The sequence below is a fragment of the Paenibacillus ferrarius genome (assembly GCF_002027705.1).
Taxonomy (GTDB): domain Bacteria; phylum Bacillota; class Bacilli; order Paenibacillales; family NBRC-103111; genus Paenibacillus_E; species Paenibacillus_E ferrarius.
The window spans coordinates 1-57,671 of record NZ_MBTG01000037.1; the positions used below are offsets into that span (position 1 = coordinate 1).

Genomic DNA, 57,671 nt, shown 5'->3' on the forward strand with positions numbered 1-57,671 from the left:
ACGGTAGCGAATATCGAAACGAACGGAACGGCAATCGGCAGCTATACAGCGAATATCGGCACATATAGTGTGACGGGACTAACGGAAGGCACGACCTATTACTTCAATGTAATCGTGAAGGATGAAGCAGGCAATAAGACGGCTTATACAACGAAGCAGGTTGTCACCTTAGACGTCACAGCACCCGTAGTGTCTGTTGGCACGCTCAGCACCTCAGGCATCACAGGCACAGGAGTAACATTGAACTGGACCAAAGGCACGGATGCGGTCAGCGCGCAANTGTCTGTTGGCACGCTCAGCACCTCAGGCATCACAGGCACAGGAGTAACATTGAACTGGACCAAAGGCACGGATGCGGTCAGCGCGCAAAGCGCCCTGCAGTACCAAGTGTACCGCTCCAGCAGCAATAATCTAGGCACGGTAGCGAATACCGAAACGAACGGAACGGCAATCGGCAGCTACACAGCGGATATCGGCACATATAGTGTGACGGGATTAACGGAAGGCACGACCTATTACTTCAACGTAATCGTGAAGGATGAAGCCGGTAATAAGACGGCCTATACAACGAAGCAGGTTGTCACTCTAGACGTCACAGCACCCGTAGTGTCGAATAGTACGCTCAGCACCTCAAACATCACAGGCACAGGAGTAACATTGAACTGGACCAAAGCCACGGATGCGGTCAGCGCGCAAAGCGCCCTACAGTACCAAGCGTACCGTTCCAGCAGCAATAACCTGAGTACGGTAGCGAATATCGAAACGAACGGAACGGCAATCGGCAGCTACACAGCGGATGTCGGCACATATAGTGTGACGGGACTAACGGAAGGCACGACCTATTACTTCAACGTCATCGTGAAAGATGAGGCAGGCAATAAAACTGCCTATACAATGAAGCAAGTTGTGACCGCAGACGTCACAGCGCCAGTCGTGTCTGACGGGACGATTGGAGCAACGAGACTCACGGATACAGAAGTGACTTTGAATTGGACAAAGGCGTTGGATGCTGTTAGTGCGCAAGGCATGCTGCAATATCAAGTCTACCAATCCAGCAGTAATAACCTTGATACAATAGCGAATATTGAAACCAATGGTACGGTAATCGGCAGTTACGCGGCTGATATAGGGACATTTGATGTAACTGGCCTTACAGCCAGCTCGGCTTATTATTTTAATGTAGTTGTGAAGGATGAATCGGGAAATAAGACAGTCTATACAACGAAACAAGTCACCACAGACGCAGCGCCGACGTTCACGATAGATGCTATCGATAACCAGACTTACATGGCGTTGACGGCTGGATATGCCGCGGGCATACAAGAAACCAAGACGATTACGATATCCCGAACTGGCACCGGGAATTTGACTCACTTGACGGTAGCATTAAGCGGTCCGAATGCAAGCGATTTTGTAATTGTACAGCCGAGTGAAACGACTTTGAGCAGCGCAGTACCGTCTACCACTTTTACAGTAAAAGCGCTTGATGCTTTGGCAGTAGGAACGTACAACGCAACCATAACTGTAGCAGCTGACCATATGGCCGGCGAAACGTTTACCCTTACTCAAGTCGTAAAAGCAATTAATCCTACTTCGATCGTTTCCGCAATACCAGGGGATGGTTATGTAACAATTACTTGGAATTCTGTTGGGATGGAAGGGTACGAGGTGTTTAAGTCTATGGTATCTGGTTCCTATGGATCTGCTGTAGAGACAGTTGGAGGCTCTGTGTACAGCTCTAAGATTACTGGACTCGTGAACGGCACGACGTACTTCTTCATAGTTCGATCTTTGCATGGGGGTATTGAAAGTGTCGATTCAAATGAAGTTAGCGGTATCCCGCAGGTGGCTGCACCTGATGTTCCCATGCTGCAATCCGCGATTGCAGGAGACGGGCATGTCAATTTGAGCTGGACTTCTGTAGCCGGTTCAACGGAATATCACATATTTAATAGCCTTACGACAGGTTCGTACAGTACGCCATTGGCAACGGTCAGCGGGTCAGTGTATGCCTATGATGCTGTGGGGCTGGTTAACGGCATGACTTATTATTTTGTAATCAAAGCATCGAATCCAGGTGGGCAGAGCGCAGCATCGAATGAAGTAAGCGTTATTCCGCAAGTTGCCTCACCATCCACTCCTTCTATCTTGTCAGCTTCAGCTGAAAATGGACTGGTTAGGCTGAACTGGAATGCCGTTATTGGTTCAACGGGATATAAGGTTTTTAAGAGTACAGCTGCCGGTACATATGGTGTAGAAATAACAACCGTTAGCGGCTCTGTTTACAGCTATGAAGTTACAGGACTAAGTAATGGAACAACCTACTACTTTATTGTGAAAGCATCGAATCCAGGAGGAGAGAGCGCAGCATCCAACGAGGTCAGTGCCATGCCTAAGACGGTTCCGGCAGCACCCACTGGCATTGTGGCATCAGCGGGCAATGGGCAGGCAACAGTAAGCTTTGCAGCACCTGAATATGATGGTGGAAGTCAAATAACAGGGTACGAAGCCATCGCTTTACCAGGGGATATCTCCCTTAGCGGCACTTCTAGTCCCATTATATTTACAAGTTTGTCGAATGGAACAACCTATACGTTTAAGGTCAAAGCGATTAATAGTGCGGGCAAAAGTGAGGCTTCCATTGCTTCAAGCGGCGTCACTCCGAGGTCCCCTTCAAGCCAAGACAACAGTGGGGGCGGCAGCGCACCGTCACAACCAACAACAGAGGTTGACTTGTTGGTTAATGGCAAGCTCGAACGGATAGGAACTGCAACAACGACAGAAGTGAACGGGCAAACAGTGACGTCGATTACGGTTGATCCCAAGAAATTGACAGCAAAGCTTGCAGCGGAAGCTCAGACAGTCGTGCTCACGATACCCGTACGTACAGATGCCGATGTTGTTATCGGAGAGTTTGACGGACAGCTGATCCAAAGTATGGAACAGAAGCAAGCCGTAGTTGTCCTACAAACAGCAAGCGCTTCTTACACATTGCCTACACAACAAATCGATCTGAACGCGATTATTGAGAAGTTTGGAAAGAGCGTGGCGCTTCAAGACATTAAGATTCAGATCATCATTTCTAAACCCACAGCGGATACATTGAAAATCGTTGAAGATGCAGCTAAAAAAGGTGAGTTTGCCGCTGTTGCACCACCGCTCAATTTTATAATAAAAGCTAGTTATGGGGATGCAACCATCGAAGTTTCCAAGTTCAACACATATGTGGAAAGGACAATTGCGATTCCAGATGGTGTTGATCCCAAACATATAACAACTGGAGTTGTTATTGATTCTGATGGCACCGTACGTCATGTTCCCACCCGGATTGTTGTAGTTGACAATAAGTACTTCGCTAAGGTGAACAGCTTGACCAATAGTACGTACGCACTCATATGGCATCCAGTTGCATTTAAGGATCTCGAGCGTCACTGGGCTAAAGAGGTTGTCAACGATTTGGGATCCAGAATGGTTATCAGTGGAGCAAGTGATGGCAACTTTGCGCCGAATCAAGACATCACGCGTGCTGAATTTGCAGCTATCATCGTTCGGGCGTTAGGACTGAAAGCAGATAATGGCTCGAGCTCGTTTAAGGACGTTCAAGCAAGCGCGTGGTTTAGCGGTTATGTGAAGACAGCATTCAATGCCCACATTGTAACTGGATTTGAAAATGGTACTTTTGCTCCGGAAGAGAAGATTACCAGAGAACAGGCCATGATGATGATTGCCAATGCGATGCAAATAACCGGTCTTCGGAGTAACCTTCAGGCGCAAGAAGCCGGACAATGGCTGAATAAATTTGACGACGGCAATCTTGCATCGGAATGGGCGAGGGGGAGTATCGCCAATTGCTTGGATGCGGGAATTGTTGCTGGCAGGAACGGCAATCTGCTTGAGCCAAAAGCTTTTATCTCAAAAGCGGAGGTTGCCGTGCTAGTTCAGAGACTTCTACAAAAATCTGGATTGATATAAACTTACAGCTAGTAAAAGTAGTGTGAACCGCAGAGAGTCCCAGTAGAGAATCTATTGGGACTCTTTGCATCTAAATTTATGCTATCCATAGAGGATTCTGATATGATGAGACTAACCCTACTAACTTAATGTTAGAAATGAAAGGAGAGGAAAATGAAAAGCATATTGTTCAAGTATATGACGAAATTTACATCTCTTAACGATGAGGAACAACGGGCTATCGCTGAAGAGATCCTTATTGAGGAATATAAAAAAGGAACAGTGCTCCTTAGACAAGGAGATGTTCCTAATCAATGTTATTTCGTATTGAAAGGATGTGTAAGGCAGTATTCGATAGATGAAACGGGAAAAGAAGTCACAACCAATTTCTACACAGAAGAACAAGCGGTCTCGATTTTTAATCGTCATCAACAAAATAAGCCGTCTGCGTACACCTTAACTTGTCTTGAAGACTGTCTATTGGTTGTTGGTGATTTTGATGCCGAAATGGACATATTTCACAAACACGCACAATTGGAAACCATGATACGCAAGATGGTAGAAGAGAACCTCGGTGAGGTACAAGATGAATTGAGTTCATTTATTGCTTCTGCACCAGAAGAACGCTACAAAGCGCTATTGCGAAAAAGACCTCATCTAGTCAATCGTGTGCCTCAGCACCAATTGGCAAGTTATCTTGGTATTACGCCTGAGTCGTTAAGTAGAATTAAGAAGCGGGTCAATGCCAGTGATTTTTAGGCAGGTTGTCATGTACGTTTGGGGAGTTTTCCCCCTCTGAGCAGCAGCCATATCCCAAAGCCCAGTTCTCCTATAATCATTGGTATCATAAATACAAGATTAAGCATTGCAATTGCCGCATCATAGTGTGAAAGAAACGTTTTGCTTAGGTGAATGACCATATAGCCTATTGAAGCAAGCAATAATCCAATGCCGATAAGTTTAGGAATGCTGCTTGATTTGAAAACGACATAGCCGACAATCAACAGGTGCCCGCCAAAAACGATCAAACCAATAGACCAAATGGATTCAAACGCTTCAAGAAATAGCATCATAAGCGATTGCGTTTGTTCCATTTTGAATGAGGATAAAACGTTGGTGTGTCTCGAGAGAAGCAGCACCAATATCAAGTTCATTATGGCAATTCCTAATATTGTCGAGTAGGTAAGACGGAGCCATGCACCAAGTAATGAAAGACTTTGATGAATTGGCTTCAGGAAGATATAGAAAGCCCAGGCGACCACGATGTCACAGATCAGGATGATGACCCACCCCAAGATTTCAGCTTTGAAAAGGTTATTTGATGACGCGATGTTGTTGAATGTGGCGATGGGATCGCCTTGCACCACAAGAGTTTCATGGACAAAGCCGTAGGAAAAAAATGAGGCAAGCGCCATGATGATAAGCGAAGTACCAGCAATTAACGCAGATTTTCGCTGATACGATACTTCTTTTACTGAGGTAGTCATCAAATAGCCTCCTATATAAGATTGTTTATTTTCATTATAATTAGGAGGAGTATGGCTGGTCATTGACTTAAATCAAGGGGAAGGAGTTCATGTAGGAGTGAAAGGTAGAAAATGATTTAATTTGTTTTTGGTCTTGTATAAGTGCACACTCTGTTGTATTTTATAGCGGGAACCAAATAGATAAAGAACTATTCAAAATAGTTCATAGGAGAGGGAAGTGAAATTCATATGAAGCAATACAATACACGGGCTATAATGGCGTCGCTGCTCATTTGCGGCTTCGTAGGCATGTTCAGCGAGACGGCACTCAACATAGCGATAAGTAATTTAATGGACGTGTTCCAGATTTCGGCCGCGACTGCCCAGTGGTTAACGACAGGCTTTTTGCTCACTCTCGGTATTCTAATGCCGATGACAGGTTTACTGCTGCAATGGTTGACAACTAGGCAGCTTTTCATTGTTTCCCTTGCAAGCTCGATTGTTGGGACATTGATTGCAGCGCTTGCTCTCAATTTCGAAATGCTCATGGTTGCTCGCGTTCTTCAGGCAGCCGGCATGGGGTTACTGATTCCGCTCATGTTTAATACGATTCTCGTCGTTTATCCTCCGGAAAAGCGTGGGGCAGCGATGGGCTTCGTTGGTCTAGTCATCATGTTCGCACCGGCGACTGGCCCAACTGTGGCTGGTCTTTTAATTGAGTATTTAACATGGCACTACATTTTCTGGCTGTCTCTTCCGTTCTTGGTCATAGGGCTGTTGATCGGATTGAAATACTTGGATAACGTTACCGAGGTCACAAGACCCCGCATTGATCCATTGTCTATTATTTTGTCATCAATCGGCTTCGGGGGCGTAGTCTTTGGCTTCAGTAAAGCGGGCGAAGGGCAGGGGGGCTGGAGCAGCACGATCGTGCTCGCATCGATCATCATCGGCCTTATCGCACTTGTCTTGTTCGCGCTGCGCCAGATGTTCATGCGCGAGCCGATGATGAACTTGCGCGTCTTCAAGTACCCGATGTTTATCGTGGGTCTGCTTCTTGTGCTGACGTGTATGATGATTATTTTATCGAGCATGATTATTTTGCCGATGTATCTGCAGAACGGGATGAAATTATCCGCGTTCGCTACCGGGCTCATGATGCTGCCGGGCAGCGCATTGAATGGTATCTTGTCGCCGCGTATGGGGCGCCTCTTTGATAAGTATGGACCTAAGTGGCTTGTAATTCCGGGGCTCACCATCGTAGCGGTGATGTTATGGTTCTTTTCCAGCATAACCGTTGCGTCTTCGGTAGCCTTTATCGTGGCCTTGCATATTGGTCTCATGATTGGTATTTCCATGGTATGGATGCCGGCGCAGACGAACGGACTTAATCAACTGCCGCCAGAACTTTACCCACACGGAACGGCAGTCATGAACACGCTGCAGCAGGTTGCAGGTGCGATCGGCACAGCAATCGCAATCAGCATCCTCACAAGCGGTATGGAAAAGTATTTGACCAGCTCTTCTGTGCCGAGCGAACCAGTCGAGGTGGCTAAAGCCATGATGCTTGGTTCCCAGAACGTGTTCTTGTTCGCGACGATCGTATCCGTCATCGGGCTAGCCGTGGCATTCTTCATCCGCCGCGTTATCGTTAAGCATGCGACGATGAATGCGGTACACTAACGAACTACGAGAAACAATACGAAGGAGCTTGCTTAACCGCTGCTCCTTTTTTTCATCCCCTAAGGAGGTTAATTAGATGAATGTTGTAGTTACAGAATACAACGATAATTGGAAACAGAAGTTTAGCGAGGAATCTCAAAAATTAAAGGATATTTTTGCCGATGAGTTAATCGACATCCACCATATAGGCAGCACTTCAGTACCAGGGTTAAAAGCCAAACCCATCATTGATATCATGCCAGTAGTCAAAGATATTGAAAAAATAGATTCGTTTAATGAACGTATAGAACAACTTGGCTACGAATGTATGGGCGAGCTTGGCATGAAAGGAAGAAGATATTTCCGCAAAGGCGGAGATCATCGCACACATCAAGTGCATGTGTTTCAAGGGGATAATGAGGAAGATATGACTCGCCATTTGGCTGTAAGGGATTACCTTCGAACCCATCCCGATGAAGCAAATCAGTATGGAGATTTAAAAGAAAGCCTTGCCAAACAGTTCCCAAGTGACATTGAAGCTTATATGGATGGTAAAGATGAGTTTGTTAAGGAGCTAGAAAGACGAGCGCTAAGTTGGTACAAGATGGGCAAGGATCGTTAACACATCAAAAGCAAAGGAGCCCAACAATGAATAACCAAGCATCGGGATTGCAGCACCATGCAGCATCCGCTGATAAGAAGGTTACTTGGCTGGAACTATTTTATGATCTGCTTTTTGTAGCGGCAGTTTCAAAAGCGAGTCATGTTTTGACCCATGTCGAAAATGGTTCAATTCCAGTAGAGTATTTAATGAAATTCGCCCTAATATTTATTCCGATCTGGTGGGCTTGGGTAGGGCAATCGCTCTTTGTCAATCGGTTTGGACAAGATATCCTATCTCACCGAATATTTCTGATCCTACAATTATTTTTTGTATTAATCATGACGGCCAGCCTATCGGTTGATTTTGACCAAAACTATGTCTCATTCTTAATAGGGTATGTAGGTTTAAGAGCTATGACAGCCATTCAATATCTTTCGATACATAGTAAAGAAGGTGCACATAGAAAGATCACTGCCCGCTATTTGGGGAGTCGCTTTTGGATTGGATTGGTGATATCTTCTTCATCGCTATTCTTTGACTCATGGATTCGTTATGCCGTCTTGTATGCGGGAATTGCTGTAGATATATTGCTCCCATTAATTGGTCGAAAATACTTGGTGAAAAGCCCAATAAATACGCACCATCTATTAGAACGTTTTTCATTGTTCACACTTATTCTTCTGGGAGAATCAGTAGTCAGCATATTAGCAGTTATGCAGTCTAGCTACTGGACGTGGCAATCTATTTTATTCGCGTCCTTAACTTTTCTACTAATTATTGCTATGTGGTGGCAATATTTTGACAACGTTGAGAAGAAAGTGAATAAAACGATTGAGACTGCAGGGCAAACTATCATTTATGGTCATTTGTTCATTTATTTATCCTTGTGTATGATCGCAGCTTCGATTCAGTTGTTAGTTCTGAAACAATTAGATTATTCATTTATGTTATATTTTATTTTTGGATCCGTATTGCTCTACTTTTTTTCAACCTCGTTGGTTTTCCATAAATATCGACACATCCATCAAAGATTAGGGATACCACACTTAGCGTTCTTTTTAGGGTTGCTAGGTATCTTTTTTGCAGTGGATCTGATGTTCCTTCTACCGAATTACATAATCATTGGAGAAGTGATGGTGTTCTTTGCTGTATATGCTAAATTAACGACATGACTTAACCTGATTTTCTTCCTTTTAGCCGACACCATCCTATAATCATTTTCATATTTTGAAGGACGGGAACGAAAGGGGTGGCATTTATGGTTAGTGCAACGACTGCGAATGGCGTTTCTATAATCACATGTACCAATCGTCCTCAATTTTTTGAAAATATTTTGAGAAATTATAAAAAACAGCAATACAAAAATAAAGAACTGATCATCATTCTTAATAATGACAGCATGAGTCTGGCGCAATATCGAGCTAAAACTCGGGACTATGACAATGTCGCGATTTACAAGGTACCCGAGAAAATATCATTAGGGCAATGTTTAAACTGTGGTATTGTCAAAACCAGATTTCCGTTAATCGCCAAGTTCGATGATGATGACTATTACTCACCGTTTTACTTACAGGAGCAGGTTAAAGCGCTTAGGCGCACTCAAAGTGACATAGTCGGGAAGCAAGCTTGTCTTGTATACCTTGCGGCTTCCAAGAAGCTCATCATCAGGTCGCCGGAGGAAAAATATAAATATTTGGAACTTGTGCAAGGGGGTACGATTTTATTTAGAAGACGAGTGTTAAAAAAGGTCCGCTTTTCGGATATTACCATTGGCGAGGATGTTACCTTTCTGAGGAAATGCAAGAACAAAGGGTACAAAACATTTGCCACGTCACCTTTTAATTATGTGTATTTGCGCAGAAAAAACAAAAAGAGCCACACATGGAGAGCCGGGGATAAATTTTATTTGAAGGGGAGTAAAGTATTGGCGGTAACTGGAAACTACCGTTTGATCGCAGATCGATACGTGTAAAGTGATCATATAAAGCTGGATTTCCTTATTCTAAGGATTTCAGCTTTTTTCGTTTTTTGTTTACTGATTTGTAAAACTATGTCGTTTTTGTGAAACATATGTCGCATCTTGTAAGATATAGTGTACAATAAACACGAGTTAATATTTTCCAATACAATTTTTGGTTTAGGAGAGAGAGAAATGAAAAAGTATGTGAGTAGTATCTTAGCTGGAACAATGATAGTGGGGTCTTTATTTGGGGGAACTGCCAGTGCGGAAACAACAAAAAGTGCAGAAAATGTTTCTAAATCAGAATCAAAAGCTGCGGGGACATCGCATTTAACGGATTTAACTGGACATTGGGTAAGTGAAAAAGCAAACCTTTGGAATACACGAGGTGTTATTCAAGGTACGGAGAATGCCAAATTCGAACCTGATCGAGGGCTCACTCGCGCAGAGTGGGTAACATTCGTGAATCGCATGTTTCAATATCATGAATCAAAATCTTCGGTTGTTTTCTCTGACGTGAAGACAACGGATTGGTTCGCCAAAGAGGTTCAAGTAGCAGCGACGGCTGGATATATTAATGGCTATGAAGACACAACCTTTAAACCAAATGCGTTGCTATCCAGAGAAGAAGCAGCCGTCATGATTAGTCGAATTCTATCTCTTAAAGGAGAGAATAAAGAATCGGCGTATGAAGATGATACGGTTATTTCGAGTTGGGCTAGAGAGGCGATTGGTGCAGTATCCAAAAAAGGAATAATTGAGGGTTTCCAGGATGGCAGCTTTAAACCTGCTAAAGATATAACACGTGCTGAAGCTGTTTCTTTATTAGACCGTGCATTTAATAGTTTTGGTACTTGGTATGATGAAGCAACTACATACGGTCCTAAAACAGGCAAGGATACACTCGAAGGAAGTGTAATTTTGAATCAAGCAGGGGCTACACTTCAAAATGTAGATATTGCTGGAGATTTAATCATTACGAAAGCCGTTGGTGATGGAGATATCCATTTGAAAAATGTTACTGTTCGTGGGAAAACCTATGTATACGGTGGTGGCGAACACAGCGTTCATTTGGAAGATTCTGTATTACTCACAGTGATTGTTAATAAATTAGATGGTACCGTACGTTTAGTAGCTACCGGTAAAACGAGTGTTCAAGAAATAACGATTCAGACAAGCGCAAATGTAGAGGCTGAAAAAGGAACTTCAATTAACAAGTTAACATTAAGCAACGAACTACCAGAAAAATCGCGAGTTATGATTCATGGTGAATTTGATACAGTAAATATTGAAGCAAAAAGTATTTTTGTTCAAATCCCTTCAGGTAACATAAATCAATTGAATGTTGGTAAAGGCGCGGAAGGAATGACACTTGAGACAAGTAAAGAGTTGAGTATCTTATCCCTTGTTCTTAATGCGGCTGCCAAAGTTCTAGGCGAAGGAAATATAGATCGTGCTGTTGTGAATTCAAGCGGCATAACCATGGAACAAAAACCGAAAAATGTAACACTTGGCAGTGATGTACCGAGTGATGTGAAAGTTAATATTGGTGGTTCTGATAAGGTAGTTTCTGTTCCTCAAGAGAGTTCGGGATCTGCTGGCGGCTCAAGTGGTGGAAGTGGTGGAAGTAGTGGAGATGGAAACAGCGGTGGAAACAATGGAAATAATAATGGCGGATCAAAGAATGATGGTGCAATAGAAGGCGGAAGTTGGTATTACTTAGGACTAGCTTCTGAAACAGTAACAGTAGGTGAATCCGTTTACGTTACCAGTACTAGAAACGGAACCGTTTATTTGTTCAAAAATAGTGGATTAAATGTATCTGATAAAGTAATGTTGGAAGCAGGAATTCAAGCAGGGCTTGTTCGTAAAGAAAGTATTAAATCCGGAGTTAGAACCAACGTTGATACGAGTGGATTTTATTTTAATGGACAATATGGATATGGCGTAGTAGTTTTTGACGAGAAAGAAATACCCTCTTATCATAGACAGCTGACTATTTTAGATGATCAGACGAAAGCATTAATTAGTGAACCTAATATAATAACGGTAGGGGCCGCTCAACAATATATTGAATTTGGTTATAATCGCGATATTATATTGGCAGAGGGTAAAGATTTAAGAACTTCAGTCACAGTAGCAACATATAATCAACCATTTGTTCCATTATCAGCAGATGATGATGTAAAGATCGAAAGAAATAAAATAATCATTACACCAAAAGTACCCTATGGAAGAAAATATAAATTGGCAATTGCACAAAATTCAATTACTACAATTGATAAACAATACTTTAATAAGAGCTATGTAACTCCTTATACGATGAATTCAATTGCCAAAATTGAAATGATATCTCCAAGCTATACTTACAATATGAAGGTTAAAATTGGTACGAAACTGAGATTTAAAACCGAAAGAGATGATACCGTATATTTTGTTTTAACTAGCACAGTCGGATATCCAAAGGATTTTGACAAAGAAGTTTCCGACGGTCATGGAAGAAAAATTATTGTTCCTGAAAACGGCACTAACGAAATATATGAAGTCGATACAAGCTCATTACCGGTAGGTGAATATCGTTTGTTCCCATGGGAAGGATATAGTTTGTATGTACAGTTAATTGAATAGCTAAAATGTAAAAGACATAGGCGACCTCTAGTAGGCGTTCACTCTATTGGGTGAACGCCTATTATTTATACCAGCTTTTTTCGGAAAGTACAGTGCTTTTTTGAGGCTGCAAAAAGGAGCAGTATACGGCATTTTTGTTTATTGTTATGCTAGGAAGAAGTCCCTTTGAGGCAAATCAATAGGGACTGTTTCCGTTGGAAGCGGTATAATAAGGTGAAATTATTCATGGGCTAGCAGCTGGGGCATATGGGGGGAACTGGCTTGAAACTTTGGCGAATTGTTCAGGAAAAAAAGTATTTGCTGCGCATTTTTTTATGGATCAACTGCATTATCCTGCTCATCTTACTTTCATTTTCCAGCCTTATTTATGTGAATGTGGAGAAAAATGTTTTCCAAAGCGAATATGAGGGCAGCCAAAAAGTGCTGTCGCAAATGAAGTACAACATTGATTATTTGGATACGATGATCCGCAAGCTTACCTTTTCTACATACGGCAGTAATGATGTGAAAGCTCTGATGTATTTGAACGATGAAGAGACGTACGATCATATGAATACAATTAATAAATTGAATGCAACCATCGTCGCCAATTACCCGTTTATTCAATCCGTCTATATTTATAACAATCATAAGAAGATGTATTACTCAACCTTCGGTGATTTGTACCATAAAGATGTCGAGCTGGACAAGGTTCTCTCGGCTAACCCGCCGATCACTCCGTTAAAAGCCATTGTGCGGAAAATGCAAACAGGCGGCAGCAGTGAAAGCCCTACCTATGAAACTGTGCTAAGTTACGTCATGTTCGAAAATGTGGATGAACAAGGTGTCATGGACGGTGCCATTATTCTCAATGTGAAGCTGGATTGGCTCGTCGACAACATTCGAACGATTAACCAGTTTGATTCGCGTACGCAAAGCGATTTATATATTTTAGACAATCATCACAAATTCATGGAAACGGATCCAAACCGATCGATAGCTGAAAATCCATTCGCTGCTACGATCAAGCAAGCCTTCGAAACAACGGTTTCCCAAGAGCGTGTTCATGCGGGGGAGCCTGCTGGATTCTTTTCGTCCAAAATAAATGGCGAGAAGTTCATCGTTTCCTATATTTATTTGGAAAATACGGGTTGGACACTCTTGGAAGCGAAACCCTATAAAGAAGTGTACGCGAATTTGAAACAGCTCATGGATACGATTCTCTTCATAACGGCTGCTGTGTTTGTCGGGGCGCTGCTCTTAACGCTATCGGCTTCGCAGGGCATTTATAGACCAGTAAGAAGGCTGATGGAACAAACCTCTTGGAGCGGCGCGGTAAAGGATGGATCCCTGGAGCCCGGCTTGAAAGACGAGTTTTCCTATTTGACCGAGGTGTATCGGAAGTCGAGAGAGCAGTTGTATGAATACCATCTCGAAAAAAACAATAATACGAGCATTATGAAGATTTACTTTTTGAAAAAGTTGATCTCGGATAGCTACAGCATGAACGTCTCCGAATTTGAAGATGTGCTTAGATTGTTGAACGTATCCTTGTCTCAAGATAAACCATTCCTGATCTGTGTTCTTCGTATCGATGAGTACAAACGGTTTCTGAGCCACAAAAGCTTGGCGGAGAGGGAGCTTCTACGTTTTGCAATTGCTAATATAACAACGGATGCTTTATCGAAAACCTGTGTCGCGCAAACGGTGGATATGAAAGACGACTCTTTCACGATTCTATTGAATACGCCAGACGGCCAAGTTGAATCCGTGGAAATCGTGAAGCAAGCGCTTGTGGAAGCGCAAAGCTATATTCAGAAGCATTATCATGTGTCCTTTTCCGCGACGGTGAGTAGTCCCATTACGGAATATACAGCGATTGCCGCCGCATATAACAGCACCTTGGCTAACAGCTCATACCGGTATGTGTTCGGGACGAAGTCGGTGATTACGCAAGCTCTTATCGACGACAATACGGGCAGCGTAGACATTGAGCATGTGTGGGTAATGGTGAGCAAGTTGATTGAAGCTGTTCCCAAAGGGAATGCGGCCAAAACGGAGGAAAAGCTTCGCGATGTCTTTCAGCAGATCCGCAAGCTGGATTATGGCAGCATTATGTTAGTGAGCATGCAGGTCGTTCATCAGCTGAAGAAGACGATTTTTGAAATGAATCGTACGAGCAAGGAACCGATTGCGGTCCCTGCGAGGCTCATGAGCCGGGAGTTGTATGAGGAGGAAACGATCGAACAATTCGAGCAGCTCCTCTTGGAAGCCGTTAGATCGATTCATAGCGAGGGCGAAGAAAAAGCGATCCAAGGCAACCAGGTTGTAGCCGATACGGTCAAAGAAATCATTGACTCCAACTATTTCGATTCTTCTCTTTCGGCCGCAAGCATTTCTGAAATGATGAGGTTGCCCGCTTACAAATTGAGCAAAATATCAAAGATACATCTGGGGATGTCGATACCGGAATATATTAATCAGGTTAAGCTGCATAAAGCGGTGGAATGGATGGAGAATTCCAAACTAAGCATCCAGGAGATCATGCAGCGAGTCGGCGTGGAGAACGAAAGTTATTTCTATAAACTGTTTAAAGCCAAGTTCGGGATGACGCCTAGAGAGTACATGGCCAAACGAACGAGGTAAGTAGGGAGAAGAAAAAGCTGTCGGCTATCTTGGGAGGCTGAGACAGCTTTTTCGGTCGTCCAGATCGAGTTTAATGGGATTTGATGGTTTTTCCGTCTCGAGCCTGCCTTTTCGGCAGTCTCAGCATACAAAAAAGTCCGTCGACCCTTGTGTCGGCGGCTTTTTTGTGTAAAGTACAGTTGAAATCCGGCCGGATTTCAAAACTACAGTACATTTTCGCAGGCGCAAAAATGAGCAGTATTCAATTCGTCAGGGGATTTCGTATGATGAAATCGCAAAGGACGAAGCAACACCTACAGAAGGAGGAATCATACTTGGGAATCTTCACCGCCTTACAGAAGGAATGGAAACATTTCTGGAAAGCAAGGAGCTTATTTTTCATCGGTTTGCCTGCGGTACTTGTTGTGTTTGTATTTTACTACTTGCCGATGTATGGCATCGTGATCGCATTTAAGGATATTAACTATACCAAAGGCATTTGGGGAAGCGATTGGGTAGGGCTTCATAACTTTAAGTTTTTTTTCAACTCGCAAGATGCGCTCAGGATTACACGGAACACTCTGTTATTAAACGGGTTGTTTATTGTCGTGGGAATGTCCTGCGCTCTGGTCATCGGTTTATTGCTGGCCGAATTAGGCCGACGATGGGTCAAACTGTTCCAAACAATCTTGTTCTTTCCTTATTTTCTTTCATGGGTTGTCGTAGGTTTTGTCAGCTACATCTTGCTGAACCCTTCCTTCGGCGTGATCAATAAGACGTTGGAGCAGCTTCATTTTGCCCCCATCGACTGGTATAGCAAGCCGGGGTATTGGCCGGTTATTTTACTGCTAACGTATTTATGGAAAAATGTCGGATACACCGCGATCATCTTCTTCACAGGCTTGCTGTCCATCGACAACAGTTATTATGAGGCCGCTTCCATAGATGGAGCTTCCCGGTTGCAGCAAATTCGAAAAATTTCCATCCCGCTCATATTGCCATTAATTACGATGCTGTTCATGCTCAATGTGGGCCGAATTTTCTATTCGGATTTTGGACTGTTCTACTTTGTGCCGAGGGATGCGGGAATGCTGTATGCCACGACAGATGTTGTTGATACGTATGTGTTCCGTTCGCTGCGCGTTGTTGGAGATTTGGGTATGGCGTCTGCAGCCAGCTTGTATCAGGCGATTGTTGGTTTGATTCTGGTTGTAGCGACTAATTTATTCGTTCGTAAATTTAATCGGGACAACGCTTTGTTCTAGGGAGGAGGGTGACGGTGCGTCCATCTATCAAGAAAAAGTCGGAAAATAACTGGCTGATCATTCTATTCTTTGTTGTTCTATCCATCTTGTTCATTTACCCTATGCTGTACGTCATTTCTGTCTCGCTTTCTTTTGACGGGGACATCGCGAAGTATGGCTATCAGCTGATTCCCAAACGGTTTACGTTTGTCGCGTATTCGTACATTTTCCAAACGCCAAAAGCGCTGCTTCAATCCTATATGGTTACGATTTTTGTGACTGTAGTGGGAACTGCGTTAAGCTTGATTCTCACTTCTTCCATTGCTTACATTATGACCCGCAAGGATTATCGCTATAGCAAAATTACGAGCTACTTCATCTTCTTTACGCTGCTATTTAATGCAGGTTTAGTTCCTTCGTACATTATCACAACCAGCGTGTTGCACATTCAGGATACGATTTGGGCCTTGATTCTTCCTTATGGCGTCAGCGCGTGGTTTACGATGCTTATGAAAGGTTTCATGGATGGCCTGCCTTTTGAAATTATTGAATCTGCCAAAATTGATGGTTCGTCGGAACTGAGCACCTTTGTGCGGATCGTTCTTCCGCTGTCGAAACCAGCGCTGGCCACGGTAGGCTTGTTCTACGCACTGGCGTATTGGAACGATTGGTGGCTTGCCATGCTCTATATTCAAAATGAAAAATTGATACCGCTTCAATATTTCTTGCAGCGGATCATGTCTAATATCGAGTTTTTGACGAAAAACATGCAAGCGGGGATCAGCATTGATATGAGCGCTATTCCAGCTGAATCTTCCCGTATGGGGATTGCCATTCTGGCGGCTGGCCCAATGTTGTTCGCGTTCCCTTTCTTCCAGAAATACTTGATCAAAGGATTGACAGTTGGCGCGGTTAAAGGCTAACTGAAGGTAAGTGTTTGTCAATCCGAATCCGGATCGGATGATAATAGATTGTACTGCCTGTAACATGACATTAGGAGGGTTCGAATATGAAAAATAGAACAATAAAAACCTTGTCACCCGTTATTGTAAGCTGCTTGTCCATCAGTATGCTGCTTAGCGCTTGCACGGCCAACAATAATAGTGCATCTCCTTCGCCAGTCAGCAGCGCGCCTTCTTCTCCGGCAAGCAGTGCTGCCGCTAGTCCAGCCACAGCAGAGCTTAAGCCTTATGAAATTACTTGGTATTTGCCGCAAAGCGTATTCCCGGATGCAAAACTTGTGCAGGACGCGATGAGCAAGATTACGAAAGAAAAAATAAACGCCACGCTGAATATTCAATTAGTCGATTGGGGTACGTACGATCAGAAAATGCAAGCGATTGCAGCCTCAGGGGAGAAAGCGGATCTGATTTTCACATCGAACTGGACGAATGATTATCTGCAAAACGTAAACAAAGGAGCATTCCTCGACATTACGGATTTGTTAGCGAAATATGGTTCTGATATTACGAAGCAGGTCCCCCCATCCGCCTGGGATGCCGCGAAGGTGAAAGGCAAGCTGTATGGCATTATTAATACCCAAGTTCTGGCTCGCACACCGGGCTTACTCATGAACAAAACGTACTTGGACAAATATGGCTATAAAGCCGATCAATTTAAAAAATTGGCCGATTTGACGCCGTTTTTCGAAAAAGTCAAACAGGCTGAACCGGACAAATATCCGTTTAGTCTAAAAGGCGACACCGATGTGATGGGCAACTACGGCACCGCGATCGGACTTGAATATTTCTCCCAGAAAAATCCCGGTGTTATCCGAATCGATGATGCCTCGTCCAAAGTTGTGAATTTATATGAAACGCAGGAGTTCACGGCCTTTTTGAAACAAATGCGCGAGTGGTATTCCAAAGGGATCATCCGCAAAGATGCGGCAACGATTAAAGACACGAACTCGGATGAATTGGCGGGTAAATATGTGTCATCCACATTTACAGTTATTAATCCGGATTCAGCCGCGAACCAGGCTCAAAGATTTGGCGGCGGAGATGCAGCGAATGTAGCAGCTATAGAGTTCTCTAAGCCTTATATGAGCACAGGCTCTATTATCGCAACAATGACAGCGATTTCCCGAACGTCTAAAGATCCAGCAAGAGCCATGATGTTCTACAACCTGATGTATGCCGATCCTGAGCTGTTTAATTTGATGAACTATGGTATTGAAGGCAAGCACTATACGAAGGTTTCGGATGGTCTGATCAAAAAAGTCGACAATGCCGGTTATTGGATGGACTCCGGTTGGGAGTACGGCAATATGTTCAATTCGTTCCGCACAAGCGCGACTCAGCCGAAATGGTATCCAGCAGGCCCTGATAAGAATGCCGCAGCTATTCCGTCCAAATTGTTAGGTTTCTCGTTCGATCCAAGCAATGTGAAGAGCGAATTGGCGCAAACCGCCTCAGTCGTGGACGAATTCTATGCTGGGCTGATCACGGGAATTGCCGATCCGGACACGACCTTGCCAACGATGAATGCGAAGTTGAAAAAGGCGGGCTTGGACAATATTCTGGCCGAAATGCAGAAACAAATTGATGCTTGGAAAGCATCCAAGTAAAACACATCTGGGATGGACAGTCGCTTCTCTTCTTTGTAAAAAGGTGAAGCGGCTTTTTGTCTAACGAGTTCAATACGTATTAACAAACATGAGGAGGTTTTAGTAATGAGAAAAGCATGGGCTGCTAGTTTGGCTATTATCGTAGCGAGCGTATCGGTCATAACAACGGTTGGGGTTCCCTCAGCGAGCGCGGATACGATTACGGCCAATCATGCACAACGAATCGTAAGCGCATACAAAGGGACATGGACTTCGCCTCCGAGTAATAGCAATTTCGGCAACACGACCAACGCCCCATTGCTGGGCAACGGAGATGTTGGCGCCGTTATGGTCGGAAACATGGATGCGATGACGATCGTGCTCGGCAAAAATGAATTTTTCTCCGTTGCGGAGCGTCAATTGAAATCGATGGTCAGATTGGGCATCGCCGTTTCGGGCATGACGGGCTCGTCGTATTTGACGGAGCAGAAGCTGGTCAGCGCGCAAGTGGACGGTACGTTCACACTTTCGGGCAATACCATCAACACGTCGAGCTGGGTGCAGGCGACAGACACGACGAACAATCTGTTTATGACGAAGTTTACGTACACGGGAAGCGGTTCGAAGAACGCCACGATCTCTCTCTCCCCAGCCAATCAGAATACATTCACGAGCTCGATTGGTTCATCAGGGGATATTCTGTACCGAGATGTCAGGGCGGACAGTGCCGATACGGTGAATGGCATATCGACGATCAAAGCCCGCGTGGCAACGCGAGTTATCGGTACGACGGGAACGATCAGCAATAATCAGCTTCAGTTCACTTTAACACCCGGCAGCACGTACACACTTGTCACAAGTATCATGAGCAATAAAGATTCAGTTAATTATCAAGCGCTAGCGCTAAGCAATATCAGCTCCAAAACGCAACCCGATATAGATTCGCTGAAAGCTGCGCATCAATCGTGGTGGGATGCCTTCTATACGAAATCTTTCGTCGAAATTCCGAACAAGACGATTGAGAAGTCCTTCTACGGCTCACTGTATTTGCTCGGAAGCAGCTCTAGAACAGGTGAAGCGCCTCCAGGGCTGTGGGGGGCTTGGATAGCCCGCAATTCGGATTGGGGCGGCGATTACCATCTGAACTACAACACAGAGGCGCCCTTTTATTTCGCTATGCCTACGAACCATATTGAACTTGCGAGCGCATACGACAAGCCCATCCTCGACTGGATTCCGAAAGCGCAAACCGCAGCTTCGGGCGCTGGATTTACTGGGGTTTACTACCCCGTCGGCATAGGTCCTTTCACGATGGACACAGACGGAAATTATCATAACCAAAAAACTAATGCCGTGTTCGGAGCGACGGTCATGCTCGACCACTACTATGCGACGGCTGATTCGGCCTATGCGGATTCGATCTATGCCTATCTGAAAGAGACGGCGAAGTTCTGGCAGAACTATTTGACGTGGGACGGTTCAAGATATGTCATTACTAACGATGCTCAGCATGAAGGTGATGTATATCCTCAAACCAATGGGGTTATGTCGCTCGGTTTGGTCCGTTATGTGCTTCAAGGCTGCATAGACATCAGTACGGCTCTCGGTCAGGATACGGCGCTCCGATCGACATGGCAGAACATCCTGAACAATCTTAGTGCATTTCCAACGCAGACGAGAAACAGTCAGACCGTATTCCGCTATACAGAAGTTGGGCGGGACTGGAGCACCGATAACGCGATTGGTATCCAACACATTTATCCTGGCCGCCAGATCGGTCTATCAAGCAGCTCATCACTGATCCAAACTTCCAAAAACATGGTCGGCCAGATGGCCCGCTGGACTGACGGCAACGGCACCAATACATTTTATCCGGCAGCAGCGAGGGTTGGTTATGATCCAGCGACGATTCTGAGTCAGCTTTCATCGTTCGTCAGCAGCGCAAGCTACGCCAATATGCATATTAAAACCGGTGGTGGCGGCATCGAGAATTTCAACGTTGTGCCGGCAACTTTAGCCGAAATGATGCTGCAATCGTTCCAGAACAAAATCAGGGTGTTCGCGAACTGGCCGACGGGCACTGACGCGAAATATGGGGACCTGCGCGCAGACGGTGCGTTTCTCATTTCGAGCAGCAGGAAGAACAATCAAGTTGAATATGTCCGCATCATCAGCGAAAAAGGCAAAACCGCGACGGTTGCCAATCCATGGAGCGGGCAGACGGTGCGCGTTTACCGCAACGGAGTGGATAGCGGCACAATGTCGGGAACCGATTTGACGTTTCCAACGTCGGCTAATGAGACGATACACCTTGCGCTGGACGGGACTTCCTATGCGACAATTCTGAGCAATATGAATCAAGCGTTAGGGCAATCATCTATCGAAACGGTAACCGCAAGCAGTACGAACAGTCCAAGTGGTGAAGAGAAGGAAAAAGCTTTCGATGGTTCCCCGGCAACCAAGTGGCTCATTTTCACGAATGCAGGATGGATTCAGTATCACTATACAACGGCTAAAGTCATCAATAAATATGAGATTACGTCAGCGAATGACGTTCCGGCAAGAGATCCGAAGAATTGGACGCTGAAAGGCTCCAACGATGGAACGAACTGGACGACGCTCGACACGAGAACGAATGAAACATTCGCGAATCGGCTGCAGGTTAAGGCTTATACGTTCGCGAATAACACGGCTTATACGAATTATCGGTTAGACGTATCTGCCAATAATGGCGATGCGAACTTGCAAATCGCTGAAATCGCGTTTTACGAGGGGGCGGCAGCTCCGTCTAATGTGGCACTAAACAAAACAGTGACCGCAAGTGATGAGATTAATGCCACCGAATCCGCGGCGAAAGCCATTGATGGAGGAACAACAACCAAATGGACGTCGCAGCCTTTGAATCTCGTGCCCGGAGACAAGTGGTTGAAGGTTGATTTGGGAACCAGCTATGCCATTAATCGCTGGGTCGTCAAGCACGCGGGCTCGAACGGGGAAGCAGCCAGCTACAATACGAAGGATTTCAAGCTGCAGAAGAGCAGCGATGGCACGAATTGGACGGACGTTGATCCCGTCACGGGGAATACGGCCCCGTCAACAGATCGGACGGTAGCTTCATTTTCCAGCCGCTATGTCCGGTTATACATTACGACAACGGTTCAAAGCGATGCCGGGTATGCACAGACTCCCGGTGATCGCAGTAACGCCCGCATTTACGAGTTCGAAGTATACGGAAATTAACGGCAGCACCGTTGGCGTTCATCCCAGCAATTTGGGATGGACGTCTCTTTCTCCTGTAGTGAAGCAGGCAGGATCCCCGCTAAAGCAAGCTGAGCCAGCGAAAAAGGCCGTCTCGGGAGGAGAAAAGCGTCGATCCCGCCCCGAGCCTGCCGAAAAGGCAGTCTCAACGCGCGAAGCAGGCAGGATCCCCGCGAAAGCAAGCTGAGCCAGCGAAAAAGACCGTCTCGGGAGGAGAAAAGCGTCGATCCCGCCCCGAGCCTGCCGAAAAGGCAGTCTCAACGCGCGAAGCAGGCAGCATCCCCGCGAAAGCAAGCTGAGCCAGCGAAAAAGACCGTCTCGGGAGGAGAAAAGCGTCGATCCCGCCCCGAGCCTGCCGATAAGGCAGGCTCAACGTGCGAAACAGGCAGGATCCCCGCGAAAGCAAGCTGAGCCAGCGAAAAAGACCGTCTCGGGAGGAGAAAAGCGTCGATCCCGCCCCGAGCCTGCCGAAAAGGCAGTATCAACGCGCGAAGCAGGCAGGATCCCCGCGAAAGCAAGCTGAGCCAGCGAAAAAGGCCGTCTCGGAAGGGGAAAAGCGTCGATCCCGCCCCGAGCCTGCCGAAAAGGCAGGCTCAACGCGGAATATAAATATGAAAATGGGTTCGTGGCTTCTATTCAAAGTCTTGCCCCTGAGAAAGTTATTTATATTGGCAGAATTTCAAAAACACTTTTACCAGTCACGAATATAAGCTATGCAGTACTTCCTAATGAAGTATTGTCCTTATTTCATTCAAGAGTAACCGAATATGATCAACCTGTGTCGCGACTCGATCAATTAACCTTTGCACAATATGTATCCAATGGTTATTGGTACAAGCATTTGCAGAAAGTGCGGAAACAATATGAAGAGAAGTCTAAAGCTTTTTTCGATGCCATATCGCAGAATAGTCAGTATTTTGTGGAAGTTGAAGCCAAAGATACGGGTTTACATGCATTCGTTACAGTAAAGTCCAGTAAATCAGAATCCGAATTAATTAAGTTGGGCAAGATGAATGGCGTACAAGTGTATGGGACATCTAGGTATAGGTACCAAATGACAGGGAAGTACCCGACAGTTCTGCTTGGATACGGGGCATTAAGCTGTAAGGAGATACATCTTGGCATAAAGCTGTTAACCGAAGCATGGTTTGAGCCTGTTTAACGCTCTTTAACCCTCTTGTCCTATTGACTTTGTTCGTTCTGTCCCTTTAACTAGGATGAAGTTCTATTTACTATTGATTACATCAATGTAATTGGGGTGGATGATGAATGAACTTTATTTTTGATATGGATGGAACGATTTGTTTTAAAGGGCAGCCAATTTCCAAAAGGATTTTAGATTATTTATGGCAGCTGCAACAATTAGGTCACTTTATCGGATTTGCTTCGGCAAGGCCGTATCGGGATATGCTGCCCATATTGGATGACCGCTTTTATGATCATCTTTTGATCGGCGCTAATGGAGCTATGGCTTTCAACGAGGGAAAACCTCTTTACTATAATCCGATTCCATCTCAGTTAGCGAATGAAATTATTAAGCTCCTAGATGACTATCAGGCTGATTTTCTTATTGATGATACACTGAACTACGCGATTAGAACAGAGAAAGAGAAACAGCATCCTCTCCTTATGAGTATAGATCAAAATCAGGTGGCTAAACACGTGGAATTGGATCAAATTGAATCTTTTATAAAAATTGTCGTTCTGTCGTGCAGTAGATTCGAGGAATTGTCGCAAAACATATCACAGCTCGATGTCACTATTCACTACCATTCCGCTGAAGGCATCCTAGATATTACAAATAAAAATGTTAATAAAATGACGGGATTGAAGCAAACGGGTCTGCAACTAGAATCTTTTGTATGCATGGGAAATGATATGAATGATCTTCCTTTGTTTCAAAAAGCTCAACATTCCGTATTAATTGGCACATACGAACCTCTACGGTTGATAGCTAATCATCAAATCTTGATGGATGACAACATAGAGCATAATATTATATCTAAGCTAGAGGAACTTCGACAGAGGAGAGATACATATGAATTCATTTGTGGAGAATAGACATGCTTCGTTGCGAGAGGCTGAAAGGAAAGCGGCTGAACTTTTCCAAGCGATCGAAGATAAGAATATTTTAAGGAGCGGTACAACCGAAAAGCAGATTAATCGTGATATTTATGAGTTGGCGTTCCAAATGTTCGGAATTAAGAAATACTGGCATAAACGTATTGTCCGAGCGGGCAAAAACACGCTGCATCCGTACAAAGAAAATCCACCCGACTTGACCGTCCTTGAGGATGATATTGTTTTTCTCGACTTTGGTCCGATTTTTGAAGATTGGGAGGCTGATTTCGGCCGGACATACGTGCTTGGACAAGATCCAAATAAGACCAAACTACGTCATGATATTGCGCAGGCTTGGGCAGAAGGGAAAACCTATTTTCAATCTAAACCTAATATGACAGGTAGTGAATTGTTCGCATTTGTTAGTGATCTTGCGCACAAATATGGTTGGGAATTCGGAGGACCACACGCAGGTCATCTCATAGGTGAATTCCCTCACGAAGAAATCCAGGGAGAAGAAGTTGAGAACTATATTCATCCCGAGAATCATATTTCTATGAGAGAACCGGATAAAAACGGTCACCCGCGAGATTGGATTTTGGAAATCCATTTTGTTGATCGGGAATTGGAAATTGGCGGGTTTATCGAACAATTATTAACGGTTGATTAAACGAACTGAGCGATGAAAGCATCGTCCGATTGTGGGGAGAACTCCCTTCTTTCGGCACGATGTTTTTTTGATACTCTAACACTTCAGATCCAATCCATGGTTTATGACGATCGTCACTTATCATATGATGGCCTTTTCTAATATAGTTACTTCGGTAAATATATCGAGAAGGAGTGGGAAGGTTGAATAACGAAATAGAGATCAAGCAGTATAGTGTTGGCAAAATATTGGGTTTATGGGCTTTGGTTACGTTGCCGATGTTCCTTATTCGATTCGGACTGATGCCAGTCCTGGTGCCAATCGTCAGTATACATCCGGGTATTCTCTATTGGATGCTAATGATTGTCGGCATGATCTGGCAGTTTGTACTATCAGTCATTCTTTTGAAAAAGGAACTTGGCCATTTGAGCTGGGCAAAGCTGAAAAAAAGACTCTGGTTGAATCATCCGGTTCATCCGAAAACATTTAAAGTCTACAAACTCGCTTATTCATTCACGATTCCGATCATTCTGTACGCCTTTTTCTTTGAAAGCTCAGGTTTGTTCGCGTTTATGGGAGAAACGATGAACCGGCTTTTCCCTTTCATGGCTCCTGCGGATTATGCAAAGATACAAAATTTGGTGAGCCCTGAATTTGTAGGTGACTGGTATTTGCTCGGAATTGCCCTTGTCAGTTGTTTATTTAACTATTTACTCGGAGAAGAATTATTTTTCAGAGGCATTCTGTTGCCTCAAATGAAGGGAGCCTTTGGAAAAGGGGATTGGGCCATGAACGGGGTTTTGTTCGCTGCCTATCACCTGCATAAGATGTCGGATATCCCTTTGCTTCTCGTCGGATCGATTTTTTACGGCTTTTTGAACGCAAAATATCGCAGCTTTTGGCCGTCTGTCATCATTCACGGGGTGGAAGCCATTCCCTTGCTTATTGCCGTTACTGCGGTCATTTTAGGTTTCGTGTGAAGTGTTCCATGTAAAGGGATGTGTGATTCATGAGTTTTTCAACCGTTCATACACTAAGCAATACGAAAGTAGCGAGATTATTTTTCTATGGACTGGCATGCGCTTACGTGGTCCTGCTATTGCTTTACTTTGTTGTATCTCAATTTAAAGGCTTTATTGTTGTTATGATCCTGATCGGGCTTTATCTCTTAAGACACTCGAAACGAGTGTTGAATCATCCCGAGTATCATCCGATTGCAGCCATATCCCCGATTGTCGAAATCGTTCTCCTCTTTTTTTTATTCCTGCGAAGCGGAACAGAAATTGAGAGTATCGTATTTGTTCTCTTTAGTGCGGATCTTCTCTTGCAGTACAAGTCGTGGTACGCTTTTCCGTTTGCCTATGGTGGATATTTAGCCTACATTTTTTTGTGGTCAGCAGGTGGAGAAAATGTATGGTGGAATATGTTCCATATTTTGAGCTATTCGTTTTTGGTAATCCCCATTTGGAGCACCAAGCTGCTGCTCAATCAAAGGGATATTAGCCTTCGATTGAACGAATCTTTGATCCAAGAAGCTAGAACGAGAGAAGAGATGGCGGCATTAAAAGAGAGAACGAGGATTGCGGAAGAAGTTCATGATACGGTGGGACACACGTTAACTACAGCGATCGTCGCCCTTGAGGGAGCCCAACTGCTCTTCGATAGACAACCGGAGGAATCTCTTCGGAAGATCCGCATCGCACGCGAGCAGCTGAAGCAAGGACTTGGCAACATCCGTCAAGTTGTCAAAACATTGAAAGCAAAGGACGGGACCGTTGGCGACTTGGGGCTTAAGGAAGGCATACAGAAGATCCTGAACGATACGGAGAAGCAGACGGGTGTTCAATTTATTTTTCATTATGAGGCGCTCACCCCTCTCATCTCTCTTCAGGAGTATGTCATGATCAATTTCATCAAGGAATCCATCACCAATGCGCTCAAACATGGCCAAGCAAGTGCCATTGAGATCTCTGTCTTTGAGCAGCAAGATACGATTCATATTAGGGTAAAGGACAATGGAAGCGGCAGCGATTCATTCTTATATGGGTTTGGTCTGAAATCAATGGAAGAAAGAATTGAGGCCATCGGAGGTCAATTGCATGTGCAAAGTGAGCCGATGAAGGGATTTGTACTCCATGTCCAGATGCCTGTTGCAAAGGGGGACGGTTAATGGATAGCGATCGCAAAATCAGAGTCATGCTTGTGGATGATCAGAAAATTATGCTTGAAGGTCTGGAAACTTTACTTTCGATAAGAGCGGAGATAGAGATTGTTGGGACGGCTCAAACCGGCGAAGAAGCGCTTGAACGGCTTCGCTCGGTTGTCCCGGATGTCATCCTGATGGACATCCGTATGCCAGGTATGGGAGGCGTAAAGGCAACCGAAGCCATTAAAGAGCTCCACCCGCATGTGATTATACTCATCTTAACGACCTTCGATGATGATGCGTATATCATAGAGGCTTTATGCAACGGAGCTTCCGGTTATTTGCTTAAAGACATCGACGGAGAGAAGCTTGTTCAATCCATTGATGAAGCACTTTCCGGTAATCTGCTGCTTACTGGCAAAGTGGCACAAAAGCTTGCTCTCAATATCCGCAATAAGAACAGTGAGTTTGAAAAAGCAGGCAAGGAATTCGAGCTAACGCCAAGAGAGCTTGACCTAGCAAGGCTGCTGATAGAGGGATATAATTCTAAAGAAATTGCCGAACAATTATTTTTGACTCAGGGAACGGTGAAGAACTATTTAAGTGACATTTATGCCAAAATCGGCACCAATGACCGGGCCAAAGCGCTATTGTTATTAAAAAGGCATTTATCGTCATGAGAGGTGGGCAAAATTCCAGTTGACACCAAAGTGATTAGGTGCCATACTATATATATGAACAAAGATAATAAGGAAATAAATGACATTGATGCTATTCCATCGCTTGTACAATCCAAGAGGCAGATTGATCGCTATAACCTAGACATTGACGCACAGGCGATACTCGTCGCATCTAGGCTGATGGCAGCGGGAGCTAAGCTTGGACACGCTTCGGAAATTCATTTCTCCAGATTCGGTTTATCAACAGGGCGCTATCGATTATTAGCTGATCTTGAAGACAATGAAGGAGAGGAGTTGCCTTCGCAATTAGCGGAGCATCTAGGTGTTACACGTGCTACAGTGACTGGCCTTATCGACATTCTTGAGCGAGATGGTCTAGTATCCCGGCGTACAAGCTCAGTGGATGGCCGTCAGAGATCGGTCGTTTTGACGGAGGAAGGTGCGAAGAAACTCCGTGAGATGGCTCCTGAGCATTTCGCTCGGCTGGAAGCAATGGTGGGTCTACTCAATATCGAGGAACGCAGCTTATTTCTCGACCTGCTAGGCCGAGTCACACAAGGCATCTCAGCACTTACAGACGAATCAGTCGAAGTAAAGCAAAGCTTCAGTAATGAGTAAAACGGGCTAGTGATACTAGCCCATTTTCACTCCTATATAGTTAGGTTCCTAATTACATGCCAGGGAAATTAGCTGCTGAAAATTTATAGAAGGAAAGGAGTAACTACATGAGCAAGATGAAATACCAGAATCAGACAGACGGTGTTTATGACATCAAGGCTGCTGGATCCAAGAGAAAGAACTTTATACTGTGGCGAGAAGTTGCAATGGCTTATATTGCTCCTGCAATTATGGCAGGTATCGGGGGACTGGTCACTGCCGACAGGAGTCTTCAAATTGGAGCATTGACGACAATTGGCGTAACGTCGGCATTGGTGGCTTGGATGCTTGGTCTTTGGCTGCGAAGCCGAGGAGCCCGTAAGAGGTGGATCATCGGTCCACATCGTTTGGTTGTGGTAGGGATGTTCGGGGTGGCGGGGATAGCGTTTGGCCTATTCGCCGCATGGGTGACAGCTGATTTGCTGGGAACTATGATTCCAATGGATCAATTGGCGTGGGTCGATCGGGTCTGGATCGATTTCCCGTTATCTGGCTTCATAGCAAGCACGATAGTGACATGGCGGTGGCGTGATGCCATCACAACAAATTATTCATTCAAAGGAGAAGATAACAAATGATAACGATTATTGGAGCAACAGGTACGATAGGAAGTAGGCTTGTGGAACGTTTGGTTGATCTTGGCGTACCTGCCCGGGCGCTGAGCAGAGAAGCTGAGAAGTTGCGTGATCAATTCGGGGGAAAAGGCTGGTCAACTATCGAGGTGGCATCGGCTGATGCTGCCGATCCTGAATCGCTGCGCCGTGCATTTGCAGGAGCTAGCCAACTTTTCCTAGCCATGTCCAACAGCCCAAGACAAATCGAATTGGAGACTTTGATCATTAACATTGCCGTCGAAGCAGGGATCGAACATATCGTCAAGATATCCAGTCCTGCCTATGAAACGAAATCTCCAGTGGCGGTAGCGGGCTGGCATCACGAAATCGAGAAAACTTTGGGCGCATCTGGTATCGCCTATACGGTATTGCGTCCTTATGCGTTCATGCAAAACTTGCTGCGCCTTGCACCAACGATCTCAGCACAAAATGCTTTCTTCGGCTCCATGGGAGATTCACCATGTAATTTCATTGACTGCCGAGATATCGCAGATGTTGCCGCAGAGGTTCTAACTAATCGCAAAGCATCGGGACAAATATATACGCTCACTGGTTCGGAAATTTTCAGCTATCCTCAGATCGCGGATAAACTATCTGGGCTGCTCGAACGTCCAATACGCTACATCGATATGGATTCTCAAGTACTGCTCGGCAATTTAATCGAGCACGGGCATATGCCTCCTTGGCTTGCGAACCACGTTGTGGAAATTCAAACCATGTCTACGTTGGTGCCGGAAAGTCCTACGGACACTGTAAAGAGCTTGCTCGGCAGAGAGCCCCGCACGCTAGACGCATTTCTGCATGAGTATGCACATAATTTCAAGTAGACAGCGAACGACGACTTAAAGCCGTCACTTATCATCTTGGGTGTAAGAACCGAGCAGCCCTGACTTGAAGCCTTTGGCAACCGCACCGATGCGTGTTTTGACGCCGAGCTTCTGATTGATCGATGTGAGATGGTATTCGACCGTTCGCTGGCTGATAGCCAGCCGCAGGGCGATCTCTTTGTTCGTCAACTCCATAGCGACCAGTTCCAAAACCTCTCGTTCCTTCGGGGTAAGTTGATCGGGAGGCCCGGCCATCATTTTTTCTGAAACGAGTGCATAGCCCATCACGCTTTGTTTAATAGCGTTAATAATCTGAGCGTAGGTGCTTTGCTTGGATAAGTAGGCATGCGCCCCGATTTCATAAGCTTTGGCATAAAACTCGTCATACGTATAGCCGGACAACAGAATGATTTTCAGAGAATGGCCGAAGCGCTCCTTCAGCATTTTGCCCAGCTCGAATCCGTTCAAATGAGGCATCGAGATGTCCATGACAAGCACGTCCGGCCGGCAGTCGCCAATTTTCTCCAGCAGCTCGCGAGGATCGCTGAACGTTTGGGGGACCTCGATGTCCGGCTCCTTTTCGAGCCGGTTTTTCAACCCTTCAAGTACAAGAGGATGGTCGTCGAGCAGCACGACTCTTATTTGGTCAGGCATGGGCATGCGCCTCCGTTCCGTATGGCAGTTTGATCGTGACGACCGTTCCGTTTCCCGGGGAGGAGTCGACATCCGTATCCCCGCCGAGGTGGCGAATTTGGCTGTGTACAGACAGAAGGCCGAACCTTCTTTCCCCTTCAGGAGAAGGATACAGAACCGACGCAATGTCGAATCCTTTGCCGTTATCGGTAATTTGACAGTAGATTGTTTGCCGGTCCATCCATAATCGGATTGTCATGTCGGTCGCTTCGGAATGCTTGAAGGCGTTATGGACGATTTCGCGTATGGCCCGGAACAAATTCGTTTTGATCAGCTCGCTTGCCGGTTCTCCAGGAGGGAGCCCGTAAGCGAGTTCTATTCGGATATCTCCTTTTTCCCGCATCGTGCGCATGAGCCAGTGCAGCGCCTCTTTCAAATCCCCTTTGTCGATAATATGCGGGTACAAATCGTCGCATAGCGTTCGAATATCGCGCTGCGAGTCGTAGACGCATTTCAGCCAGACGGCGATTTGCTCTTTGTCTGCTGTCCCCGTATCGTGCAGTTCCTCCAGGTCCCGCGACAAAAAGATCAAATTTTGCAGCAAATGATCGTGCAAATAGTACGTAGTGCGAATGCGTTCAGACTGCTGCGCCTCGAGCAGGATTCGGTTGTACGGGATCATGTCGCTCTGTGCATGCGGCTTGTTTCCATTCTCCGCGAGCTGCTTATACAGCTGGAGCTTCTGTCGTTCCAGCCATTCTGCGTGCCGCTGGGATTTGCGCTGATAGCGCTGCAAGCATTTGTGATAAACGAAAGTCAGCAGGGCGAACAGCACAAAAAGCAGATAGGGCACGACCGCTGGCCCTTTGGCAGCGAGAGTGAACAGCGCGAATGAACTGCCCAAATAAATGCCGTGAATGAGCAGCCGCGGAAAATAAAGCCGGATATCGAGCATGCTCTTGTCGATGAGCAGGTAAGTGATCGCGCCGGAAAATGGAATGAGACCGATGAGCGTATATTTGATGAGGACGATAGGTTCCTCCCCGAGGAGTATCGGAATGGCGTATAGAACCGTATATGGCAGCAGGCTTAAGAACAGCCCGGAGAACAGGACGAGCAGTTGGTTTTGCTCCGGTCGGCCGAACGTTTTCCAGTAAGCGAAGGTGATGCCCGCCAGCAGGAGGAGTGTGCCGACAACCGTCAAATTGAGTATGTCCATGACCCAATTGTACACATCTTGACCGGCCGCGATGAAGTAAACGAGCGATAGCGAGAGGGCGATCGAATAAACCAGATAGCCTGTAAGCAGCTTCTTGAACCGGGTATGGACAGTTCGGAACACCAACAGCAAATAAAAAGAAAGAAGCAGGTGCGGCAGCCAAATCGAGCATAAAATGATGATCAGTTCGGACACCGTTTTCTCGTCTGAAAACTGACTCAGCACGCATAGCGCCATCAACCCGTTCAGCATGTAAAACTGGCGGATAATGCGCGATTCCGGCTTCGTCCGAACGGCAAAAACGCCGATGCCGAGCAGCGTTAATTCCAAGGCGGCCGAGATGATCATCTGGATGATGTCGCTTGGGACGGGAGCGCTTCGGAACTCGCGCCGAGTTCCGTCCTGCTTCTCCACGGCGATATAACCCGCTCTGGTCAAGATGGCCCCGGAAACGGTCGCTACTAGTTTCGGATGGGGACTGCCGTCCATGGCTAAGATCTTGTCGCCTGGCTGAATATCCCAAACCGCCGCTTTGCCGCTTTCGTCGATCGATTCGACCGGCCATCCGGCACCGGATGATTGCCCAAGCTCGATGCCGATGTAAGGCGCATTGAAAGAAACCATATGTATATAAACGGCAAGCATAAGGTAACAAATGACGGATGCGGCAATCCATCGGCCGTTTTTTTGTTTTGGCAGCAAACGTTTCAGTCCGTTCATTGTATGCGATCACCCGTTTCAAGTATAACATGCATGCCGTAAGAATAGAGCAAACCTCGCCGTCAACGGGAGGTTTGCTCCTAAGTGCGTTTATGGAAAGCGATAAAACATCGCGGCGGCTTCTTTGCGCAGCATCGGCTGCTTCGACCGATAGTCGACCGCGCCGGTTGCGTCCGCAACGACCTCTGGGCCGTAGTAGCCTCTGGCGACGACGGTTTGCACGCCTTTCAGCGCCCAGTCGTCGGTCTCGCCTTTCAGCGCGGCTTTCTGCGGAACGGCTCCGGCCGAGCCGAAGCCAAGCAGCAGCGCGCGCGACAAGATGACGGCCGCTTCCTGACGGATGATCGGCCGGTCCGGTTCGAACGCATCGCGGGTCGTGCCGTTGACGAGGCCTAACGCAAGAGCCGTCTGGATTTCGGCGGCATACGGACTTTGCGCGGCATCGGCGAACGACACTGGTTCCGGGGACAAAGGGATATCCGATAGTTTCATCAACTGCCCGACGAATTGAGCGCGGGTGATCGGCTGATCCGGTTTAAACGTCAGGCTGTCTTCTTTCGCAAGCAAGCCCTGCTGCTGAACATAGTAGATGAATCTCGCATAGGGGTGGCTGTCTGGCACATCGGAGAAGGGTTTCGGCCCTGGCAGCTTTTCCGACCAACTGTCGGCTTTATTATAGGAAAAGTACAGCTTGCCTTCGCTGCCATCCTTGAAAGCCGCTTTTCTGCCGTCTTCATCCTCGAACAGCAGCTCCTTGACTTGCTTCAAGCGATGCGTCCCGTAAGAGTCGGTGACAAGCAGTCCGCCTACCTGTGCGACTACATCGTAATGCCACATTGGTAGCCTTAAATCGCGGTAAAAGCCTTCCAGACGCCGAAGCTGATCTTTCGTCTGGCTTATGGGAGGCGCTGTTTCTTGCGGTGGATTTGGCGATTCCGGAAAATAATGATCCATGAACGATTTGAACAGCTGAGAGCGGATCGATCTCGCTTGCTGCGCACTGTTCAATGCAATGAACAGCCCTGTTTTGCGTTCGGGCAGCAGCCACATTTGCGCTTGAAAGCCTGAAGAAACGCCGGCTTTATCGACGACGGTTTGCCCGTTCGCGTACTCCGGGAATGACGATTCGAAGCCGTAGCCGACGCCCGGAATGTCGGGATGAATCGATACGTCAAGCTGCTGCATATCCCGAATGGACTGCGCGCTCAGGATGGACGCATCTCCCAGCTTGCCACCGTTTAGCTCAGCCCTCATGAACCGGGCCATATCGGCCCCTGTCGACATGAGGCCTCCGTCTGGCGAATTATTCGGGAATGTGGCGTACTGCGGAAGCGGTTCGCCGGCTCCGTCATGCGGGACGGCAAGCCGTTTTTGCACGTCCGGCGTAAGGATCAAATGGCTGTCGTTCATACCGAGCGGCGCGAAGATGTGATCGGCGACGATGGTATCGAACGGTTTGCCAGAGACATTTTGTACGATATAACCCAGCAGGTCGTATGCATAGTTGTCGTAACTGAACGCTTCTCCCGGCTTTCGGATGACGGTAGGAAGATTGTCCTTGACGAACGCTTCCAAAGGGTAAACGTCCTGAGGGTCGCCCTCGTCCGTATCCGCTTCCGTTTGGTCGAAGCCGCTCGTGTGCGTCATCAAATGCTTGAGCGTCAGCGGAGCGCCCGTATTGTTCGGAATCCGGAGCCCGTTCAAATAGCCGCCGATATCGCGGTCCAGATCGACTTGGTGCTGCTCGGCCAATTGCATGACGGCGGTGGCGGTAAATGTTTTGGAAAGAGAGGCCAGACGGAACAGCGTACTATCGGGATCGACCGGTGTCTGACGCTCCGCGTCGGCGTAGCCGTATCCTTTGGCTAGCAGCGTCCGATCGTCCTTGACGACGGCGATAACGGCGCCCGCGAGCTTTGCTTGAATGTCCGGCCGGTTGAAGAAGCTATCGATGAACGCTTCCGTCTCCTTCGGATCGGAAGGTCCGCCTTGAGGCGCCTTCGTCTCGGCCGCATACGCGGCTGGCGGGATGAACAAGACTGCAATCAATAAAGCTTCAATCATCAAAGCCAAAAGCGATCTGCGGATCTTATACGCGGGGAAAACTGAGCGAATGTACATATGGATCTCCTTTGCCTTGAGGTAGGTGAGGTGAGGGACTTGACGCCCCTTCCTTACCGTAGCACATTCTCTCAGGCGACGAATCCGTATCGCAGCGCGGTATCCGCGCCGCTCGCGCATTTGTATGGCGTGATCGCGCCAATGGGCCGCATCGTTTTTAGAGGAAATATCCATTCTTTCGCGAATAGTTTTATATCTTTTGGTATATTTTGTGAAATTAGATGACTCATAGAGAGGAGCAGTTATATGAATTTTAATATGAAAGAAGCTATTGAGGTTCTGGAACGAACACCACAAGCATTGGAGTTTTTTTTATCTGGACTATCGGATACATGGTTGAATTGCAATGAAGGCGAAGGAACCTGGACTGTCACTGAAGTCATTGAACACCTTATTGAGTTAGAGAATGATGCGTGGATGCCAAGGTTAGAGTTTATTATTCAGGAAGGCGAAAGTAAACCACTTCCCTCACTTGATCGCTCTTCTCATATCAATGAAAGGTCATCAATTGAACAAAAGTTAATTGAATTTAAAACACTAAGAACACAAAATCTAACCAAACTTAAAGTTCTTATGGATACTGAATTGAATCTTGAATTGACGGGTTTACACCCTAGATTAGGTATAGTGAAGTTAAGAGAATTACTTTCTACCTGGGTTGTTCATGATTTAACACACACCGCTCAAATCGTACGGGTAATGGCCGAGAGATACAGGGCGGACATTGGGCCTTGGAAAGAATATATAGGTATATTGAAAAAGTAGTGATGATACGTGAGCCACATTTCCTTAGTACCAGCAAAAGTGTATAGATACTGTTACAGGTTCAGATCATCTCTTGATGTGCCTCCTACTCTCGGGCTCCAGTTACTTTCTCTAAACCTGCAATTATGCATCTTTTTTGCTCTTGGAATCCGATTAAATGTTAAATTCCTGCGTTTGTGCAGGCTTTTGAGGCCTTTTCTGGATAAGCGGATGAAAAAGATGGAAATACCTGCACAATTGCAGGCATTTCCACTTTTTAACCGAATTTGCCCGGAAATTCCTGCATTTTCGCAGGTTTTTACACTGAGGAAAATAACAGACCCAATTCAAACAGTATAACCATGCAATTAAAGACCGGCCGATTTAAGCTGGTTTTTGATGTCAGTAATGTTCAACAAAAGCTGGAACAAATTGAATACATCCAACGTTGATATATAGGAGGGGAGAGTGTAATTGATGAAGATACTCATTTCTTTCTTAATTGCTTTATTAATGCTAACAGGATGTAACCAAACAACTCATAATCCGACAGCTAAAGAAATTCTCGTTCAAAATCCGAATGCAGATGTTTTTCAACACAAAGGAATCATTTACACTAACGCAAGTAATATTGAATGGGTACAACAAACAGAATTAACAATTGGTGAGAAAGTCGGAGCAATTAAAAGTCAATATAAGAAGGGTCTTACTTTTGAAAACGAAATGGCGACTAAACTTCCCGTTGGAGTAGAAATTTTTGATGGTGGACGATCAATACTAATTGTTAAATTAGAAGGGAAGGAAATCAGGTATCTTGGTATGATCGAGGGTTGAAAAAGCAACGAGCGGTGTCGATCGCTAAATTTCTTTATCAAGCACATGCTGCGATTTATTAATTGTAAAACCAATTCGATTATAAAATTGGACGGCATCTGATCTAGTCTGATTGGTACGCACTCTAATTTTTGTGAATCCGGATTCTGCTGCCCATTGCTCACATGCTTGTACTAATTGTTTGCCAATCCCATTTCCTCGATAAGCACTGTCGACGATAAGTCCAGCTATCTCAACAAAAGGCGGCGATTCGATTAAGAAACGGACATTAGCATGAATCCATCCGAGCAAAATATGGTTTGATTCCATCACATAAACAATATGGTCGTTGTGGTTAGAGATATATTGGAATCTCTCTTCAAGTTGGGGGACATCCACTGGATAGCCCAATTGGCTTGAAAGTCTAGCGATCTCTTGGGAATCTCTCAGAAACGCTTTTCTAATCAAAATAACAACACCCTCTCAATGAAAGATATCAAATTGAATTTTAGCATAGATGTGTAATATGTATATAGGACATTTGTTCCTTCCATACCCTCATCGTTACATTAGAGTAAGCGTTGAAGATGAGGGGAGCCAAAGTGATACTTGTGGCTGCGAAGAACCGTGCCACCATTGTCCGTTCCACGCTAACGGGCGGATTAATGGAATAAAAAGTATGTAATAATGGCCTGTATTTGAGTTGCTGGGTCATAGGGATGGCTAAGCTAATTATCGAGGTGATTTTTTTGAACCCTTATAATAATCTCTATATGGAAAGAACTTTGTGTTTAGCTTTTAGTGGGAATGACAAGGCCAAGAAACTAATTTGTTCTATAAAGGAGCCCTTTGCGGTTTCTAATGATTTTTCTCAACTTTTCGTTGTATTAGAAGAAAGGCCATTTGAGTGCGACATAGAACAAACTCAATATGTTAATAGATATCGAGCGGAAATATATCAATGTGCAGAAAGCTTAATAAGAGATCAACCCAGTCTAACTTGGACTTACATCCCGATACCGAATAAATTCAATGTGAAAGATATTTCCTTCGATGAAGGATTATTTACTTTTCATTCAAAAGACGGTGATCTAATTAAAGGGACATTGGATGAAATAGTCTCCGAAATGCGAAATGTAGTTACTCATTCTAATACAGTGACTGAGGATGAGATTGAAATGTCTTTTTACTTAATACGTTCTGTGACACAGGAGATGAAGAAGCGTGTATTTCATCAACGAAGATCATAAGAAAGATTAATGAGCGATTGCTCAATTTTTTCAAGGATCGTATAACTAGTGTTGATTATGAGGCCGCATGCTATGTCTTGATGAAGAATATGAAGAGTTCATGCAAACAGAAGCGCTGCTATCGATGGAGGAAGGGTATAAGCAACTTGTGCTCGCAGTGGACAACATGTTCAGCGGGTTGTCTTTTTATCTGAAGGATGGTTTAGATCACTAGGATGATCAACAGTTTGCAGTTTTCGTCCAGGCTTGTAAAAATCAAAGGTGGTTGAGGTGACTTATAGATATGCAAGGAACTTCTTGGGAACAGATTAACATACTGCTTAATAGCATTAAAGATGGATCATGTGATCTCGAGGACAACCGGATTGTAGAAATGATTGGAAATTGGATCCCAAGCTATAACTGTGAAGCTGCTGCGAACGGATTCTTAGAAGTCGTCCCTGAAGTTATTCTTGCTCGTCAGCATCTCAAGCGGGCGCTTTTAAAAATAGCCATTCGTCCAATGTTTTACATGGGTATAAGTGAGTCAAAACAAGTGTTTACATGGATAAATCACTTTCTAAATGAACGCAATAGTCTTTCAGAGGAATGTGTGGCTTGGTTGAGAAATGATCTTGTAGAGTCTAAGGCAGTCCTAATTACGGACATTCTTAAAGAGATTCAAGAAGAGGAATAATAAGAACAAGCAGCGTTACACTAACGATGAACGTAAGTTTACAGAATTAGGGGATGATTGTTTATTGTTGATAAATTTTTATAGATCGATTTTATTTCATTTGGTTATTTCTGTGCTAACAATCATAATAGTACTATTAACTTCCTTTAAATTGCCAATTGAACTTGGATTATTTAATATCTTTATTTACTATCTTTTTGGAAGAATGTACTTGGTTAAGTTAAGTGTGATGGAAGAACAAATGTATGACCCTAATTGGGTTGAACTCCGTGAGTACACCCCATCGTGGGTGGAGGAATTTAATAAGGAAAAGATGGTTATATGCGATGCATTAGGTTACACAGCTTTAAATATACATCATGTTGGAAGTACATCTATTCCATGTCTTGCATCGAAGCCAATAATTGATATCATTGTTGGGATTCAAGACATCAATAAATTTAAAGTTGAAGATATCAATAAATTGGAGTCTGTAGATTATGTGTTTCGGGGAAACGCGGGAGTACCAGGGCGTTTGTTTTTTCGAAAAGGACTTCCCAGGGCAAAGTTCCATTTAAGTGTTGCTACGCTTGAGGGAGCTTACTGGAACAAACAAATCATTTTTCGTGATTATCTACGAACACATCCTAACGATGCCAAAGAGTATCAAGATTTGAAGGTTAAATTGGCTCATCAATATGTTAACGACAGAGCTACCTACACTAATCTTAAAGACCCACTAATAAAAAGTATCCTTGAGAAAGCATATTTATGGCGTCCTCCGTTAAGCGAAAAGTGAGTGAGCCGTCCCATTTGACAAACAAGAGTTTTTAAGATATTTTATATGCTATAGCATATATTTATCTTACAGAGAGGAGAGCATATATTATGGAGCTAAATAATCTCACTGGTTTTCTTGTTCATCGAACAGATGTAAAAATGACTAATTTTTTCACGAAAATACTTAAACAATATGAAGTAACTCCTGAACAATGGGGGATTATCAATGTACTTGACGCGGAAAGAGCAACGAGCCAGAAAGAGCTTGCTGAAGCCATTGATAGAGATCAAACCACTGTTGTGAGGATGATCTATTCACTTGAAAAAAAAGAAATAGTAAGAAGAATACAGAATGATTTTGATAAACGATCCCACAACTTGTTCCTTAGCGACAAAGGAATGAGTCTCAAAACAAAACTTTTGCCAATTGTAACGGCTGCTCACGATCATGTTACCAAAAATTTAAGTAAAGATGAACTTCAACAGTTACATGAGCTACTTAGCAAACTGTATTCAAGCGTAAAAGAAGAGTAGTGCCTAGGCATCTTGAAGTGCGTGTTGCAATTCGAGATGAGACATAACGAATTGAAGGGACCCAACTCAAATATCCATGTACTCGTGTGAGTCCACCATTTATATGCTATAGCATATAAATATCAAAAAATTAAAACTTGAAAGAGCGTGATTACGGTATGTTAGTTATTATTTTCCAAGTTATATTGGGCATTTTCTTCATGATAACAGGAACGAAAATAATCTCTGGTAAAATGGCAAATGAATTTAGTCGATTTGGTCTTCCGTCCATATTTAATTTCTTAACAGGGTTTATTGAAATAATATGCTCCATTGGAATGATAGTAGGGATATGGTATCCTATCGTAGCTTTGTTATCCGGATTACTTCTAGGAGCGACAATGCTGGTTGCAGTCTTTATTCTGCTTGTGATCGCACGTGATCCATTTAAAAAAGCGATCCCAGCAATAATACTGTGTCTGCTGTCTTTTACGATTGCCCTTTATCAGATCGATCGGCTGCCGTTGCTCAACTAAAGGGTAGGATAGTCCTAATATATGGTATTATTTTAGTGTAATAGGATGACGAAAAATTTATAACAAAGGTGTGCTCCGGAGCCGAAATGGTAGCAGGCGAAAGCAGGTCATCTGACATTCAAAAAAAAATTCTCGTGATGTAGAAATTCATCGAACTGGATCGTCATTATAGTGAAGACATGAAACAACCCCATTATGAATGTTGAGAGGAGCAATAACCATGAAATACACACTGCTAATGTATGAAACGACGGAGGATTTCGCCAAACGAAACGATCCGATTCACAAGGAGGCATATGCCGCAAGCTGGGCCCATTATGTCAAAGCGATGCTCGATTCAGGCATTGTTGTAAACGGTGCAGGTCTCGAGGCCCCCGAAACCGCAACCACGCTTAGCCTCAGGGGTGGTGAATTGCTGGTTCAGGATGGCCCGATCACCGAAACCAAGGAACATCTTGGCGGTTTGATGATCATCGACGTGCCAGATTTGGACACCGCATTGGAATGGGCAGCACGTTGTCCCGGCAGCTCGGTTGAGGTTCGCCCTAACTTGCATCCAGTTTCGTTATGAGCGCCATGCATGCTCATCAACGGATTGAACAGACGGCCCGTGATTCCTACGGCCGTCTGGTTGCTTTTCTGGCTGTGCGCTGGCGTGACCTAGCCGCAGCGGAGGATGCGCTTGCCGATGCTTTCCTGGCCGCGCTGGAATCATGGCCTGTGACCGGAGTGCCGGATAATCCCGAGGCCTGGCTGCTTACTTCTGCGCAGCGCAGACTGATCGACGGTACCCGGCATGCCCGAGTGCATGCCGGTGCGGAGCAGACTTTGATCGCAATGGCGAAAAATACGCAGCAATGGGCCGAACTCGAAGCGTCTTTTCCGGATGAACGGCTCAAGATGCTGTTTATTTGCGCCCATCCCGAAATTGATCCAGTCGTGCGTACACCGCTCATGCTCCAGTCCGTGCTTGGCCTTGACGCAGCCCGCATTGCTTCTGCCTTCGTTGTTAAGCCTGCAACGATGGGGCAGCGCCTTACCCGCGCGAAAGCGAAACTAAAAAGCGACGACATTATTTTCGATTTGCCCGGAAAGGATGAATGGCCTGAGCGCCTTGAAGCTGTGCTTGAAGCTGTCTATGCAGCCTATGGAAGCGGCTGGGATGATGTGGCCGGCGTAGATCCACGCCGGAAAGGAATGGCCGAAGAAGCGATTTTCATGGGAAGACTGATCTTACGGTTCATGCCGGGGGAGCCAGAAGCGCTGGGATTGATGGCGCTTATGCTGCACTGCGAAGCACGCCGCCATGTGCGGTGCAATGAGGCAGGTGACTATGTTCCGATAACTGAACAGGATCATTCTCGTTGGTCAGTCACGATGATCGAGGAAGCGGAGCATTGCCTGCGTGTTGCCGCGCAAGGGAACCGCATCGGGCGGTTCCAGCTTGAAGCGGCGATTCAATCCGTACACGCCCAGCGTGCCTGGACTGGCCGAACCGAGTGGGAAGCGATCGCGTTGCTATACGAGGGGCTCGTACGTATCGCGCCAACGATCGGCGCAATCGTCGGCCGGGCGGCAGCCGTTGCTGAGGCGCGTGGAGCCGAAATCGGGATGGCGCTGCTGGAAGAAGTGCCGGCCGATGCGGTCAAGAGCTATCAACCTTATTGGGCCCTGCGCGCCCATTTGTTCAAGCGGATGCAGAGGTACGAACAAGCCCGTGCCGCTTATAGCCGCGCCATCGGATTGTGCATGGATCCCTCCATTCGTGCGTTTCTGGAGAAACAAGCTGGAGAATGTGAGTAGTCAGGTCTGTCGTCATGGATGTCCAAATCCAGGGACAGACCTTTTTTTGTTTTGTTCTCAAAATGCGATTGACATGTTCACACGGGCTAAACGCTGGTTACGGCATCAAGTTTCATTTCAATATTAACTCCAGATGTTTTGCCGATTTCGTTCGGTGAGACTGATCCGATAGCAACACTCATCGTTGACGGCTGTGCCATGGATATCCGTACCCGCTTATGATCATCGACGCAGCAGGCATAAGATAGCCCGATTTTCTAAAGTTTTTTGCTCACTTATGATTAAACTATCGGGCAGATTTGCTCAACAAACAAAAGCAAAAAAAGGGAACAAACTATGGTTGTCGAATAGCTATTTAATTCAAATCGAAGTGAGGGCTAACATGGACGTTAAACCAGATATTTCTTTTGGGAATAAAGAAGAAAGTGAGTACATTAGGAAAAGGCTGATTGAATTTAATATGCTGCATGTTCCTGAGAATTCAAGCTCTCGCTATGAAGAAATTAATCTAACCATAAAGGATGACAATGGTAGGGTTATTGGCGGAATGTTAGCTACTCTCTGTTGGAATTGGATTGAGGTTGATATCCTTTGGATAGAGGAATCTCTAAGAGGGATGGGGTATGGTACTCATTTATTGAATCTAATTGAAAACATTGCTAAGGAAAAAAGTTGTACGTTTATTAAGCTAAATACCTTTAGTTTTCAAGCTCCAGAATTTTATCTGAAGAACGGTTATAACGAAGTTGCGGTATTTGAGGAAGCTCCGATTGGCAGTAACCATTATTACTTCAAGAAAGCTATTGTCTAGGTGTCGCATCTTAATCGGTACTAAACTAACGAATTGAGAACAAAAATGAGGCCGGATTATCTTAACGGCTGCTATTTCTGTCTCCATTTTCATCGGAAGATTAATTACTTAAAATACTGTCCGCGGCTCCTAGATAAACACGGAGAAATGTAGTAAGAGATTTGAACAAAACAGTTTATCCCTCTGTTATAATCACACTAGATATACACTATGTTATTTATACTATATGGATGGGTGGCGACGGTTAGATATGAGTCTTTTTAATAACTGCGTGGGGAAGAGTCTAAATACTTCTCTTAAATGGATGAATGAACCACTTGAATGGGAATTTTCTGAACAAAATTCACTTAGGATTACCGCCCCGCCTCGTGCAGACTTCTTCCATAACCCAACACAGGAAAGCAGAACAAATTCTGCTCCATTCCTTTATACGACAACAAATGCAAATTTTATTTTAACCACTCGGGTCAGCGTAGACATACGTGACCGGAATGATTCCGGATGCCTTATGGTAATGGCAGACGAGAATAACTGGGCCAAGTTATGTTATGAGGATTTTGGAGGTCGACCTTCCATTATTAGTGTTGTAACTAAAGATATTTCAGATGATTGTATCGGTGACTATGTCGGGAATATAAACCCTTTCTTAAGAGTATCTCGATATGATAGTTGTATAGCTTTTCATTACTCTCTTGATGGTAATGAATGGGCATTAGTGCGGTATTTTGGCATGAATAATATTCATAATTTAAAAGTCGGTGTAGTTGCCCAGAGTCCAGTTGGTGATGGATGTGTAGTGCAGTTCGATTACTTACACCTCCTTCCTAATACGAATATAGATGTAAGAAAAGTCTGGAGTTAGTCATTAATCGACTACAGATAAGAAAAGCCAGCAAACCCTTGAGTTTGCTGGCTTCTTGCAGTTCAAAACTTATTTGTCATCGAACAGTAGTAAGAGGATAAAATGCACAAAAGCTTAATTCATTGCAAAAAGCATATGCTACAGATGGAGTCGATCGTACAAAGAAGATAGATGAATATTTTAGTCAATTATAGAATTGGATTATTGCTTTTACCTATTAAGATTATATTTATCAGCACGATGGTAAAAAAATACAAACCGATAATGGCCCGATTTTACAAAAAAAGTTTATATATTGACATGATATATGTTGGATTGATATATTATTAAACGTAATATCAATTTGATTCTTTCTAACAAAAGGGGGCTTTCTTTGAACGGTCAGGAGTCATTCTAGGCATGCTTATGAAAAAGTCTTTAACTGGTTACGAAATAAAACAGTCACTGGAGGAGCTTTTCTCTTATTTCTTTAAATCAAGCTTTGGAACGATTTATCCCAATTGAAAACATAAATTCTAAAATGGAGGAATTTAAAATGAAAACGATCTTTATTACGGGTGCTTCATCTGGAATTGGTAGGACTACAGTTAAACATTTTGCTGAAAGAGGATGGAATGTTGTAGCAACAATGCGCACTCCAGAAAAAGAAACTGAATTCATCAATATGAACAATATTTTGGTTCTGCGGCTCGATGTTGAGGAAAAGAAAACGATTCAAAACGCAGTAGCAGAAGGAATCCAACGGTTTGGAAAAATTGACGTTCTTCTCAATAATGCAGGATATGGAACAATGGGGATTTTTGAAGCAGCAACCGATGAGCAGATTAGAAGACAATTTGAAGTGAACGTTTTTGGTTTGATGAACATGACTAAAGCCATTTTGCCTCATTTTAGATCTAATAAAGAAGGCTTATTGATTAATATATCTTCAATGGGAGGAAAAGTTACCTTTCCAACAATGTCACTTTATCATTCAACAAAATTTGCGGTGGAAGGCTTTTCTGAATCCTTATCTTATGAACTAGCATCACAAAATATTAAAGTAAAGTTGATTGAACCAGGAGCTATTCAGACAGACTTTGGCGGAAGATCAATGGAATTCTACTTTAATGAATCTTTAACTGACTACAAGTTGTTTACTGCTGCTTTTCAGAATAAATTGATGAGTATGGAAAAAGAGCCAGGATATAATTCACCTCCTGAACTTGTCGCTGAAACGATATATCAAGCAGCAATAGATGGTACAAGCCAGTTCCGATATGTGGTTGGTGAGGATGCAAAAATGCTTATTACAATGAAGGAAAGCTTGGACAATGAAGAGTATATGAATAATATTACTCAGCATTTTTCTTAATATATCTACTCCTATAGAAAGGACTTCCCGCAATGAGCTTTCAATTGACAGATAAGGTTATTAAGCTGATGTGCGGCCAGACCTCCTGCGATAATGGGGAAGCCTATTACCGAGCAGGCAAAGTAAACTTTACTTATTATGATCCCGAGACGGCTACCTACGAAGCTGTAGTCACAGCAAAAGGTAAGGATGAAGTCACGATCGTGTTACATGAGAATGGGGATTTGGATGCCGAATGCAGCTGTCCAACTCTAGCTTCCTATGATAACTATTGCTCACATATTGCCGCTGTACTTTGGAATATTCTGGACAATTCGAGCAGCTCGGCTAAGGATGAAAAATTGTTTGCCGGCATTCTGGGGTTATTCAATGATAAGCCACTACGTCCAAGTCGTACTAGGAACCTCTTTGATACAAGAGAGCCCCTTGATGTAGAGTTTATTTGCAGACCACTTCCTTATGGATATAAGAAATATATGTTTGCCATTGAAATGAAGGTTGGACCGAAGCGGCTCTACATAGTTCAGAAATTAAGAGAGTTTCTAGATCGAGTAGAGCGTCGGGAACCTTTCGTTTTCACAAAGCAATTTACCTACGATCCGGAGCTGCACAGCTTCCATCCTAATAATGATGCAGTCATCAGAGCCCTTATTCATATTGGTCATAACGAAAAAATGTTCAGAGAAAGCTCCATTACTTTTCCAGGGCAAGCCAGTCATCGTGATCGTGATCGAATGCTACCGATAGCGCCCCCCTCTTGGAGGGATTTGCATAACCTTCTTTCCAAGGCTCCAATGGTCAAACTTGAGCATGATGACAGCTTTTATGAAGGCGTACTGTTATCTGAGGAAACACTTCCTCTGCGGTTCGAATTCGAACAAGGGCTAGTTAGCGAAGGCTATCAACTGAACGTCCAAGGTTTGGACTCAATCGTCGTTATGGAAGCTTATGGAGTGGTCATTTCAGAAGGTAAATTATTGAAGCTGCAGGATGAGCAGTGTAGCCGACTAGCGATACTCAAGCAAATGCTTGAAGCCTCAAGGACGCAGCAAATCCAGATTGGGACTGATCAAATAGAGCCTTTCATGGAGAAGGTTCTTCCTGGTTTAATGAAGCTAGGCAGTGTACGTATTGCTGAGGATGTGTCCAACCGTATGGTACAGACACCTCTGAAGGCCAAGCTATATCTGGATCGGGTAAGGGACCGGCTGCTTGCAGGTCTAGAGTTCCATTATGGTAGTATCGTTATTAATCCGTTAGAAGGAATTGGCCAGACTTTAAGTGAAGATCGCATTCTAATGCGGGATGGAGATCACGAAGAACAGATCTTGGAACTCATGGAGCAAGGCGGATTTACGAACAAGGAAGGCGGATATTTTTTGACTGATGAAGATGCGGAATATGAATTTCTGTACCGTATCGTTCCACAGCTAGAGAAGTTAGCTGATATCTATGCAACCTCTGCTGTGAAGTCTAAGCTCCAAACAGGGCTGATGCCGCCTAAAGTAATAGTTAGTATTGACGAACGAACGGATTGGTTGATCTGCAAATTCGATATAGATGGTATTCCTGATTCTGAGATCCGCAATTTGATCAAGTCTCTGGAGGAAAAGCGTAAATTTCACCGCATGCCTAATGGCGCTTTGATGCCACTAGAAACGGAAGAGTATCAGGAAATCATTCGCTTTATTAATGAAACGGGCATGAGCAAGAGTGAATTATTGGAGGCGGCCATTCATTTCCCGTTAGCTCATGCGCTTCATCTGATGGATTCCCAAAGACATGGTAATACGGTTAAGCTGGGTAAGTCGCTTCGTCAGCTCATAGATCATATGCGCAATCCCGATCATCTGGATTTTCCTATTCCGGCCAGTCTAGAACCTATCCTTCGGGATTATCAAAAAGTAGGGTTCCAGTGGTTTAAGACACTTGCTCATTATCATTTTGGCGGTATTCTGGCAGACGATATGGGACTGGGTAAAACCATTCAAAGTATAGCTTTCCTTGTATCGGTGCTGCCTGAGATTAGAAAGCAAAAACAGCCAGCTATCATCGTCTCTCCAGCTTCACTTGTATATAATTGGCGCAATGAGTTGAAGAAATTTGCTCCTGAGGTTCGGGTTGCTATCGCTGATGGTAACCAAGAAGAACGGAATCGTACTCTGAAAAATCGCGCTAAGGTGGATGTGATCATCACTTCTTATCCGTTATTACGCAGAGATATTGTGCAAATAGCGAAGCATGTCTTCCATACGCTTATCTTGGATGAGGCACAGTTCTTCAAAAATTACACGACGCAGACAGCACAAGCGGTGAAGGCGATTGAGGCTAAATACCGTTTCGCACTAACAGGAACACCAGTCGAGAACAAATTAGAAGAGTTATGGTCTATTTTCGATGCAGTGCTCCCGGCATTGTTTCCAAGCCGGAAAGCGTTTCATGAATTTACTCGTGAAACCATAGCAAAACGTGTCCGTCCGTTTCTTCTTCGCAGGCTGAAGACTGATGTGCTGAAGGAGCTGCCAGAGAAGATTGAATCCATACAAGCCTCGGAGCTGCTGCCTGAGCAGAAGAAGTTGTATGTGGCCTATTTGGCTAAGCTGCAGCAGGAAACCTTGAAGCACTTGGACGAGAAGGACTTTCAGAGGAATCGGATCAAGATTCTAGCGGGCTTAACAAGGCTTCGCCAGCTCTGCTGTCATCCCGCTTTATTTGTTGAGGATTATGCAGGAAGCTCGGCTAAATTCGAGCAACTACTCGAGATCATAGAGGAATGCCGAAGTGCGGGTAGACGAGTGCTTGTGTTTTCGCAGTTTACTCAGATGCTCGGCATCATAGGTCGGGAACTAGGTAACCAAGGTGTACCTTTCTTCTACTTGGATGGTCAGACCCGAGCTTCTGAGCGTGTTGAACTGTGCAATCGCTTTAACGAGGGCGAACGAGATTTGTTTTTGATTTCCCTGAAGGCTGGAGGTACGGGACTGAACCTGACAGGAGCGGACACGGTAATTCTCTATGATCTGTGGTGGAATCCTGCTGTAGAGCAGCAGGCTGCAGACCGTGCCCATCGCATTGGCCAGAAGAAGGTCGTTCAAGTTATTCGTCTCATGACCCAGGGGACGGTTGAGGACAAAATGTACGAGCTTCAGCAGAGAAAGATCAATTTGATCGATGAAGTGATTCAACCTGGACAAGAAGCCTTATCCTCTCTGTCAGAGCAGGAGATTCGGGAAATTCTAATGATCTAATAAAAGTGTACATGCTGTTGATCAAGGAAAATAGGGGTCGTTAGTGAATGTTCACTTTTGTGAACTGCACAATTCTCAAAATAGAGGAGTTTGCTTTGCAGCTACTCCCTGTTTTCATTAAAGTAATGGAGAAAATGTGCGAATCGTGGGGGCTTTTTTATGTGGTTGGTTCATTTCTAATTTTACGGGATTCCTTAGGTGTAATGTTACGATGTTTTTTAAAAGACTGGATAAAATGATTTACATGATTGAAACCTACTCTCTGGGCAATTTCGGTTATCGTATATTCAGTAGATTCTAGCAGCTCGACGCTCCTTTTAATACGGTACTTAACCAAGTAGTAGTAAGGAGTCATATGAATGCTTTTTTTAAAGCTGCGCGTGCACTCCGAAACACTCAAATGAGCTGCCTCAGCTATTTCCTTCAAAGTAATATTGTTTGTATAATTTTGATGGATGAAGCTAAGCATTAATTGCAGTCTTTCTTGCTCACGTCTGTTATGCTTAGAGGACTCCTCTGAAGAAAGGGATATATTAGATATTAGTATTAGCCACAACTGAACCGTTTTGATGGAAACCTCATACTGCCATCCCCAGTTTTTTTTCTTTTCAAATTCATTCTTCATATACCAAAGTATTTGCAAGATTTGTTTGTGCCACTCCGCCTCTCCTTTGATTTCTAATGATAATAAAAAAGAATTCGTATAAGGATGTACATAGCTTTTTTCCATGACACTTTCTGAATAAAAGGCGAGCAGCTTCTCCGGGAAGTTAAAGCTGACATATTGACCGTCATGGGATAGGTGTGTAACCACGTGAAGGACGCTCTTATTGATAAGGATGGCTTGCCCTTTATCTAAGTTATAATCGATTCCGTTTATTTGTATAGTTAGTTTCCCACTGGTCACTAAAGTAATTTGTAATTCTTCGTGCCAATGTAGATCGTTAACTCCTCTCCCTTCAGGAGTAGATCCTTGATTAGTATGAGTATACATAATGTATGGAAATGCCTCGTCAGGATACTGAATGATTTCGTGCAATTGTTTTTTCAACGTACATGTGCCCCTTTATTTGACGATATTTCAATATAAATGAATGATATAGTTACACAAAATAAACGTTAATGATGATATTATTATATCCAGCTTCGGCTTACCATTACAATTTCTGTGCACAGGTAATTGTCTCAGCTTGGAGGAATAATGATTAAATTTAAAAAATCTTCTCTAACATCTCATCCGTTTATTTTGTTATTCATCAGCATACTGTCCGTTTCAATCTCGTCTATTATGATAAAATTTTCTGATACACCTACTTCTGTGGCTGGAATGTACCGATTGTTTATTTCCGTAATAATCTTGCTCCCTTTTATACCTTGGAAAATGTTTCGCTCGTTGGATATGAATAAAAAAGATTGGAGTATCGTTATTTTAGCCGGTCTTTTTCTAGGATTACATTTTTTATTTTGGATGGAGTCATTGGTTTATACCTCAGTTGCAAGCTCTATGGTCTTATTGTCGTTACAGCCTTTATTTGTAATGATCGGTTCATACTTTTTGTTCAAGGAACAAGCTAATCTGTTCACCGTATTTTGCTTGGTCGCCGCTCTTTTTGGTTCAATCCTTATAGCATGGGGAGACATAGGGATTTCGAAAGAAGCGCTAATTGGAGACGGCTTATCATTAATAGGCACAATCTTCGTTTCAGCATATCTATTGGCAGGGCAAAAAGTAAGCCGCAAAATGGATGCAAATGTGTACAGTATTTTCGTTTTTTTTATTGGTGGTATCGTCATGCTCATCTACAATTTGTTTAATAATTACTCTTTAGTTGAATACAACTCATCAGAGTGGACTTATTTTTTGCTGCTAGCAATAATCCCAACTATTTTTGGACAATGTATTTTTAATCTATTGTTAAAATCAATTGGGGCAACAACTGTCTCGGTAGGTATTATTGGAGAACCTGTTCTTGCCATTATTCTTGCGTATCTGTTGCTAGGAGAAAAAATTTCATTATTTCAGTTCTTAGGCGGTATGATGACTTTATTCGGTATGGGAATGTATTTTTGGTCAAAATCTTTAAAGTACAACGTTCAAAATTGATGTAATCGCAACAAAAAAAGGTGGATACTCATGAAGTATCCACCTTTTTTATTGGAAATTTTAAAGCACAGATTACTTGGTACTTGGGGTTGACGACTTCAGTTGGTTGATTTGAAGCTGGCCTTTCCAGCTTCCCTTAGTTCCACCGATGCGATTCACATTGATTTGCAGCATCATCTCTTGCGGAAGCTTATGACCAACCGTCATGAAGGCAATTAACCCCTCTGGCTCGCCATTATCGGCAATCCCTGTATCCAGTTTATTACCTTTGGAATCCGTCAGGTAGAACGGCAGATTATCAGCGTTAGGAGTACCGAAGAAATTCAACATATTAAAGCCTTCTTGTCCAGGTACAGTATAGGTAGGATTGGTGGTCTGCTGGCCATTCTCCTTGCCGTCAGTACGTATATTCAAACCTTGGGTATCAAATTCATACGCCACTAACGTTCCGTCTGCCTTTTCGACGCGGTAATGCAAAAGTACTTTGGAATCTTCTGTATACAACTCTGTGAAATGAATAGTCACACCCTGATCTGAAATTTTGTAATCGAGCGGAACAGTAAGACCCTTCGCGGCAGCCTGTTTGACTTGGTTGTCCACCAGACCGTTTAGATTGACATTACTTTGGCTAAAGTAAGAGTTGTTAATCGCGTACGCAGCTGTCGGAATTAGAATGGCAGCCGCTACGCTGAAAGCTAATATTTTTTTCTTGAGTTTCATTTGAGAGTTCTCCTTTTGGGTGTAATGTTGGATAAAGTTTTGCCGAATCCGTTGATCCAGCTCTTCAGGAACTTGAATCTCGTCCATATATCTCGTCAATGCTTCGTTTACATTTTGTTTAGACATTTTTTAACGTGACCTCCTGCACTAGATGAGTACCGAATCTTTGTCGAATTTGCTTCAGAGCCAGGCTATTTCGTGACTTGACGGTACCGACCGGAATATGAAGCAGCCCAGCGATTTCGTCGTTGCTGTATTCGTAGTAATATTTGTATAAGACTACAACACGCAATTTATAAGGTAGCTTCTTTATCAAACCTAGCAACTGTTGCTGTCCTTCGCTTTGGATCAGGAACTCATCTGGGAGTTCTGGAGGACGATGCTCCTGAAGCATGTCGTGCTTTTGCGACAAGCGGAACCTCCGCCACACTTGCCTGCGCCAATTGTTGATTTGATTGATGACGATTCCGTTCAACCAATACGAGAAGGAACGTGAGCGGTCAAAGCTCGGTAGTGATTTGAATATTTGGCAGTAAACTTCGCTCACAACGTCATTCACGTCTTCCTTATTGCGCATCAGCATCGTCACCGTGGCATAGACTTTTTTCTTTGTTAAGCCATATATGACATCAAATGCCGCTTGATCCCCTTCCATCAATCGATCTATCCATGGATTTAATTCTTGATCATTCATCTGAGAGCCCTCCAAACTGTATACACCCTATATTGGCTCCATCGTGAAAAATGGTTCAATTTTTTTATAAAAATCAACTAGCAGCAATAGAATTGTAATAAAATTAGCCTAACGCGTTTCGTTAAAAGTTGCACCAGTCGGTTTTTGGAAAGTGAACTTGGGCATATGATGAAGAACGTGTAGTTGCCTTTTTAAAGAAAGAGAGTCGGTGAGTCATTATTATTGGTGAATAAAAAACGGAGGAATCTCTTGCGGGTCATAGGGATCTTTACCTATGGCTTTATAACATCAAAGTAAGAAGGCAGCTGGCCAGATGATTGACTGCCTTTGCTCAACTATCTGGTAAATTACATTAATAGTTCTTTGCAGGAATGGATTTATTATATCGAGAAATTAGTACTATTGTTATTGCTATAAACGAAGTTTTGGAGTATTACTTAACTCATAAAATGGGGTTTACAAAAGTTAGACACCTAATATTTATCAAAGAGATTATTGGAGAGATTGTAGAAATCTCGGGTATTGTTAATGATCAGACTGGTCGGGAATGATAGGGATCCCTTGGTCAAAATGTCTGAATAAAAGGGAGTTGCTTTCGAAACAATGAGGATGCTAGATAACCACGCGGTCCCACTAGCGTCAGGCAGCGCCGAGGGAGGGCTTGAAGCGGAAGCTGCCCAACTGGCGCGCTTGATCTATACCCATGCTCCACACGACGGCAGCTTTAGCCAGCGCATTCCTAGTTTGCACGTCGGTCGTTTTTCACGAATAAACACGGACTATGTGAAAACCCTCTACTTGCCCTCTTTGTTAATTGCTGCACAAGGAGCAAAGGCCGTCACGATGGGTCAGGAGGTCTATCAGTTCGGCAGGTCGAGTATGCTCGTGCTCCCGGTTGCCCTACCGGTTGCTCTCCAGATCACACATGCGAGCCCTTCCGAGCCGTTCCTCGGTGTTAGGCTGGACCTCGATCCGCAAAGGATCGCCGAGTTGGTCTTGAAAGTGTATCCCAAGGGCCTGCCTCCAGTTCGTCAGCGGAGCGCAGGTTACGTCACGAATGCCGACTTGGGCATTGTTAACGCGGTGAGGAGACTGGTGGAGTGTTTGCCGAATCAGGGCGACACTGAATTGCTTGCCCCACTCGTGGTGGATGAGATTTTGATACGAGTCCTGCGCAGTCCTATCGGTGTTCACGTCGCCGAAATTGGTTTTGCGGATTCGGGCGTGCAGCGAGTTGCGAAGGCGATCGCTTGGCTCCGCGCCAACTTCTCCCATCAGATGAAGGTTGCAGACTTGGCCGAGTTGGTACACATGAGTGTGTCCTCTTTTCATGAACATTTTAAGGAAGTCACTTCGATGAGCCCACTACAATATCAAAAAGCGCTGCGCCTTCATGAAGCGAGACGTCTGATGGTCTCAAGTTCAATGGATGCGACCACGGCATGTCAGCAAGTGGGGTATGTAAGTACCTCCCAGTTTAGCCGAGATTACAGCCGCTTTTTCGGAAGCCCGCCAAGCAGAGACATCGTCAGATGGCATCAACAAACACAAACACATATACTGGACTGATCAAATCGTATGTCCGGTCACTAATACCTGTCAATTCCCTGCTTCGGCATTTACTGACGGAGATACATATAATTCTGACTTTTCCACGTACCCCGCGGCCATAAGGCTTGGCGGGTTTTCATTTTTCCTGCGGAAACCCTGCCATATCGGAGGATTGGGGGTGTGCCAGAGGATCAGGCAAGAAGTGACGTGGAACAGGCAATCATCTTGATGAATGAAACCTATAATGAGATTAGAGTTTAGACCTGAGGCCAGCAGTGCTGATCGTTAATGCGCACCCTGGGTGGTTCAAATAGCTCTACTACTATTCAATAGCTCAAGGAGGATTTCATTATGCGTGTTTTTGTTACAGGTGCGACAGGTTTCGTCGGCTCCGCCATCGTTCGCGAACTGATCGACGCGGGGCATGAGGTGCTCGGGCTTGCTCGTTCGGATGCAGCAGCCGCGTCACTCGCCACGGCCGGAGCTGCAGCGCATCGAGGTTCTCTGGATGATCTTGACAGCCTGAGGCGCGGAGCGGATGCAGCGGATGGCGTTATCCACACTGGCTTCATTCACGACTTCGCTAACTTTGCAGCCTCCTGCGAAACGGACAGGCTTGCGATCGAGGCGCTTGGTGCGGCGCTCGCGAACTCGGGCCGCCCATTGGTTGTCACTTCTGTGTCTGCGCTCCTCACGCCGGGCCGCCTCGGGACAGAAGAAGATGCGGCCACTACCGTCTCCGCCGCGGCGCACCGCGTCGCTTCGGAAGAGGCTGCGCTTTCGCTGGTGCCGCATGGCGTACGCGTGTCGGTGGTACGGCTTCCGCCATCGGTACATGGCGATGGCGATTACGGCTTCGTTCCAGCCATGATCAATGTCGCCCGCAATAAGGGTGTTTCGGCTTATGTGGGCGATGGCGCTAACCGTTGGTCCGCTGTACACCGAATTGATGCTGCACGTCTTTATCGGCTGGCGCTTGAGGCGGCACCTGCAGGTGCGAAGCTGCACGCGATTGGCGACGAGAGCGTGCCGGTTCGTGACATTGCCAGCGTAATCGGCCGCCGCCTTAATGTGCCGCTCATCAGTCAGTCTCCTGAGGAGGCAGCCGACCACTTCGGTTGGCTGGCGCACTTTCTTTCGATGGACTATCCGATGTCAAGCGCCCTGACGCAGGAGCGGTTGGGGTGGCGTCCCGAGCAGCCGACGCTCCTATCAGATATCGACCGGGAGCAGTACTTCACAACCATCGGAGGTTGAGCCTGCCTTTTCGGCCATGCTGCTTTACCTCTTCTGAGGAGGCATTGCTTATAAGATTAGGATTTTTTCAGTGGCTGTCGACCATCGTGTCGGCGGCTTTTAGTGTGTAAAGTTGTGTAAAGATCAGCTGAAATTAGATTTCGGCGGATCGGGCCAATTCGTGGCGGCTGCCGGTATCTCGGTGGCCTTTTCTGACTTAACGGGCACTAATGAGCGGTGAGTATCTGAACTTCATGCCAATGACATTTGGTAAAATAAGTGATATTAGCAATAAGGCTATGGATATTTTTTTATTACTATGACACAAGTTGGCATAATTAAGGTCGATAATTGGGGGGAGATCAAACGGAAGGAGCAACAAATCGTGAAACCTTTAAATGGAAAAGTGGCTTTGGTGGCAGGGGCAACACGCGGCGCTGGTAGAGGAATAGCTATCGAATTAGGAGCGGCTGGGGCTACTGTATATGTGACAGGACGCACGACACGAACACAATGCTCTGAGTACAATCGTCCTGAAACGATTGAAGAAACAGCTGAACTTGTAAGTAATGCTGGTGGCCGCGGGATAGCGGTTCAAGTGGATCATCTGGATCCTGACCAGGTTCAGGCTCTAATTGCTCGCATTGAGAATGAACAGGGGAAACTGGATATCTTGGTCAACGATGTTTGGGGGGCTGAATATTTGGCAGAGTGGGAGGTGCCCGTGTGGGAGCACTCGCTTGAGCGAGGGTTTCGCATGCTGCGGCTTGCGATTGATACGCATATTATTACAAGCCACTTTGCACTTCCACTGCTAATCCGAAACAAGAATGGGCTGGTCATTGAGATAACGGACGGCACGGCAGAATACAACGATAAAAACTACCGTTTATCACTGTTTTACGATCTAGCGAAGGCGTCAGTCATTCGTATGGCCCAATCTTTAGCTCATGAGCTTTCACCTTATAACTGCACAGCAGTAGCAGTGACTCCGGGCTGGATGCGTTCTGAAATCATGCTTGATCACTTTGGTGTTAAGGAAGCAAACTGGCGTGACGCGACTATGAAGGAACCTCATTTCGTCATCTCGGAATCGCCACGTTTTGTAGGGCGCGCCATTGCCGCGCTATCCGGAGATCTAGAGGTTGCCCGATGGAACGGTCACTCGATTTCAAGCGGCAAGCTCGCACAAGTGTATGGTTTTTGTGATCTCGACGGCTCGCAGCCGGACTGTTGGCGGTATCTTGTAGAAGTGCAGGATGCAGGCAAACCAGCGAATGCTTCTGGTTACCGCTAGTATTCAATGACAAAGGCGGTGTAATCATGTTTTATGGTGTAAGTTTATTATTAATTGGATATTTATTTGCAAGATTCGTTCGTGAAGTGCAAGAAGTGATGGATCTGATTCGTAATGAAATAAGGAATGAGTTAAAAAAGTTGAACAAATCGGAATCATTTTCTGAGTAAGATTTCCTCCATGAAACAAGACCAACACGGCTCTGATCGCATCATATTGCGAAAGGGCCGTTCTTTGTTTTCCAAGAAAATTCAGAAATAATTCGGCGGCTTGTCACACCCCATGCAAGAAGCTGGATAAAAGCCAAGGTTTTTGTGTGTTCCTAAGGCGGATTGTTCGGATTTCTTTCTTTTTACTAGCTTTTAAATACGTTATAACTATCATATAATAGTAAATAAGTATTTTAATCTAAAGGGTTAATAATTGATCCAGAAAAGGTGTGTGACTAGGTCGCGCCTAAATCCTTTCTGCAAATCTTAGGGTATAAGGATGGTAAAAATGAGCAACAGAGAAACTAAAACAGATGTCATCTTAATTGGTGCCGGAATCATGAGTGCGACGTTAGGGACACTTCTGAAAGAATTAGTACCGGAATGGGAAATTACAGTGTTTGAGAAGCTCGAAAATGCAGGAGAAGAAAGCTCTAATGAATGGAATAATGCAGGCACAGGGCATGCGGCATTATGCGAGCTTAACTATACGGTCCAGAAATCAGACGGATCTGTAGATATTAGCAAAGCTATCGCAATTAATGAACAGTTCCAGCTTTCTATGCAGTTCTGGTCTTATCTTGTGAACAGCAAGCTGATCCGCAATCCGCAGGACTTTATCATACCATTGCCTCATATGAGTATGGTGCAAGGGCAGCAAGATGTATCGTTTTTGAAGAAACGTTTTGAAGCGATGTCTAAGAATCCGCTGTTTCAAGGGATGGAATTTTCCGATGATCCTGCCAAACTGATGGAATGGATTCCGCTTATTATACAAGATCGTCCATCGAATGAACCCATAGCGGCAACCAAAATTGACACTGGCACAGATGTCAACTTTGGTGCTTTAACGCGCATATTGTTTGACCACTTAAAGAGTAAAGATGTCGATATTAAATACAAGCATAGCGTTGATAATATGAGACGTACTAGCGATGGCTCATGGGAATTGAAAGTACGTAACGACAGAGGTACCGTTGAACGCCATACTGCCAAATTCGTCTTTATCGGAGGCGGGGGAGGAAGCTTGCATTTACTGCAAAAATCCGGTATTCCTGAAGGAAAACATATCGGAGGCTTCCCGGTAAGCGGAATATTCATGGTGTGTAATAATCCGGATGTTATCGCGCAGCATCATGCCAAAGTATATGGCAAAGCTAAGGTTGGAGCGCCTCCAATGTCTGTTCCGCATCTGGACACAAGATTTATCGATAACAAAAAATCGCTGCTATTTGGACCGTTTGCCGGCTTCTCGCCAAAGTTTCTGAAAACCGGCTCCATGTTTGATTTGGTAACATCCGTTAAACCGGATAATCTCGTAACGATGTTGTCGGCAGGCGCCAAGAACATGTCATTGACGAAATACCTGATCGAGCAAGTGATGTTATCGAAAGAAAAGCGCATGGAGGAGCTGCGGGAGTTTATCCCGAACGCCAAAAGCGAGGATTGGGATTTAGAAGTAGCGGGTCAACGTGTGCAAGTAATCAAAGATACGGAAGCAGGCGGCAAAGGAACACTTCAATTCGGTACGGAAGTTATTAGTGCCGCTGACGGTTCGATTGCAGCATTGCTAGGCGCTTCTCCAGGTGCTTCTACGGCTGTTCACGTTATGCTTGAGGTCATTACCAAATGCTTCCCGAAACATATCAAAGAGTGGGAACCGAAAATTAAAGAAATGATTCCTTCTTATGGCGTATCGCTCATGGAAAATCCAGAGCTGCTGAACGAAATTCATGCATCAACAGCAGAGACGCTTGGTCTGAGCGGAAACTCGTCCTTACAGACAGCACGCCAGACTGTATAATAAATAATTTTACCACCGGATTATGCGTGGGAAAGGGGCCTGCTTCGCCGCGGCTCCTCTTTTGTTTGAACTGAAAGGGAACTAGGATACGCTATTTGACTAAAATTGGGGCGAATTCACGGGCAAGCGGAACTACGGTACGCTATTTCATCGGTTTTTGCGCCCAATCGTGCTGTTTGAAGTTAGACTATTTCGTAGACACACCTTAAGGAACAACCTTTATAATATAGATATTAAATAAGGTCGAGGTGTGGCATGGGATCACAACGTGAAAGTTATGATGAGGAATTTAAACGCAAGACAGTTGAACACATGGAGTCTGCTAATAAGAGACCAATTGAAATTTCTAAGGAATTAAATATTCCTAAAAGTACCCTAAGTCGGTGGATTAAACAGTACGGCAGTAGAACTGTAGAATCTCAGTCTCAGGTGTTT

Annotated in this window: 47 protein-coding genes and 3 pseudogenes (1 of these 50 running past the window's edge); 42 read left to right on the top strand and 8 right to left on the bottom strand. The window is 44.7% G+C overall.

The features are described 5' to 3' along the window. From BC351_RS43010 to BC351_RS30605, 3 genes and pseudogenes are all read left to right on the top strand, one after another. Positions 1 to 279: pseudogene (locus tag BC351_RS43010) on the top strand (hypothetical protein); the annotation flags it as partial. Position 280: 1 nt separating this feature from the next. Next, positions 281 to 3,972, top strand: a pseudogene (locus tag BC351_RS44455) (fibronectin type III domain-containing protein); the annotation flags it as partial. Between the two features lie 153 nt (positions 3,973 to 4,125). Further along, on the top strand, positions 4,126 to 4,710 hold the full coding sequence (locus tag BC351_RS30605; protein WP_079418199.1) for a Crp/Fnr family transcriptional regulator: 585 nt from the start codon (positions 4,126 to 4,128) through the stop codon (positions 4,708 to 4,710). Positions 4,711 to 4,718: 8 nt separating this feature from the next. On the opposite strand, the gene BC351_RS30610 is transcribed toward BC351_RS30605, so the two are convergent. After that, complete coding sequence (locus BC351_RS30610; RefSeq protein ID WP_079418201.1) at positions 4,719 to 5,438, bottom strand: DUF4386 domain-containing protein; 720 nt, start codon at positions 5,436 to 5,438, stop codon at positions 4,719 to 4,721. A 228-nt stretch (positions 5,439 to 5,666) separates the two neighbouring features. Between BC351_RS30610 and BC351_RS30615 the strand changes: the two genes are divergently transcribed. The 19 genes from BC351_RS30615 to BC351_RS30705 all read left to right on the top strand — a co-directional run bounded on the left by BC351_RS30615 (position 5,667) and on the right by BC351_RS30705 (position 29,559). Continuing rightward, on the top strand, positions 5,667 to 7,100 hold the full coding sequence (locus tag BC351_RS30615) for a DHA2 family efflux MFS transporter permease subunit (protein ID WP_079418203.1): 1,434 nt from the start codon (positions 5,667 to 5,669) through the stop codon (positions 7,098 to 7,100). A gap of 76 nt (positions 7,101 to 7,176) precedes the next feature. Next, positions 7,177 to 7,701 (top strand): GrpB family protein, encoded by a 525-nt coding sequence (locus BC351_RS30620; protein ID WP_079418205.1) that lies wholly within the window; start codon positions 7,177 to 7,179, stop codon positions 7,699 to 7,701. 26 nt (positions 7,702 to 7,727) lie between these two features. Next, positions 7,728 to 8,855, top strand: coding sequence for a low temperature requirement protein A (locus tag BC351_RS30625; RefSeq protein WP_079418207.1), 1,128 nt, complete (start codon positions 7,728 to 7,730; stop codon positions 8,853 to 8,855). An 86-nt stretch (positions 8,856 to 8,941) separates the two neighbouring features. Beyond that, entirely contained in the window at positions 8,942 to 9,655 is a 714-nt protein-coding gene (locus BC351_RS30630; protein WP_079418209.1) for a glycosyltransferase family 2 protein, read from the top strand. A 180-nt stretch (positions 9,656 to 9,835) separates the two neighbouring features. Then, positions 9,836 to 12,271, top strand: a complete 2,436-nt coding sequence (locus BC351_RS30635) for an S-layer homology domain-containing protein (RefSeq protein ID WP_079418211.1) — start codon at positions 9,836 to 9,838, stop codon at positions 12,269 to 12,271. 261 nt (positions 12,272 to 12,532) lie between these two features. Further along, positions 12,533 to 14,896, top strand: coding sequence for a helix-turn-helix domain-containing protein (locus BC351_RS30640; protein WP_158082282.1), 2,364 nt, complete (start codon positions 12,533 to 12,535; stop codon positions 14,894 to 14,896). Between the two features lie 314 nt (positions 14,897 to 15,210). Then, positions 15,211 to 16,140 (top strand): ABC transporter permease, encoded by a 930-nt coding sequence (locus BC351_RS30645; protein WP_244209224.1) that lies wholly within the window; start codon positions 15,211 to 15,213, stop codon positions 16,138 to 16,140. Between the two features lie 14 nt (positions 16,141 to 16,154). Continuing rightward, on the top strand, positions 16,155 to 17,042 hold the full coding sequence (locus BC351_RS30650; RefSeq protein WP_244209225.1) for a carbohydrate ABC transporter permease: 888 nt from the start codon (positions 16,155 to 16,157) through the stop codon (positions 17,040 to 17,042). Positions 17,043 to 17,128: 86 nt separating this feature from the next. Further along, the gene (locus BC351_RS30655; RefSeq protein WP_079418215.1) at positions 17,129 to 18,688 is read left to right on the top strand and encodes a DUF3502 domain-containing protein; all 1,560 of its coding nucleotides are present in this window, start codon (positions 17,129 to 17,131) and stop codon (positions 18,686 to 18,688) included. A 105-nt stretch (positions 18,689 to 18,793) separates the two neighbouring features. Next, positions 18,794 to 21,907: a discoidin domain-containing protein gene (locus BC351_RS42495; protein ID WP_158082283.1), complete on the top strand. Its 3,114-nt coding sequence runs from the start codon at positions 18,794 to 18,796 to the stop codon at positions 21,905 to 21,907. A 643-nt stretch (positions 21,908 to 22,550) separates the two neighbouring features. Then, positions 22,551 to 23,087 (top strand): aminotransferase-like domain-containing protein, encoded by a 537-nt coding sequence (locus tag BC351_RS30665; RefSeq protein WP_079418217.1) that lies wholly within the window; start codon positions 22,551 to 22,553, stop codon positions 23,085 to 23,087. 107 nt (positions 23,088 to 23,194) lie between these two features. Next, on the top strand, positions 23,195 to 23,986 hold the full coding sequence (locus BC351_RS30670) for an HAD-IIB family hydrolase (RefSeq protein WP_079418219.1): 792 nt from the start codon (positions 23,195 to 23,197) through the stop codon (positions 23,984 to 23,986). After that, positions 23,964 to 24,656 (top strand): M24 family metallopeptidase, encoded by a 693-nt coding sequence (locus BC351_RS30675; RefSeq protein ID WP_079418221.1) that lies wholly within the window; start codon positions 23,964 to 23,966, stop codon positions 24,654 to 24,656. The genes BC351_RS30670 and BC351_RS30675 overlap by 23 nt, the downstream gene beginning before the upstream one ends. Positions 24,657 to 24,838: 182 nt before the next feature. Beyond that, a complete protein-coding gene (locus BC351_RS30680; protein ID WP_079418223.1) occupies positions 24,839 to 25,615 on the top strand; it encodes a CPBP family intramembrane glutamic endopeptidase in 777 nt (258 codons plus the stop codon). Between the two features lie 29 nt (positions 25,616 to 25,644). Then, the gene (locus BC351_RS30685; RefSeq protein ID WP_079418225.1) at positions 25,645 to 26,805 is read left to right on the top strand and encodes a sensor histidine kinase; all 1,161 of its coding nucleotides are present in this window, start codon (positions 25,645 to 25,647) and stop codon (positions 26,803 to 26,805) included. Further along, positions 26,805 to 27,461: a response regulator transcription factor gene (locus BC351_RS30690; protein WP_079418227.1), complete on the top strand. Its 657-nt coding sequence runs from the start codon at positions 26,805 to 26,807 to the stop codon at positions 27,459 to 27,461. The genes BC351_RS30685 and BC351_RS30690 overlap by 1 nt, the downstream gene beginning before the upstream one ends. Positions 27,462 to 27,515: 54 nt before the next feature. Next, positions 27,516 to 28,079, top strand: coding sequence for a MarR family winged helix-turn-helix transcriptional regulator (locus tag BC351_RS30695; RefSeq protein WP_079418229.1), 564 nt, complete (start codon positions 27,516 to 27,518; stop codon positions 28,077 to 28,079). Positions 28,080 to 28,186: 107 nt separating this feature from the next. Next, positions 28,187 to 28,696 (top strand): hypothetical protein, encoded by a 510-nt coding sequence (locus tag BC351_RS30700; protein ID WP_144028578.1) that lies wholly within the window; start codon positions 28,187 to 28,189, stop codon positions 28,694 to 28,696. Further along, entirely contained in the window at positions 28,693 to 29,559 is an 867-nt protein-coding gene (locus BC351_RS30705; protein WP_079418231.1) for an SDR family oxidoreductase, read from the top strand. The genes BC351_RS30700 and BC351_RS30705 overlap by 4 nt, the downstream gene beginning before the upstream one ends. 24 nt (positions 29,560 to 29,583) lie before the next feature. On the opposite strand, the gene BC351_RS30710 is transcribed toward BC351_RS30705, so the two are convergent. From BC351_RS30710 to BC351_RS30720, 3 genes are all read right to left on the bottom strand, one after another. Beyond that, entirely contained in the window at positions 29,584 to 30,213 is a 630-nt protein-coding gene (locus BC351_RS30710) for a response regulator transcription factor (RefSeq protein ID WP_079418233.1), read from the bottom strand. Further along, positions 30,206 to 32,131: a sensor histidine kinase gene (locus BC351_RS30715; protein ID WP_079418235.1), complete on the bottom strand. Its 1,926-nt coding sequence runs from the start codon at positions 32,129 to 32,131 to the stop codon at positions 30,206 to 30,208. The genes BC351_RS30710 and BC351_RS30715 overlap by 8 nt, the downstream gene beginning before the upstream one ends. Before the next feature lie 90 nt (positions 32,132 to 32,221). Further along, complete coding sequence (locus BC351_RS30720; RefSeq protein WP_158082284.1) at positions 32,222 to 34,252, bottom strand: serine hydrolase domain-containing protein; 2,031 nt, start codon at positions 34,250 to 34,252, stop codon at positions 32,222 to 32,224. A 246-nt stretch (positions 34,253 to 34,498) separates the two neighbouring features. Between BC351_RS30720 and BC351_RS30725 the strand changes: the two genes are divergently transcribed. Together BC351_RS30725 and BC351_RS30730 are read left to right on the top strand one after the other, a co-directional pair. Next, positions 34,499 to 35,017: a DinB family protein gene (locus BC351_RS30725; protein WP_079418239.1), complete on the top strand. Its 519-nt coding sequence runs from the start codon at positions 34,499 to 34,501 to the stop codon at positions 35,015 to 35,017. A 456-nt stretch (positions 35,018 to 35,473) separates the two neighbouring features. Next, positions 35,474 to 35,830: a hypothetical protein gene (locus tag BC351_RS30730; RefSeq protein WP_079418241.1), complete on the top strand. Its 357-nt coding sequence runs from the start codon at positions 35,474 to 35,476 to the stop codon at positions 35,828 to 35,830. Between the two features lie 24 nt (positions 35,831 to 35,854). Here BC351_RS30730 and BC351_RS30735 read toward each other — a convergent pair whose 3' ends face one another. Beyond that, on the bottom strand, positions 35,855 to 36,277 hold the full coding sequence (locus tag BC351_RS30735; protein WP_244209226.1) for a GNAT family N-acetyltransferase: 423 nt from the start codon (positions 36,275 to 36,277) through the stop codon (positions 35,855 to 35,857). Positions 36,278 to 36,528: 251 nt separating this feature from the next. Between BC351_RS30735 and BC351_RS30740 the strand changes: the two genes are divergently transcribed. The 12 genes from BC351_RS30740 (at position 36,529) to BC351_RS30795 (ending at position 47,621) form a co-directional block, all read left to right on the top strand. Continuing rightward, complete coding sequence (locus BC351_RS30740; RefSeq protein ID WP_079418245.1) at positions 36,529 to 37,059, top strand: hypothetical protein; 531 nt, start codon at positions 36,529 to 36,531, stop codon at positions 37,057 to 37,059. A 67-nt stretch (positions 37,060 to 37,126) separates the two neighbouring features. Further along, positions 37,127 to 37,273 carry a hypothetical protein gene (locus BC351_RS42500; RefSeq protein ID WP_158082285.1) on the top strand — a complete coding sequence of 49 codons (147 nt, stop codon included), beginning with the start codon at positions 37,127 to 37,129 and terminating at the stop codon, positions 37,271 to 37,273. Between the two features lie 69 nt (positions 37,274 to 37,342). Continuing rightward, positions 37,343 to 37,735 (top strand): hypothetical protein, encoded by a 393-nt coding sequence (locus BC351_RS30745; protein ID WP_079418247.1) that lies wholly within the window; start codon positions 37,343 to 37,345, stop codon positions 37,733 to 37,735. A 211-nt stretch (positions 37,736 to 37,946) separates the two neighbouring features. Then, positions 37,947 to 38,513, top strand: coding sequence for a GrpB family protein (locus tag BC351_RS30750; protein ID WP_158082286.1), 567 nt, complete (start codon positions 37,947 to 37,949; stop codon positions 38,511 to 38,513). Positions 38,514 to 38,602: 89 nt separating this feature from the next. Next, the gene (locus tag BC351_RS30755; protein ID WP_079418251.1) at positions 38,603 to 39,028 is read left to right on the top strand and encodes a MarR family winged helix-turn-helix transcriptional regulator; all 426 of its coding nucleotides are present in this window, start codon (positions 38,603 to 38,605) and stop codon (positions 39,026 to 39,028) included. Between the two features lie 158 nt (positions 39,029 to 39,186). After that, positions 39,187 to 39,543 (top strand): DoxX family protein, encoded by a 357-nt coding sequence (locus BC351_RS30760; RefSeq protein WP_079418253.1) that lies wholly within the window; start codon positions 39,187 to 39,189, stop codon positions 39,541 to 39,543. A 220-nt stretch (positions 39,544 to 39,763) separates the two neighbouring features. Next, entirely contained in the window at positions 39,764 to 40,114 is a 351-nt protein-coding gene (locus BC351_RS30765; RefSeq protein ID WP_079418255.1) for a YciI family protein, read from the top strand. Positions 40,115 to 40,119: 5 nt separating this feature from the next. Beyond that, positions 40,120 to 41,346: an RNA polymerase sigma factor gene (locus tag BC351_RS30770; RefSeq protein WP_079418283.1), complete on the top strand. Its 1,227-nt coding sequence runs from the start codon at positions 40,120 to 40,122 to the stop codon at positions 41,344 to 41,346. Between the two features lie 382 nt (positions 41,347 to 41,728). Beyond that, positions 41,729 to 42,157 (top strand): GNAT family N-acetyltransferase, encoded by a 429-nt coding sequence (locus BC351_RS30775; RefSeq protein WP_079418285.1) that lies wholly within the window; start codon positions 41,729 to 41,731, stop codon positions 42,155 to 42,157. 250 nt (positions 42,158 to 42,407) lie between these two features. Next, positions 42,408 to 43,019: a DUF1349 domain-containing protein gene (locus tag BC351_RS30780; RefSeq protein ID WP_079418257.1), complete on the top strand. Its 612-nt coding sequence runs from the start codon at positions 42,408 to 42,410 to the stop codon at positions 43,017 to 43,019. Positions 43,020 to 43,554: 535 nt separating this feature from the next. Continuing rightward, a complete protein-coding gene (locus BC351_RS30790; RefSeq protein ID WP_079418261.1) occupies positions 43,555 to 44,373 on the top strand; it encodes an SDR family oxidoreductase in 819 nt (272 codons plus the stop codon). Between the two features lie 32 nt (positions 44,374 to 44,405). Next, entirely contained in the window at positions 44,406 to 47,621 is a 3,216-nt protein-coding gene (locus BC351_RS30795) for a DEAD/DEAH box helicase (RefSeq protein WP_079418263.1), read from the top strand. Between the two features lie 157 nt (positions 47,622 to 47,778). On the opposite strand, the gene BC351_RS30800 is transcribed toward BC351_RS30795, so the two are convergent. Then, positions 47,779 to 48,672 (bottom strand): AraC family transcriptional regulator, encoded by an 894-nt coding sequence (locus tag BC351_RS30800; RefSeq protein ID WP_079418265.1) that lies wholly within the window; start codon positions 48,670 to 48,672, stop codon positions 47,779 to 47,781. Between the two features lie 153 nt (positions 48,673 to 48,825). On the opposite strand from BC351_RS30800, the gene BC351_RS30805 reads away from it, so the two are divergent. Continuing rightward, entirely contained in the window at positions 48,826 to 49,725 is a 900-nt protein-coding gene (locus BC351_RS30805) for a DMT family transporter (protein WP_079418287.1), read from the top strand. 72 nt (positions 49,726 to 49,797) lie between these two features. Here the strand turns inward: BC351_RS30805 and BC351_RS30810 are convergent, their stop codons facing one another. Then, entirely contained in the window at positions 49,798 to 50,571 is a 774-nt protein-coding gene (locus tag BC351_RS30810; RefSeq protein ID WP_079418267.1) for a DUF4179 domain-containing protein, read from the bottom strand. Next, a complete protein-coding gene (locus BC351_RS30815; protein ID WP_079418269.1) occupies positions 50,564 to 51,139 on the bottom strand; it encodes a sigma-70 family RNA polymerase sigma factor in 576 nt (191 codons plus the stop codon). The genes BC351_RS30810 and BC351_RS30815 overlap by 8 nt, the downstream gene beginning before the upstream one ends. Positions 51,140 to 51,742: 603 nt before the next feature. Between BC351_RS30815 and BC351_RS30820 the strand changes: the two genes are divergently transcribed. From BC351_RS30820 to BC351_RS30845, 5 genes and pseudogenes are all read left to right on the top strand, one after another. Then, positions 51,743 to 52,708 (top strand): AraC family transcriptional regulator, encoded by a 966-nt coding sequence (locus BC351_RS30820; RefSeq protein WP_079418271.1) that lies wholly within the window; start codon positions 51,743 to 51,745, stop codon positions 52,706 to 52,708. Between the two features lie 333 nt (positions 52,709 to 53,041). Continuing rightward, positions 53,042 to 53,947, top strand: a complete 906-nt coding sequence (locus BC351_RS30825) for an SDR family oxidoreductase (RefSeq protein WP_079418273.1) — start codon at positions 53,042 to 53,044, stop codon at positions 53,945 to 53,947. Between the two features lie 364 nt (positions 53,948 to 54,311). Then, entirely contained in the window at positions 54,312 to 55,223 is a 912-nt protein-coding gene (locus BC351_RS30830) for an SDR family oxidoreductase (protein WP_079418289.1), read from the top strand. Positions 55,224 to 55,721: 498 nt separating this feature from the next. Further along, positions 55,722 to 57,236 (top strand): malate:quinone oxidoreductase, encoded by a 1,515-nt coding sequence (locus BC351_RS30835; protein WP_079418275.1) that lies wholly within the window; start codon positions 55,722 to 55,724, stop codon positions 57,234 to 57,236. A 255-nt stretch (positions 57,237 to 57,491) separates the two neighbouring features. Then, a pseudogene (locus tag BC351_RS30845) lies at positions 57,492 to 57,671 on the top strand (IS3 family transposase) (it continues 977 nt past the right edge of the window).

Bases quoted from the DNA above. Each gene is read 5' to 3' on its own strand.
- BC351_RS30795 (WP_079418263.1), top strand. From the start codon at position 44,406: ATGAGCTTTCAATTGACAGATAAGGTTATTAAGCTGATGTGCGGCCAG.
- BC351_RS30775 (WP_079418285.1), top strand. From the start codon at position 41,729: ATGGACGTTAAACCAGATATTTCTTTTGGGAATAAAGAAGAAAGTGAG.
- BC351_RS30790 (WP_079418261.1), top strand. From the start codon at position 43,555: ATGAAAACGATCTTTATTACGGGTGCTTCATCTGGAATTGGTAGGACT.
- BC351_RS30780 (WP_079418257.1), top strand. From the start codon at position 42,408: ATGAGTCTTTTTAATAACTGCGTGGGGAAGAGTCTAAATACTTCTCTT.
- BC351_RS42495 (WP_158082283.1), top strand. From the start codon at position 18,794: ATGAGAAAAGCATGGGCTGCTAGTTTGGCTATTATCGTAGCGAGCGTA.
- BC351_RS30720 (WP_158082284.1), bottom strand. From the start codon at position 34,252: ATGTACATTCGCTCAGTTTTCCCCGCGTATAAGATCCGCAGATCGCTT.
- BC351_RS30810 (WP_079418267.1), bottom strand. From the start codon at position 50,571: ATGTCTAAACAAAATGTAAACGAAGCATTGACGAGATATATGGACGAG.
- BC351_RS30605 (WP_079418199.1), top strand. From the start codon at position 4,126: ATGAAAAGCATATTGTTCAAGTATATGACGAAATTTACATCTCTTAAC.
- BC351_RS30635 (WP_079418211.1), top strand. From the start codon at position 9,836: ATGAAAAAGTATGTGAGTAGTATCTTAGCTGGAACAATGATAGTGGGG.
- BC351_RS30725 (WP_079418239.1), top strand. From the start codon at position 34,499: ATGAATTTTAATATGAAAGAAGCTATTGAGGTTCTGGAACGAACACCA.
- BC351_RS30655 (WP_079418215.1), top strand. From the start codon at position 17,129: ATGAAAAATAGAACAATAAAAACCTTGTCACCCGTTATTGTAAGCTGC.
- BC351_RS30745 (WP_079418247.1), top strand. From the start codon at position 37,343: ATGCAAGGAACTTCTTGGGAACAGATTAACATACTGCTTAATAGCATT.
- BC351_RS30685 (WP_079418225.1), top strand. From the start codon at position 25,645: ATGAGTTTTTCAACCGTTCATACACTAAGCAATACGAAAGTAGCGAGA.
- BC351_RS30690 (WP_079418227.1), top strand. From the start codon at position 26,805: ATGGATAGCGATCGCAAAATCAGAGTCATGCTTGTGGATGATCAGAAA.
- BC351_RS30615 (WP_079418203.1), top strand. From the start codon at position 5,667: ATGAAGCAATACAATACACGGGCTATAATGGCGTCGCTGCTCATTTGC.
- BC351_RS42500 (WP_158082285.1), top strand. From the start codon at position 37,127: ATGCTATGTCTTGATGAAGAATATGAAGAGTTCATGCAAACAGAAGCG.
- BC351_RS30670 (WP_079418219.1), top strand. From the start codon at position 23,195: ATGAACTTTATTTTTGATATGGATGGAACGATTTGTTTTAAAGGGCAG.
- BC351_RS30820 (WP_079418271.1), top strand. From the start codon at position 51,743: ATGAGGATGCTAGATAACCACGCGGTCCCACTAGCGTCAGGCAGCGCC.
- BC351_RS30625 (WP_079418207.1), top strand. From the start codon at position 7,728: ATGAATAACCAAGCATCGGGATTGCAGCACCATGCAGCATCCGCTGAT.
- BC351_RS30610 (WP_079418201.1), bottom strand. From the start codon at position 5,438: ATGACTACCTCAGTAAAAGAAGTATCGTATCAGCGAAAATCTGCGTTA.
- BC351_RS30815 (WP_079418269.1), bottom strand. From the start codon at position 51,139: ATGAATGATCAAGAATTAAATCCATGGATAGATCGATTGATGGAAGGG.
- BC351_RS30755 (WP_079418251.1), top strand. From the start codon at position 38,603: ATGGAGCTAAATAATCTCACTGGTTTTCTTGTTCATCGAACAGATGTA.
- BC351_RS30765 (WP_079418255.1), top strand. From the start codon at position 39,764: ATGAAATACACACTGCTAATGTATGAAACGACGGAGGATTTCGCCAAA.
- BC351_RS30835 (WP_079418275.1), top strand. From the start codon at position 55,722: ATGAGCAACAGAGAAACTAAAACAGATGTCATCTTAATTGGTGCCGGA.
- BC351_RS30760 (WP_079418253.1), top strand. From the start codon at position 39,187: ATGTTAGTTATTATTTTCCAAGTTATATTGGGCATTTTCTTCATGATA.
- BC351_RS30620 (WP_079418205.1), top strand. From the start codon at position 7,177: ATGAATGTTGTAGTTACAGAATACAACGATAATTGGAAACAGAAGTTT.
- BC351_RS30695 (WP_079418229.1), top strand. From the start codon at position 27,516: ATGAACAAAGATAATAAGGAAATAAATGACATTGATGCTATTCCATCG.
- BC351_RS30825 (WP_079418273.1), top strand. From the start codon at position 53,042: ATGCGTGTTTTTGTTACAGGTGCGACAGGTTTCGTCGGCTCCGCCATC.
- BC351_RS30630 (WP_079418209.1), top strand. From the start codon at position 8,942: ATGGTTAGTGCAACGACTGCGAATGGCGTTTCTATAATCACATGTACC.
- BC351_RS30710 (WP_079418233.1), bottom strand. From the start codon at position 30,213: ATGCCTGACCAAATAAGAGTCGTGCTGCTCGACGACCATCCTCTTGTA.
- BC351_RS30730 (WP_079418241.1), top strand. From the start codon at position 35,474: ATGAAGATACTCATTTCTTTCTTAATTGCTTTATTAATGCTAACAGGA.
- BC351_RS30705 (WP_079418231.1), top strand. From the start codon at position 28,693: ATGATAACGATTATTGGAGCAACAGGTACGATAGGAAGTAGGCTTGTG.
- BC351_RS30740 (WP_079418245.1), top strand. From the start codon at position 36,529: ATGGCTAAGCTAATTATCGAGGTGATTTTTTTGAACCCTTATAATAAT.
- BC351_RS30715 (WP_079418235.1), bottom strand. From the start codon at position 32,131: ATGAACGGACTGAAACGTTTGCTGCCAAAACAAAAAAACGGCCGATGG.
- BC351_RS30770 (WP_079418283.1), top strand. From the start codon at position 40,120: ATGCATGCTCATCAACGGATTGAACAGACGGCCCGTGATTCCTACGGC.
- BC351_RS30700 (WP_144028578.1), top strand. From the start codon at position 28,187: ATGAGCAAGATGAAATACCAGAATCAGACAGACGGTGTTTATGACATC.
- BC351_RS30675 (WP_079418221.1), top strand. From the start codon at position 23,964: ATGAATTCATTTGTGGAGAATAGACATGCTTCGTTGCGAGAGGCTGAA.